This is a genomic window from Pseudoflavonifractor intestinihominis, assembly GCF_040096055.1.
GTDB lineage: Bacteria > Bacillota > Clostridia > Oscillospirales > Oscillospiraceae > Pseudoflavonifractor > Pseudoflavonifractor intestinihominis.
This window is the reverse complement of sequence record NZ_JBBMFK010000004.1, coordinates 1-57,671: the sequence shown is the minus strand read 5'-3', so window position 1 is coordinate 57,671 and position 57,671 is coordinate 1. Positions and strand designations below refer to the sequence as shown.

48 protein-coding genes (1 of these 48 running past the window's edge) are annotated in these 57,671 nt (G+C 63.5%); 14 read left to right on the top strand and 34 right to left on the bottom strand.

What is annotated here, in order from left to right:
- A protein-coding gene (locus tag WMO64_RS03560) for a recombinase family protein (protein ID WP_349231039.1) crosses the window boundary here: on the bottom strand, window positions 1-316 show its start. It extends 1,331 nt beyond the left edge of the window; only the first 316 of its 1,647 coding nucleotides appear in the window; the start codon lies at window positions 314-316; its stop codon lies beyond the left edge, outside the window.
- Window positions 317-698: 382 nt separating this feature from the next.
- Between WMO64_RS03560 and WMO64_RS03555 the strand changes: the two genes are divergently transcribed.
- Window positions 699-1,997 carry an FAD-dependent oxidoreductase gene (locus WMO64_RS03555; RefSeq protein WP_349231038.1) on the top strand — a complete coding sequence of 433 codons (1,299 nt, stop codon included), beginning with the start codon at window positions 699-701 and terminating at the stop codon, window positions 1,995-1,997.
- Window positions 1,998-2,199: 202 nt separating this feature from the next.
- Here WMO64_RS03555 and hydF read toward each other — a convergent pair whose 3' ends face one another.
- The 5 genes from hydF to WMO64_RS03530 form a co-directional block, all read right to left on the bottom strand.
- The gene (gene hydF / locus WMO64_RS03550; protein WP_349231037.1) at window positions 2,200-3,432 is read right to left on the bottom strand and encodes a [FeFe] hydrogenase H-cluster maturation GTPase HydF; all 1,233 of its coding nucleotides are present in this window, start codon (window positions 3,430-3,432) and stop codon (window positions 2,200-2,202) included.
- Between the two features lie 12 nt (window positions 3,433-3,444).
- Window positions 3,445-4,863: a [FeFe] hydrogenase H-cluster radical SAM maturase HydG gene (gene hydG / locus WMO64_RS03545; RefSeq protein ID WP_349231036.1), complete on the bottom strand. Its 1,419-nt coding sequence runs from the start codon at window positions 4,861-4,863 to the stop codon at window positions 3,445-3,447.
- Between the two features lie 61 nt (window positions 4,864-4,924).
- Window positions 4,925-5,968 (bottom strand): [FeFe] hydrogenase H-cluster radical SAM maturase HydE, encoded by a 1,044-nt coding sequence (hydE, locus tag WMO64_RS03540; RefSeq protein WP_349231035.1) that lies wholly within the window; start codon window positions 5,966-5,968, stop codon window positions 4,925-4,927.
- The gene (locus WMO64_RS03535; protein WP_349231034.1) at window positions 5,961-6,218 is read right to left on the bottom strand and encodes a TM1266 family iron-only hydrogenase system putative regulator; all 258 of its coding nucleotides are present in this window, start codon (window positions 6,216-6,218) and stop codon (window positions 5,961-5,963) included. The genes hydE and WMO64_RS03535 overlap by 8 nt, the downstream gene beginning before the upstream one ends.
- Window positions 6,219-6,488: 270 nt before the next feature.
- A complete protein-coding gene (locus WMO64_RS03530) occupies window positions 6,489-7,166 on the bottom strand; it encodes a Crp/Fnr family transcriptional regulator (protein ID WP_349231121.1) in 678 nt (225 codons plus the stop codon).
- A 129-nt stretch (window positions 7,167-7,295) separates the two neighbouring features.
- Between WMO64_RS03530 and hcp the strand changes: the two genes are divergently transcribed.
- Entirely contained in the window at window positions 7,296-8,936 is a 1,641-nt protein-coding gene (hcp, locus tag WMO64_RS03525; protein ID WP_349231120.1) for a hydroxylamine reductase, read from the top strand.
- Window positions 8,937-9,101: 165 nt separating this feature from the next.
- Here hcp and sigK read toward each other — a convergent pair whose 3' ends face one another.
- The 5 genes from sigK to WMO64_RS03500 form a co-directional block, all read right to left on the bottom strand.
- Window positions 9,102-9,752, bottom strand: coding sequence for an RNA polymerase sporulation sigma factor SigK (sigK, locus tag WMO64_RS03520; protein WP_349231033.1), 651 nt, complete (start codon window positions 9,750-9,752; stop codon window positions 9,102-9,104).
- Between the two features lie 134 nt (window positions 9,753-9,886).
- Window positions 9,887-10,303 carry a DUF2871 family protein gene (locus tag WMO64_RS03515; protein WP_349231032.1) on the bottom strand — a complete coding sequence of 139 codons (417 nt, stop codon included), beginning with the start codon at window positions 10,301-10,303 and terminating at the stop codon, window positions 9,887-9,889.
- 13 nt (window positions 10,304-10,316) lie between these two features.
- Window positions 10,317-10,979, bottom strand: coding sequence for a hypothetical protein (locus tag WMO64_RS03510; RefSeq protein WP_349231031.1), 663 nt, complete (start codon window positions 10,977-10,979; stop codon window positions 10,317-10,319).
- 39 nt (window positions 10,980-11,018) lie between these two features.
- Window positions 11,019-11,444: a hypothetical protein gene (locus WMO64_RS03505; RefSeq protein WP_349231030.1), complete on the bottom strand. Its 426-nt coding sequence runs from the start codon at window positions 11,442-11,444 to the stop codon at window positions 11,019-11,021.
- 126 nt (window positions 11,445-11,570) lie between these two features.
- Window positions 11,571-12,128: a TetR/AcrR family transcriptional regulator gene (locus WMO64_RS03500; RefSeq protein ID WP_349231029.1), complete on the bottom strand. Its 558-nt coding sequence runs from the start codon at window positions 12,126-12,128 to the stop codon at window positions 11,571-11,573.
- A 162-nt stretch (window positions 12,129-12,290) separates the two neighbouring features.
- Between WMO64_RS03500 and WMO64_RS03495 the strand changes: the two genes are divergently transcribed.
- From WMO64_RS03495 to WMO64_RS03480, 4 genes are all read left to right on the top strand, one after another.
- Entirely contained in the window at window positions 12,291-12,956 is a 666-nt protein-coding gene (locus tag WMO64_RS03495) for a Crp/Fnr family transcriptional regulator (RefSeq protein WP_349231028.1), read from the top strand.
- A 108-nt stretch (window positions 12,957-13,064) separates the two neighbouring features.
- Entirely contained in the window at window positions 13,065-13,271 is a 207-nt protein-coding gene (locus tag WMO64_RS03490; RefSeq protein ID WP_294519391.1) for a 4Fe-4S binding protein, read from the top strand.
- Window positions 13,268-13,858, top strand: a complete 591-nt coding sequence (locus WMO64_RS03485) for a 4Fe-4S binding protein (RefSeq protein WP_349231027.1) — start codon at window positions 13,268-13,270, stop codon at window positions 13,856-13,858. Before WMO64_RS03490 ends, WMO64_RS03485 begins: the two co-directional genes overlap by 4 nt.
- Before the next feature lie 50 nt (window positions 13,859-13,908).
- Window positions 13,909-14,598, top strand: a complete 690-nt coding sequence (locus WMO64_RS03480; RefSeq protein WP_349231026.1) for a DNA alkylation repair protein — start codon at window positions 13,909-13,911, stop codon at window positions 14,596-14,598.
- A 46-nt stretch (window positions 14,599-14,644) separates the two neighbouring features.
- Here WMO64_RS03480 and WMO64_RS03475 read toward each other — a convergent pair whose 3' ends face one another.
- The 7 genes from WMO64_RS03475 to WMO64_RS03445 form a co-directional block, all read right to left on the bottom strand.
- Window positions 14,645-15,790 (bottom strand): glycerate kinase family protein, encoded by a 1,146-nt coding sequence (locus WMO64_RS03475; RefSeq protein WP_349231025.1) that lies wholly within the window; start codon window positions 15,788-15,790, stop codon window positions 14,645-14,647.
- A gap of 82 nt (window positions 15,791-15,872) precedes the next feature.
- Window positions 15,873-17,144, bottom strand: coding sequence for a nickel-dependent lactate racemase (gene larA / locus WMO64_RS03470; RefSeq protein WP_349231024.1), 1,272 nt, complete (start codon window positions 17,142-17,144; stop codon window positions 15,873-15,875).
- A gap of 122 nt (window positions 17,145-17,266) precedes the next feature.
- Window positions 17,267-18,232, bottom strand: coding sequence for a 4-hydroxythreonine-4-phosphate dehydrogenase PdxA (pdxA, locus tag WMO64_RS03465; protein ID WP_349231023.1), 966 nt, complete (start codon window positions 18,230-18,232; stop codon window positions 17,267-17,269).
- Window positions 18,232-19,458 (bottom strand): four-carbon acid sugar kinase family protein, encoded by a 1,227-nt coding sequence (locus tag WMO64_RS03460; protein ID WP_349231022.1) that lies wholly within the window; start codon window positions 19,456-19,458, stop codon window positions 18,232-18,234. Before WMO64_RS03460 ends, pdxA begins: the two co-directional genes overlap by 1 nt.
- Before the next feature lie 54 nt (window positions 19,459-19,512).
- Window positions 19,513-20,517, bottom strand: a complete 1,005-nt coding sequence (locus WMO64_RS03455) for a 2-keto-3-deoxygluconate permease (RefSeq protein ID WP_294519370.1) — start codon at window positions 20,515-20,517, stop codon at window positions 19,513-19,515.
- Window positions 20,518-20,695: 178 nt separating this feature from the next.
- Window positions 20,696-22,609, bottom strand: coding sequence for a sigma 54-interacting transcriptional regulator (locus WMO64_RS03450; RefSeq protein ID WP_349231021.1), 1,914 nt, complete (start codon window positions 22,607-22,609; stop codon window positions 20,696-20,698).
- Between the two features lie 36 nt (window positions 22,610-22,645).
- Complete coding sequence (locus WMO64_RS03445) at window positions 22,646-24,070, bottom strand: alanine/glycine:cation symporter family protein (RefSeq protein WP_349231020.1); 1,425 nt, start codon at window positions 24,068-24,070, stop codon at window positions 22,646-22,648.
- A gap of 99 nt (window positions 24,071-24,169) precedes the next feature.
- Between WMO64_RS03445 and WMO64_RS03440 the strand changes: the two genes are divergently transcribed.
- The 4 genes from WMO64_RS03440 (at window position 24,170) to pflA (ending at window position 28,551) form a co-directional block, all read left to right on the top strand.
- Window positions 24,170-25,246, top strand: a complete 1,077-nt coding sequence (locus tag WMO64_RS03440; RefSeq protein ID WP_349231019.1) for a glycosyltransferase — start codon at window positions 24,170-24,172, stop codon at window positions 25,244-25,246.
- Between the two features lie 177 nt (window positions 25,247-25,423).
- Window positions 25,424-27,523 carry a formate C-acetyltransferase gene (pflB, locus tag WMO64_RS03435; protein ID WP_435412048.1) on the top strand — a complete coding sequence of 700 codons (2,100 nt, stop codon included), beginning with the start codon at window positions 25,424-25,426 and terminating at the stop codon, window positions 27,521-27,523.
- A gap of 40 nt (window positions 27,524-27,563) precedes the next feature.
- Complete coding sequence (grcA3, locus tag WMO64_RS03430) at window positions 27,564-27,806, top strand: autonomous glycyl radical cofactor GrcA3 (RefSeq protein WP_349231018.1); 243 nt, start codon at window positions 27,564-27,566, stop codon at window positions 27,804-27,806.
- Entirely contained in the window at window positions 27,793-28,551 is a 759-nt protein-coding gene (gene pflA / locus WMO64_RS03425) for a pyruvate formate-lyase-activating protein (protein WP_349231017.1), read from the top strand. The genes grcA3 and pflA overlap by 14 nt, the downstream gene beginning before the upstream one ends.
- Before the next feature lie 68 nt (window positions 28,552-28,619).
- Here the strand turns inward: pflA and WMO64_RS03420 are convergent, their stop codons facing one another.
- The 7 genes from WMO64_RS03420 to WMO64_RS03390 all read right to left on the bottom strand — a co-directional run bounded on the left by WMO64_RS03420 (window position 28,620) and on the right by WMO64_RS03390 (window position 40,388).
- Window positions 28,620-31,007 (bottom strand): glycoside hydrolase family 2 protein, encoded by a 2,388-nt coding sequence (locus tag WMO64_RS03420; RefSeq protein WP_435412047.1) that lies wholly within the window; start codon window positions 31,005-31,007, stop codon window positions 28,620-28,622.
- A gap of 216 nt (window positions 31,008-31,223) precedes the next feature.
- Entirely contained in the window at window positions 31,224-32,555 is a 1,332-nt protein-coding gene (locus tag WMO64_RS03415; RefSeq protein WP_294519347.1) for an ATP-binding protein, read from the bottom strand.
- Window positions 32,552-33,262: a LytR/AlgR family response regulator transcription factor gene (locus tag WMO64_RS03410; RefSeq protein WP_294519344.1), complete on the bottom strand. Its 711-nt coding sequence runs from the start codon at window positions 33,260-33,262 to the stop codon at window positions 32,552-32,554. Before WMO64_RS03410 ends, WMO64_RS03415 begins: the two co-directional genes overlap by 4 nt.
- A gap of 139 nt (window positions 33,263-33,401) precedes the next feature.
- A complete protein-coding gene (locus WMO64_RS03405; protein WP_349231015.1) occupies window positions 33,402-36,191 on the bottom strand; it encodes an FAD-dependent oxidoreductase in 2,790 nt (929 codons plus the stop codon).
- 90 nt (window positions 36,192-36,281) lie between these two features.
- Window positions 36,282-36,509, bottom strand: coding sequence for a helix-turn-helix transcriptional regulator (locus WMO64_RS03400; RefSeq protein WP_294519337.1), 228 nt, complete (start codon window positions 36,507-36,509; stop codon window positions 36,282-36,284).
- A 191-nt stretch (window positions 36,510-36,700) separates the two neighbouring features.
- On the bottom strand, window positions 36,701-38,401 hold the full coding sequence (locus WMO64_RS03395) for a M3 family oligoendopeptidase (RefSeq protein ID WP_349231014.1): 1,701 nt from the start codon (window positions 38,399-38,401) through the stop codon (window positions 36,701-36,703).
- Window positions 38,402-38,576: 175 nt separating this feature from the next.
- Window positions 38,577-40,388 carry an FAD-dependent oxidoreductase gene (locus WMO64_RS03390; RefSeq protein ID WP_349231013.1) on the bottom strand — a complete coding sequence of 604 codons (1,812 nt, stop codon included), beginning with the start codon at window positions 40,386-40,388 and terminating at the stop codon, window positions 38,577-38,579.
- Between the two features lie 267 nt (window positions 40,389-40,655).
- On the opposite strand from WMO64_RS03390, the gene WMO64_RS03385 reads away from it, so the two are divergent.
- Genes WMO64_RS03385 through WMO64_RS03370 form a run of 4 tightly spaced genes read left to right on the top strand, consistent with a single transcriptional unit; the run spans window position 40,656 to window position 45,525 of the window.
- Entirely contained in the window at window positions 40,656-42,329 is a 1,674-nt protein-coding gene (locus tag WMO64_RS03385) for a [Fe-Fe] hydrogenase large subunit C-terminal domain-containing protein (RefSeq protein WP_294519327.1), read from the top strand.
- Window positions 42,322-43,497, top strand: a complete 1,176-nt coding sequence (locus tag WMO64_RS03380) for a SpoIIE family protein phosphatase (protein ID WP_349231012.1) — start codon at window positions 42,322-42,324, stop codon at window positions 43,495-43,497. The genes WMO64_RS03385 and WMO64_RS03380 overlap by 8 nt, the downstream gene beginning before the upstream one ends.
- A gap of 36 nt (window positions 43,498-43,533) precedes the next feature.
- Entirely contained in the window at window positions 43,534-44,247 is a 714-nt protein-coding gene (locus tag WMO64_RS03375; RefSeq protein WP_349231011.1) for a LytR/AlgR family response regulator transcription factor, read from the top strand.
- On the top strand, window positions 44,248-45,525 hold the full coding sequence (locus WMO64_RS03370; protein ID WP_349231010.1) for an ATP-binding protein: 1,278 nt from the start codon (window positions 44,248-44,250) through the stop codon (window positions 45,523-45,525).
- 54 nt (window positions 45,526-45,579) lie between these two features.
- Here WMO64_RS03370 and WMO64_RS03365 read toward each other — a convergent pair whose 3' ends face one another.
- From WMO64_RS03365 to WMO64_RS03325, 9 genes are all read right to left on the bottom strand, one after another.
- Window positions 45,580-46,800 (bottom strand): hypothetical protein, encoded by a 1,221-nt coding sequence (locus WMO64_RS03365; protein WP_349231009.1) that lies wholly within the window; start codon window positions 46,798-46,800, stop codon window positions 45,580-45,582.
- Complete coding sequence (locus WMO64_RS03360) at window positions 46,801-47,196, bottom strand: hypothetical protein (protein WP_294519312.1); 396 nt, start codon at window positions 47,194-47,196, stop codon at window positions 46,801-46,803.
- Between the two features lie 3 nt (window positions 47,197-47,199).
- A complete protein-coding gene (locus tag WMO64_RS03355) occupies window positions 47,200-50,142 on the bottom strand; it encodes a glycoside hydrolase family 3 C-terminal domain-containing protein (protein ID WP_349231008.1) in 2,943 nt (980 codons plus the stop codon).
- A gap of 330 nt (window positions 50,143-50,472) precedes the next feature.
- Window positions 50,473-51,636 (bottom strand): homocysteine S-methyltransferase family protein, encoded by a 1,164-nt coding sequence (locus WMO64_RS03350; RefSeq protein WP_294519306.1) that lies wholly within the window; start codon window positions 51,634-51,636, stop codon window positions 50,473-50,475.
- Between the two features lie 167 nt (window positions 51,637-51,803).
- The gene (locus tag WMO64_RS03345; protein WP_294519303.1) at window positions 51,804-52,754 is read right to left on the bottom strand and encodes an ROK family protein; all 951 of its coding nucleotides are present in this window, start codon (window positions 52,752-52,754) and stop codon (window positions 51,804-51,806) included.
- A gap of 315 nt (window positions 52,755-53,069) precedes the next feature.
- Window positions 53,070-54,146: a lysylphosphatidylglycerol synthase transmembrane domain-containing protein gene (locus tag WMO64_RS03340; protein ID WP_349231007.1), complete on the bottom strand. Its 1,077-nt coding sequence runs from the start codon at window positions 54,144-54,146 to the stop codon at window positions 53,070-53,072.
- A gap of 105 nt (window positions 54,147-54,251) precedes the next feature.
- On the bottom strand, window positions 54,252-55,343 hold the full coding sequence (locus WMO64_RS03335; RefSeq protein ID WP_294519298.1) for an MGDG synthase family glycosyltransferase: 1,092 nt from the start codon (window positions 55,341-55,343) through the stop codon (window positions 54,252-54,254).
- A gap of 261 nt (window positions 55,344-55,604) precedes the next feature.
- Window positions 55,605-56,111, bottom strand: a complete 507-nt coding sequence (locus WMO64_RS03330) for a phage holin family protein (protein ID WP_349231006.1) — start codon at window positions 56,109-56,111, stop codon at window positions 55,605-55,607.
- A gap of 12 nt (window positions 56,112-56,123) precedes the next feature.
- Window positions 56,124-57,620, bottom strand: coding sequence for an N-acetylmuramoyl-L-alanine amidase (locus WMO64_RS03325; protein ID WP_349231005.1), 1,497 nt, complete (start codon window positions 57,618-57,620; stop codon window positions 56,124-56,126).
- Window positions 57,621-57,671: the final 51 nt, after the last annotated feature.

Sequence of the window (57,671 nt, the reverse complement as noted above, 5' to 3'; positions counted from 1 at the left end):
ACCGCTCCATGTAGTGGCCGGTCATGATGTAGTCGCGTCCCAGGCGGGAGAGGTCCTTGGTGATGACCATATTGACCTTCTTGGCCTCAATGTCGGCGATCAGGCGCTGGAAGCTGGGACGGTCAAAATTCGTGCCGCTCCAGCCGTCGTCCACATAGGTGTCGAAAACGGTCAGCCGGTGCTGCTGGACGAACTCCCGCAGCAGGGACTCCTGGTTCTGGACGCTCTGGGATGGTCCCTCGCTCTCATCCTCCTTTGACAGTCTGATATATAAGGCCGCATGGTAGTCCATGGGATTGCTTATCTCTAAGTACATGCTATGCCTCCTGAGATAAGCTGCCATTCATCATGGCAATTGTACCGCGCTTTGAATACTCCGGCTGAGAAAAAGCCGAAAAGAGCGGCAAATGATCTCCCGCGCGTCCTCTTTTCCGCTGAACTCACACCGGACCTGAACCTCTCGCCTTTTCAATCCGCTCACTCCTTTCCTGTGATCTCTCTATTCCTATGTCCACGAAAAGGAGGACTTGCCTGTCCGCGGCATCAGAAGCCGGATTCCATGGGCATAACGGGTTCTGTACTGCCACTCCAGCCGTACCGCTCTGCCATCGCTTGACCAGGATGAATTCAAACAATTGGGGCATAGTTTTCTTCTTTTGAAAAAGACTACCTGTAACATGATCATTTGGAGGAAACGTATGACATCATTATGGGAGCGGACCTGGGAGCATACGAACTTTGCGCCCCTGGAGGGCGATGTGAATACCGATGTGCTGATCATCGGCGGCGGTATGGCAGGCGTTTTGTGCGCCTATCTGCTGCATCATGCCGGGGTACCGTATTTGCTGGCGGAGGCGGAAACAATGTGCAGCGGTATTACAAAAAACACCACCGCCAAGCTCACCAGCCAGCATGGGCTAATCTATAATAAGCTGATTCGGACCTTGGGCGTTGAGCGCGCAAAGGGATACCTCTCTGCCAACCAGGAGGCGCTTCAGAAGTACCGGGTGCTGTGCCGCGGCATCGACTGCGACTTTGAGGAAAAGAGCGCCTACGTCTACGCTCTGAACGACCGCCGGAAACTGGAGCAGGAGATGGCCGCCCTGGAAAAACTGGGCTTCCACGGGGAATTTGCGGAGCATCTGCCCCTTCCCTTCTCCACGGCGGGCGCCGTCAAATTTTCAAACCAGGCCCAGTTCCACCCGTTGAAATTCGTCTCCGCCATCTCAAAGGGCCTGCATATTTACGAGCATACCCCGGTGCAGGAACTGATTGGCACCACGGCAGTGACGGACCGTGGCAAGATTACTGCAAAGAACATCATCGTGGCCACCCACTTCCCTTTTCTCAACAAGCACGGCAGCTATTTTATCAAGCTGTATCAGCGCCGTTCCTATGTTATCGCGCTGGAGCACGCCGCGAATGTGGACGGCATGTATATCGACGAGGCAGAGGACGGCCTGTCCTTCCGCAATTACGGAGACCTGCTACTGATTGGCGGCGGGGGCCACCGCACCGGAAAGCAGGGCGGTGCTTGGAAGGAGCTGCGGGACTTTGCCGGGCGGTATTACCCCAACGCCGCAGAGAAGTACCACTGGGCCACCCAGGACTGCATGAGCCTGGACGGTGTCCCCTATATCGGCCCCTATTCTGTCTCCACCTCCCATCTCTATGTGGCCACCGGCTTCAACAAGTGGGGGATGACCTTCTCCATGGTCTCCGCCATGATTTTGAGCGACCTTGTCCAGGGGAAGAAGAATCCTTATACAGATGTGTTCTCCCCTTCCCGCTCCATTCTCCGCCCCCAGCTGGCTGTCAACGGCCTGGAGGCCATGGTCAGCCTGCTGACCCCCACCTCTAGGCGCTGCCCGCACCTGGGCTGTGCGCTGAAGTGGAACCCTCAGGAGCACACCTGGGACTGCCCCTGCCACGGCTCCCGCTTCACCGAAGAGGGCAAGCTCATTGATAACCCGGCAACGGGAAATCTGGAGCTGTAATTCCCTCTAAAACGCCATCTGCCGGCGGGCATCCAGCAATTCAAACGGATTTCGTCCACCTTTACCGTAAAATCGCTGAAACACAGCAAAAATCCGCCGGGAGCATACGCTCCCAGCGGATTTTTTGTTCTTCTGATCTTACGGCGCCCGATTGGGACCACAAACCGCTCTTTCCAATCATTTTATAGAAATCAGGTCCCCCTCAGATATTTTGGGCGGTCCTGTCGCTGGCGCCTTTCAGCAGGCCGTTCACATCCGGAAAGGGCGCCACCGTCCGCGCCAGGATGCCGTTGAGTAAGGCAATGAGGATGCCGTAGTTGGTGATGGGGATCCCCTGGTCAGCGGCAGAACGCTGGCGGTACTTCATCTCCCGCTCCCCCAGTGTGCAGCCTCCGCAGTGGATCACCAGCTTATAGGGGCTTAAGTCCTCCGGGTACTCCCGGCCGGAGCAGAAGGTATAGTCCGGATTCACGCCTGTGGCCTCATGGATCCAGCGGGGCAGCTTCACTGTGCCGATATCCTCGCACTGGCGGTGGTGGGTACAGCCCTCGGCAACGAGCACCTTGTCCCCATCCTTCAGGTCATATATCGTCTGAGCACCCGCCACAGTGAGGGGCAGGTCCCCCTTGTACCGGGCCATGAGGATAGAGAAAGAGGTGAGAGGCACTGACTCCGGCACGATCTTGGCCACCTTGGCAAAGGCCTGACTGTCGGTGACCACCAGCCGGGGCGGCCTGGCCATCCCATCCAGAGTGATGGCCAGCTCGGTATCCCGGCACACCAGAGCGGAGGCCCCGGCCTCCAGCACATCCCGGATGGTCTGCTGCTGGGGCAAAATCAGCCGTCCCTTGGGGGCAGCCTTGTCGATGGGCACCACCAGCACCACCGTATCCCCGGTCCGGAGCAGATCGGCAATGAGGGGCCGCTTGGGGCCCTCCTGTCCCGCCAGACGGGCGGCCTTCTCCTTCAGCTCGTGGATGTGCAGGCCGGTGAGGGCGCTGACCCACAGGGTGTTCTCCCCCTCCTCCGGCACTGCCTCCAGCAGATCGGCCTTGTTCCAGGCCAGCAGATAGGGGATACCCTTGTCCTTGATGAGAGAGAGCAGATCCTCCTCCGCCTTGCCCAGAGAGGCGGTGGCATCGGCCACCAGGATGGCCAGGTCGGTCTTGTTCAGTACCTGGCGGGTCTTTTTCACCCGCAACTCCCCCAGGGCGCCCTCGTCGTCAATTCCCGGGGTGTCGATGATCTGCACCGGGCCCAGGGGCAGCAGCTCCATGGCCTTGTACACCGGGTCGGTGGTAGTGCCCTTCACGTCGGACACGATGGCCAGATCCTGGCCGGTGAAGGCGTTGACCAGGCTGGACTTGCCGGCGTTGCGCCGGCCGAAAAAGGCAATGTGGACCCGCTCGCCGGCGGGGGTGGCGTTCAGACTCATGGCGCTCCCTCCTCAGAAACGGAAATCCCGCTCGCCCTGGGCGATCTTCACCAGACGGTCGGCCACAATCTCCTTCACCTTGGGATTGGTGATGTAGGCCTGCTGCCGGGCGATAACCTTCTCGCCCACCGCACGGGTCTCGGGGGCGGCGTAGTCCTCCAGATACTCCTTCAGGGTCATCAGGGCGTTGGGCAGGCAGCAGTTCTGGATCTGCCCCGCCTTACACAGGGACATGAACCGGTCGCCGGTGCGGCCCTCCCGGTAGCAGGCGGTGCAGAAGGAGGGCACATAGCCCAGCTCCATGAGCCAGCGGACCACCTGATCCAGGGTGCGGCTATCGGACACGTCGAACTGGGCGGAGGACTCCTCCTCCGGCTCCTTCTCCACATAGCCGCCCACGCTGGTGCGGGAGCCGCCGGAGATCTGGGAGATACCCAGGCCCAGTACCCGCTCCCGCACCTTCTGGCTCTCGCGGGTGGAGATGATCATACCGGTGTAGGGCACCGCCACCCGGATACAGGCCACGATCTTGGCAAAGATGTCGTCGGAGATGCCGTTGTCAAAGGCATTGGGGTCAATATCGTCGGCGGGGCACACCCGGGGCACGCTGATGGTGTGGGGCCCCACCCCAAACACCGCCTCCAGGTGCTCGGCGTGCATCAGCAGGCCGGCAAACTCATAGCGGTACAGCTCCAGGCCGAAGAGCACCCCCAGGCCCACGTCGTCGATGCCCCCCTCCATGGCCCGGTCGTGGGCCTCGGTGTGGTAGGCATAGTTGCTCTTGGGCCCGGTGGGATGGAGCTTCTCATAGCTCTCCTTGTGGTAGGTCTCCTGGAACAGGATGTAGGTGCCGATCCCGGCCTCCTTCAGCTTGCGGTAGTTCTCCACCGTGGTGGCGGCAATGTTCACGTTCACCCGGCGGATGGCGCCGTTCTTGTGCTTGATGGAGTAGATGGTCTTGATGGACTCCAGAATGTACTCCAGGGGATTGTTCACCGGGTCCTCCCCCGCCTCCAAGGCCAGCCGCTTGTGGCCCATGTCCTGGAGGGCGATGACTTCCGCCTTGATCTCCTCCTGGGTCAGCTTCTTGCGGGGGATGTGCTTGTTCTTGGCGTGGTAGGGGCAGTAGAGGCAACCGTTGACGCAGTAGTTGGACAGGTACAGGGGCGCAAACATGACGATGCGGTCGCCGTAGAAGTCCTTCTTGATCTGCTTGGCCAGGTCATAGAGTTCCTGATTCTTGTCCTCCAGCTCACAGGCCAGCAGCACCGAGGCCTCCCGGTGGGTCAGTCCCTTGCGCAGCTTGGCCTTCTCCAGAATGGCGTCGATGACGGCTGCATCATTCTTGTGGGCGTCGGCGTAGGCCAGGCTGTCCAGGATCTCCTGGTGGTCGATAAAGTCCTCTGCTTTTCTGGATTTGGGATCGTACATTGGGATTACTTCCTTTCTTTTGGGTCAGGGTGGGTCCCTTCCCCGTCAGTTTTTCTCTCTCTTATTGATGATTGGGAAAGTCTCCCCGGTGGACGGCCACGGTGCAGCCGATGGCGGCCAGACGTTTCCGCAGACCAGCCAGGTGCTCGGCGGCCTCATCTCCGGTGCGGAGCTTGTTGTCGTAAAGGGTGTACTTATCCCGGGCGGCGGGGGGCGACAGGTTGGGCATTACCACGTTGGCCCCCGCCAGAATGCCCAGCTCCCGGCCCTGGGGGTGGATTGTCCCCAGAGCGGTGGTGGCGGGCAGCAGCACGCGGGGCAGGGTGAGCCGCACCAGGGAGAGCAAGATCAGCGTATCCTCCAGTGTGCCCGCCGGTTCCCCGGCAAAGGGGGTGTCCTTCTGTGGAATAAAGGGGCCCAGTCCCATCATGTGGGGCTGGAAGTCCTGGAGGAAGCAGAAATCCTCCGCCAGGGTGTCCGCGGTCTGTCCGGGGGAGCCCACCATGAAGCCGGCCCCCACCTGGTAGCCGATGTCCTTCAGGGTGCGCAGGCAGCCCAGCCGGTGCTCCAGCGTCAGCTCCGGCGGGTGGAGTTTTCCATAGTGGACGCTGTCCGCCGTCTCGTGGCGGAGAAGATACCGGTCTGCCCCGGCGTCAAACCACAGCTGGTACACTTCCCGCTCAAACTCTCCCAGAGAGAGGGTCACGGCGCAGTCCGGCCACCGGGCCTTGATGGCCGCCACCGTCTCCGCCACCCGGTCCGGGGTGAGCCCGGGGTCCTCGCCCCCCTGGAGTACAAAGGTGCGGAATCCCCAGCCGTACCCCTTCTCACAGCAGGCTAGGACCGTGTCCCGGTCCAGACGGTAACGGGACACATGCCGGTTGTCTCGCCGGATTCCGCAGTACAGGCAGTTGTTTCTGCAAATGTTGCTGCATTCAATAAGCCCTCGGACATAGATCTGGTCGCCGTACCACCGGCGGCGCTCGGCCAGCGCCCGGGCAAAGAGCGCCTCCCGATCCAGGTCATACCGGCGGGCCAGCAGGGTCCGCCACTCCTCACGGCTCAGCCACCGCTGAAGACACAGCTTGTCAAGAAGGTCACGCATCGGGCAGCTTGGAGTAAAGGGCCTTGGCAGTAACACCGGGCAGCATCCCGATCTTGCCGGACAGGCTGCTGATGGCATCCCCCGGGGCGTCCAGCACGATGCTGATAATGTTGATCTCCCGTTTCCGGTAGGGCAGCCCCATCCGACCGATGATATAGTCCTTGTACTGGTGCAGCAGCTGGTTCAGTGGCTCCACTGAGTTCGGATTTTCCACCACGATGCCCAGCAGAGCCACACGGGTCTCTTCCATAGATATCCTCCTCTTCCGCCGGCGCAAAAAAAGCGCACCCGGAAAAGGGTGCGCAAATAAAGCGGCATCGGCCGCCTGTTCCATCTGCATCCCTTCCCCATCAGGGCAGCCGCCCTTCTGCGTCAGCGATATTGTGGTTAGGAGTATACCACATATTCAGATGCTTGAAAAGAACTTTTCGTCCACCTGACCAGAAATTCCCGAAAATTTTCTTCTTCCTTTGGAGTAATTGATGTCCCATATCTCAGGCCCCCGCTGTGGCCTGCCCCTCTAAAACTCCATCTGCCGGTGGGCGCCCAGCAATTCAAACCGGTTTCTGTCCACCTTCAACAGTCCCTCCTTCTGCATCTTGCTCAGCTCGTTTGACAGCGCACTGCGGTCCACGTTGAGGTAGTCGGCCAGCTGCTGGCGGTTAAAGGGGACGGCAAAGCTGCGGCTCCCGCTGCGCACGGCCTGATAGGACAGATAGGACAACAGCCGCCCGCGGATGGACTTGGAGGCGGTGTGAAAAATTTTCCGGGAGAGGTTCAGGTTCTTTTGGGCGGAGAGGGAGAGCAGATTGCGGATCAGCTTGCTGTGGTGGTCGCAGGCATGGGAGCACACCCGGAGGACCCGATCCACATTCAAAAACAGCACCTCTGTGGGCTCAGCGGCCACCACGTTGACCATCAGCGGCTCACTGGAGGCACAGGCGTAGGTCTCGGCAAAGATTTGCCCTGGCCCGATGCTGTCCAGCACGGTGGTATTGCCCCACAGGTCATCGTTTTCAATCAGTACGCTGCCGGACAGGACCACGCCCAGAGATGTGACCACATCTCCTGTGCGGTAGATCATCGCGCCCTTGGAGGACTGCCGCACCTCTGCGCCCAGGCAGGAGAGCATGGCCTCCACCTCCCGGGGCGTGGCGCCGCGAAACAGCGCTGTCTTGGACAGTCCAATAAAATCCATCATAAAAAAGCTCCTTTTGTTGTTTTAACAACATACAGATCGTTCTGACTATAGTATACTCCCCTCAGAAAGTCAAGGGCGACCTGCCCCGCACGAAACCAACCACGGGTTTATGAGGAGAAAATCATGATGGAAAATAAGATGTTTTGTTATCAGTGTCAGGAGACCGCCGGGTGCAAGGGCTGCACCATGTCAGGCGTCTGCGGCAAGAAGCCGGACGTGGCGGCCATGCAGGATCTGCTGGTGTACGTGACCAAGGGGCTGTCCGCCGTGACCACCCGGCTGCGTGCCGAGGGTAAGGATGTGCCCCACGAGGTCAACCATCTGATCACCCTGAACCTGTTCACCACCATTACCAATGCCAATTTTGACAAGGAATCCATTGTGGCCCGCATCCATGCCACTCTGGACACCAAGGAAAAGCTGCTGTCCCAGGTGGAGCACAGGGACGCGCTGCCTCAGGCCGCGGTCTGGACGGCGGACGAGTCCGTCTTTGAGGCCAAGGCCGCCCAGGTGGGCGTCCTGTCCACCAAGGACGAGGACATCCGCTCCCTGAGGGAGCTGATCACCTACGGCCTCAAGGGCCTGTCCGCCTACTCCAAGCACGCCAATGCCCTGTTTCAGGAGGACACCGAGGTGGACGCCTTCCTCCAGCGGGCCCTGGCCGCCACGCTGGACGACAGCCTGACCGTGGACGATCTGGTGGCCCTGACCCTGGAGACCGGTAAGTTCGGCGTATCCGGCATGGCGCTGCTGGACAAGGCCAACACCACCGCCTATGGCAATCCCGAGATCACGAAGGTCAAGCTGGGCGTGGGCAAGAACCCAGGCATCCTGGTCTCCGGCCACGACCTGCGGGATCTGGAGATGCTGCTGGAGCAGACCCAGGGCACCGGCGTGGACGTGTACACCCACTCCGAGATGCTGCCCGCCCACTACTACCCCGCCTTCAAGAAGTATCCCAACTTCGTGGGCAACTACGGCAACGCCTGGTGGAAGCAGAAGGAGGAGTTTGAGTCCTTCAACGGCCCCATTCTCATGACCACCAACTGCATCGTGCCCCCCAAGGACAGCTACAAGGACCGGCTGTATACCACCGGTGCCGCGGGCTACCCCGGCTGCAAGCACATCCCCGGTGAGATTGGCCAGCAGAAGGATTTCTCCGCTCTCATTGAGCACGCAAAGAAGTGCGCGCCCCCCACCGAGCTTGAGAACGGCGAGATTGTGGGTGGCTTTGCCCACGCTCAGGTGCTTGCCCTGGCCGATCAGGTGGTGGAGGCCGTCAAGAGCGGCGCCATCAAGAAGTTCGTGGTCATGGCAGGCTGCGACGGCCGGGCCAAGAGCCGGGACTACTACACCGAGTTCGCCAAGGCCCTGCCCAAGGACACCGTGATCCTCACCGCCGGATGCGCCAAGTATAAGTACAACAAGCTGAACCTGGGCGACATCGGCGGCATCCCCCGCGTGCTGGACGCCGGTCAGTGCAACGACTCCTACTCCCTGGCGGTCATCGCCCTGAAGCTGAAGGAGGTCTTTGGCCTGGACGATATCAACGACCTGCCCATTGTCTACAATATCGCCTGGTATGAGCAGAAGGCCGTCATTGTTCTGCTGGCCCTGCTGTACCTGGGCGTCAAGAACATCCACCTGGGTCCCACCCTCCCTGCCTTCCTCAGCCCCAACGTGGCCAAGGTGCTGGTGGAGAACTTCGGCATCGCCGGAATCGGCACCGTGGAGGACGACCTGAAGCTGTTCTTCCCGGAGGCATAAGCGCTGTTCGGACCGCGCTTTTTCATACGGCAAAACAGATAAATGGCAGCTCATGTTTTTGTGTATTTTGCCGCTTACAATAAGCGCGATACATTCCGTCTGTTTCTGCAATTTTTTGTAAACCCGGAACCCCTTGTCCCACAGGGGTTCCGGGTTTCACTTACATTAGTTCCGGCGGGATACATAGGACCGGGAGATGCCGCAGCGGGCGGCGATCTCCCGCTGGGTCAGGGGGTTCTGGCCGCCCAGGCCATAGCGCAGGCCGATGATCATGGCCTCCCGCTCGTTCAGGCAGTCCCTCACGCACCGGCGCACCTTGATGCAGGACTCCCGGGCGTCCAGATTGTCCAGCATGTCGTCGTCCACACTGATAACATCCATCAGGGAGAGGGAACTCCCGTCCCCGTCCGCCTCCAGCGTGTCCGACAGAGACACCTCCCCCTGCATCTTCTTCCGGCTGCGGAAATGCATCAAAATTTCATTTTCAATGCACCGGCTGGCATAGGTGGCCAGGCGCACGTTCTTATCCGCCTTGAAGGTGGAGATCCCCTTGATGAGCCCGATGGTGCCGATGGAGATCAGGTCGTCCTGGTCGTCGGTCTGGGTGTAATACTTCTTGATGATGTGGGCCACCAGGCGGAGATTGTGCTCGATCAGGACGTTCCGGGCCTCCAGATCCCCGGCGGCGCAGCGCTCCAGGTACATCCGCTCCTCCTCCGCCTTCAGGGGCCGCGGGAAGGAGCCCCCGTTCCCCCCGGAGAGCCGCAGTGTGACGAAGAGCCCGTTGAGCATCAGAAGCAGCCATGCTGTCAGCATACCATCACCCTCCATTTTTCTGCATGGTAAGGTATCCTATTCCTGTCCGGCACGTCCTTATGTTTGTTCCCTGTCCATACAGACGGCCGCCCGGGCGCACATAGTGCACCCGGGCGGCTCTTTTGTGAGGCGGTTTACGTTCCGGCAGACACGGACTTCCGGATCTGGAGGAGAATCAGCAGCAGGCTGATCCCCAGCAGGATATGGCCGATGCCCGCCACGCCGGAGAGCGCGCCGTTCAGGGCGGAGGACAGGCTGGTCCCCAGCACCTGGACCACGCCCCGGAGCAGCAGGGTCAGGCCGGTCAGGTTCAGGCCCACGTGGTACACGGCCAGAACCTTTCCCGTACCGGCGCCGGAAAATCCCACGGCCTTCTCCAGCAGCAGGAGCAGCAGGAAAAAGGCCACGCCAAGGACAAAGTAGTGGGGGTGGATGGCGGAGAGCACAGTGCGGCCCGTGAAGCCGTTGAACTTGGTGAACTCCCGGTAGAACACGCCGAAGATCATGGCGATCACGGCGTAGGCCACGGCAGTATTGGCATAGCGTTTCATACAGAATTCCTCCTTATTTTTCGTTCGTCATGGCCTGGTAGCCGATGAGCACGGTCCACACATAGGCGCAGGTCTTGGGGATCATCAGCATGCCGATCATGGGCACCACGTCGGCCCAGAGGACCACCGGGATATAGAAGGCGAAGCTGAGGACAATGGTCAGCCACATCCAGCGGAAGGCCCGGTCGTTCCGTTCCCCGGCGCTGCGGTAGAACAGGACGATAATCAGCACACCCAGCAGAGCAAAGGGGATGTTCCGCCAGATACCCCAGGACAGAGGTCCGGAGGCGCTGAGCCAGTCGTTCTGGGGCATCATGCACAGGAAAATCCGCAGCCCAGCCAGGATGTACACGGCAGCGGTGACGCCGTGTTTTCCCTGAATCTGATAGCGCTGCCGCCAGACATAGTAGAGGAGCACATAGAAGATGGTCATGGTGATGGAGGTGATCCACTTGCCCAGCCCCAGGGGTACGGTGTAGTGCTCCAGACCGGTGGTGCACAGGGCCACCGCCCGGGGCACCAGGTGGAAGGCATCCCCCGCCCCCAGCACCACGGCCATCACGCCGAAGAGCCGGTACTGGTTCCGGCCTCCGCTGCCCCGGATCATGAGGATACCGATGGTAATGACTGAAATGAGATAGACCACGTCAAACAGGGTCTCTGCAATTGCCTGCATGGTAATGTTCCTTTCCTTGTTTTTCGTTCTTTCTCTATATCAACCGCACGCTGCCGCACGGACCGCCCTCCCGTAGTTCCGGCCGAACAGGCACCCGGCCAGCAGCAGGGCCGCCCCCAGGCCGGAGTAGAACACGGCGATAAACCGCTCCGGCGCCAGGCCGGAGGCCCGCAGGCCGATGCCGCCGGTCATCATCACCGCCATGATGGCAAAGGCCTTTCCGTCAAAAAATTTCAGAAAAAACTGGGGTTTTTCCTCCATGCCCGCAATGCGGCCGGTGTGCTTTTTCACCAGCCTCCCGAAGACAAAGCGCTGGAACAGCACAAAGACCACGGCGGACAGCAGCAGGTTCACCGCTGTGACATAGGCCGGGTAGGCCAGGACGCCGATCCGCAGGATATTGAATCCCGCCGCCCCCCACACCAGGCAGGCCAGCAGCAGGAGGGTATTCTTCTGTACTTTCATATCATATCGCTCCTTATCTGAACGCTGTTCATTTTGACTCTAAAAAAATCCCGCGCCCATCCCCGGGCCACAGGCCCGGAAAGATGGGAGAGCGGGGTATATTCTGCTTCAAGGCTCCGGGGACAATCAGTAGACGGTTCTCCGGATCAGCTCCAGGACGGGGGACGGGTCGTAGTCCTCCCGGAGCAGGGCGGACAGGAAGAGGGAAAACAGGATGTCCGCAAACTTTTCCGCCGTGAATTCACCGTCAAAGGCGCAAGTCCGGACTTTGGGGTCCCGCTTCAGTACGGCGCACAGTCCCCCCAGGATGTGCTGCCAGGTCTGCTCCATCCGCTGTCTGCCGCCGGCCTTCTCCATGCCCAGAAAGCCCATGGAGTGGAGGGTGAAGAACCCGGGATACGCCCGGCAGCCGTACTCCATGCGCCCGTAGATCCAGGAGACGCAGGCCAGGGTGTCCCGGAACACCTCCTCCTGCTCCGGCAGGTGGAAGATGTCGCACCAGACGCTCTCCACCGTGGCGGACACCAGATCGGCCTTGGAGGCAAAGTAGTTGTAGATGGACCCCACCGACACGCCGCAGGCGCCCGCCACGGAGCGGATGCTGACCGCGGACCAGCCCCGGCTGCGGATCAGCTCCCGGCTGGCGGCAAGGATCTCCTCTTTGGATGTGACAACGGTATTCATGGCCCGACCTCCAATATGAACAATGTTCATTATAGCCACGGCACCCTGTCCTGTCAAGTATCCCGCTCAAATTTTTTCTCTTTCCCCATGCCGTTGTATCCGGCATGAAAATCACGTATAATGGGGATATCCTTCGCCGTCAGGCCAACCGAGGTGATAACCATGGACAATCCGGAACATCTGCTGGCCCATACCCTCCCCTTCTGGCCGGAGCTCAGTGCCGAAGAGCAGGATACCCTGAAACGGAGCCTTCTCTCCGCCGCCGTGCCCAAGGGCACGGTCACCCACCGGGCAGACCAGGAGTGCCAGGGCCTGCTTCTGCTCCTGTCCGGCCAGCTGCGGGTGTATCTTCTCTCCGAAGAGGGCCGGGAGGTCACCCTTTACCGGGTAAGAGCGGGAGAACTGTGCGTCATGTCCTCCTCCTGCCTGATGGACGCCATTGTGTTCGACGTGCTGATTGAGGCCATGGAGGACACCCAGGCCGTCACCATCCCGTCGGCCATCCTGTCCCCTATCCTCCAGAACCACCCCAGGGCCGAGCTTTTTCTCTATAAGACAGCCAGCGAGCGGTTCTCCGATATCATGTGGACCATACAGCAGATCCTCTTTATGGGCATTGACCGGCGTGTGGCCATCTTTCTGTGGGATGAGATGCTGCGAAACGGCCCGGTCATCCCCCTTACCCACGACGAGATCGCCCGGTGCATCGGCAGCGCCCGGGAGGTGGTCACCAAGGTGCTCCGCTACTTTTCCCAGGAGGGCATCGTATCCCTCAGCCGGGGCAAGGTGACGGTCACCGACCGGGAAAAGCTGCGCGCCCTGACCTGAAGTGTAAGACAGTCACATACACCGCCCCCCGGTTCCGGTATACTGTACTGGAACCGGGGGGCGTCTGTCTGTCTGCCCGCCTGAAATCAGAGAGTTTTGGAGGTCTGTATGCTGTCAAAACGAGTTGCTGAGGTGAATCGGTCGCGCTGCGTGGCCTGTGGGGCCTGTGCAAAGGAATGTCCCAGAGGCGCTGTGGCGGTCCATCGGGGCTGCTTTGCTGCGGTGGAGCCGGTCCGCTGCGTGGGGTGCGGAAAATGCGCCAAGGTCTGCCCTGCGGACTGCATTACACTGCTGGAACGGGAGGGTCAGGCGTGAAAAAGACACATTGGTACGACTATCTCTGGCTCTGGTCCATTCTGTTCTTTGCCCTGGGCTTTTTCAACATCCTGTTTGCCTGGCTGGGCATGATCGACTTTCTCCTCCCCCTGGCCCTGGCCATTTTTGGGGGGAACAAGTTTTTCTGCAACAACCTGTGCGGACGGGGACAGCTCTTCTCCCTCCTGGGAGGACGGCTGAAGCTGTCCCGCGGAAAGCCCGCGCCCCGCTGGATGGCCTCCAAGGGTTTCCGGTACGGATTCCTGGTCTTTTTCCTGGCCATGTTCGGCAACATGCTGTTCCAGACCTGGCTGGTCTTTGCCGGAGCCTCCTCCCTGCGTGAGGTCATCAAGCTCTTCTGGACCATCCGGGTGCCCTGGGGCTGGACCTATACCGCCGGTATGGTCCCCGACTGGGTGGCCCAGTTCAGCTTCGGCTTCTACAGCCTGATGCTCACCTCCCTGCTCATCGGCCTCATTGTCATGGTCCTCTACCGGCCCAGAACCTGGTGCTCCTTCTGTCCCATGGGCACCATGACCCAGGGCGTGTGCAAGCTCCGGAACCGGGGTTGGAAGGAACAGGCCTGACATACCGCGGATTCTGTGCTATACTGGGAGCACATCACAGCGGAAGGGGTATGGATATGGACACCATACAGGAAAAGCTGTTTGCCCTCCAGGATCTGGACTACCGGCAGTTTCAGGCCAAGCTGATGCCCACCGTGGACCCGGAGCGGGTCATCGGTGTGCGGATGCCCGCCCTGCGGAAGCTGGCAAAGGAGCTGAAGGGCACGGCAGAGGCGGAGGCATTTCTCCAGACGCTTCCCCACCACTACTACGAGGAGAACAACCTCCACGGCCTGCTCCTGTGCGCCCGGTCCGGCTATGAGGAGACAGTGGCAGGACTGGATACCTTTCTCCCCCATGTGGACAACTGGGCCACCTGCGACCTGCTCTCCCCCAGGGCCTTCCGCTCCCACCCGCCCCAGCTCCCCGGGCAGATCCGGCGCTGGCTGGACAGCGGGGACACCTACACCGTCCGCTTCGGCCTGGAGATGCTGCTGTCCCTCTATCTGGACGAGTGTTTCCGCCCGGAGTACCTGGACTGGGCGGCGGAGGTGAGGAGCGAGGAGTACTATGTGCGGATGATGGTGGCCTGGTACTTCGCCACCGCCCTGGCCAAGCAGTACGACGCCGCCCTCCCCTATCTGACACTCCGCCGGCTGGACCAGTGGACCCATAACAAGACCATCCAGAAGGCGGTGGAGAGCTACCGCATCACCCCGGAACAGAAGGACGCGCTCCGGGCTCTGCGGTGGAAATCATAAAAAAACGGAAGGCCTCACGGCCTTCCGTTTTTTGTATTCCGGATGCTCAGCCCTTCAGCTGCTCCGCCGCCTTGATAAGGCGGAGGACATTGTCAGCGGTGAGGGTCATATTCTCCACGCTCTTGTACCGGGAGACCGAGAAGTCCTCGGGCAGGCGATTGATGGAGAACACGGCGGTGACGCCCATGCCGTAGGCCGGGTCGATGTCGTTGTCCGCGCCGCCCACGATGACGGTGACGGGCACGTTCTGGAGCTTGGCCCGCTTGGCCACGCCGATGACCACCTTGCCCCGGAGGGACTGGCTGTCGATCTTGCCCTCGCCGGTAAAGATCATGTCGGCGTCGGCGATGACGTCGGCAAAGCGGACGGTGTCCAGCACGGTCTCAATGCCCATCTGGAGCCGGGAGCCGAAGAAGGCCACCATGCCCGCGCCCATGGCGCCGGCGGCGCCGGAACCGGGCATGAGGGCGATATCCTGGCCCAGATCCCGCTGGATGACCTCGGCCAGGTGCTTGATTCCCTCGTCCAGGAAGAGGACCATCTCCGGGTCGGCGCCCTTCTGGGGGCCGAACACGTGGGAGGCGCCGGTGGGGCCGTACATGGGGTTGTCGATGTCGCACATGGTGACGATCTCCACGCCCTCCAGGCTCTTGTCCCGGCCGGACATGTCGATGCGGGCAATCTCATGGGTGGTACCGCCGGTGGGCACAAAGGTCTCGCCCTTGTCGTTGTAGAACTTCACGCCCACAGCGGCGGCCGCGCCGCAGCCGCCGTCGTTGGTGGAGCTGCCGCCCAGGCCCACGATGATCTTCTTCACGCCCCTGGCCGCCGCGGCCAGGATCAGCTGGCCCACGCCGTAGGTGGTGGTCTTGCGGGGGTCCTTCCGGTCCTCCACCAGGGGCAGGCCGGCACAGGCGGCCATCTCGATGACAGCGGTCTCGCCGTTGTCGATGAGGCCGTAGAAGCCCTCCATGTCCTCAAAGTAGGGGTTCTTGACGGTGACCTTCACCTTCTCGCCGCCCAGGGCGGTGAGGAAGCAGTCCACGCTGCCCTCGCCGCCGTCGGCCACGGGGATGGACACCACCTGGCAGCCGGGGAAGTGCTCGGCCACCTTGCCGCCGATGATCTCGCAGATCTGGGCGGAGGACAGAGTGCCCTTGAAGGAGTCGGGAATCAGGACAACTTTTTTCACATATATTCCCCCTGAAGTGGAAAAGCCCGCCGCCGCACCTGCGGCGGCGGGCTCCCGTTGAATTTTGTCTGCCGGTTCAGGCTCAGATGACGATGACGGACACGCCGTCGGGGATGGCGCAGATGCTGGCGTTGGGGTTGCCCACGATCTCCTCGGCCTTCTTCAGGGCCTCCTCCAGGGAGTGGGCGGGGATCATGTGCAGGTCGGACACCATGTCGTCGGGGGCGTCGGAGATGTAGATGACGGTGGCGCGCATGAGCAGGCGGGCGAAGATCTGGGACTGCCACTGGTCAATGCGGGTCTGGTCCTTGGGGGTGGCCAGGAAGGTGGCCATCATCCGCTTCAGGTCCTTCTCCTCTTTGAAGGTCTTGTAGAACTCGGCGCCGCCGTGGCCGTCGTTGGACTTGGCCATCATGATGATGACGCCGCCCTCCTTGACGGTGGCCTCGGCCGCGGTCATGCCCTTGACGGCCTGGTAGATGTTCTGGTCCAGGGGGTAGCCGCCGTTGGTGGAGATGACGATGTCGCTCATGACGGCGTCCACCTTGCACTTGGAGCTGAGGAACTCACGACCGGCGATGTGGGCCTGGTCCACGTCGCCGGAGACGGCGTAGATGACCTCCTTGTCGGAGTTGATGACCACGTTGCAGATAAAGGCCAGATGGGCGGCCCGGGCGGCGTAGAGCATGTCGATGTGGATGGGGTTGCCGTCCACGATGCCGGTGCGGGCCCGGTCGCTGGCGATGAACTCGGCGTTGTGGTTGTAGATGACGGTCTTGCGGCTGGCGATGCCGGGCAGGATGCTCTTGCGGCCGCCCGAGAAGCCGGCGAAGAAGTGGGGCTCGATGAAGCCCTCGGCCACCAGCAGGTCGGTCTCCACAGCCAGGCGGTCGATGATCAGCTCGCCGCCGGAGGGCAGCTTGCCCAGGCTGACCTGAGTGGGATCGTCGCAGTCGTGGACCACGATTTTCTCCTTCTCCACGATCTCGGGGCCGAACTTGTTGATGAGCTCCTCCTTGGTGGTCTCACGGTGGCAGCCGGTGGAGATGAGGATGGTGATGTCGGCGTCGGGGTTGCCCTTGCGGATTTCAGCGAGCATCTGGGGCATGATGATCTTGCTGGGCACGGGACGGGTATGGTCGCTGGCGATGACCACCACCTTCTTCTTGCCCTCAGCCATGACGGACAGCTTGGGGGTGCCGATGGGGTGCTCCAGGGCCTGGCAGACCAGCTCCTCCTGGGACAGCTCAGGCTTGTAGTCGTGCATCTCGGAGGTCAGGACGGCGCTCAGCCGCTCCTGAGGGATGTCGATGGACAGGGTCTCCTTGCCATAAGGGAACTGAATGACGGGCATGGGTATTTCCTCCTTCACTGTGTTGGACGGCAATACAGGGCGGCGCAGGAGCCGCGCCCCACGTAAGAGAGAATGGTGGGGGCGGTCCTGATCGCCGCCCCGCGTACGACCGTCTATGTTTCTCAGAGCTTCTCGCCGATCTCAATGGCCTTGAGCAGGCTGTCCTCTTTTGCAATGCCCTTGCCCGCAATGTCAAAGGCAGTGCCGTGGTCCACGCTGGTGCGCACCACGTCCAGGCCAACGGTGATGTTGACGCCCGAGTCAAAGGCCAGCATCTTCAGGGGGATGTGCCCCTGGTCGTGGTACTGGGCCACCACCATGTCGAACTCGCCCTTTACCGCCCGCAGGAACACGGTGTCCGGCGGCACGGGTCCGGTGACGTTGATGCCCTCGGCCTTGCAGGCCTCCACGGCGGGGCCGATCTCCTTGATCTCCTCGTCGCCAAAGATGCCGTTCTCGCCCGCGTGGGGGTTGAGGCCGGCCACCGCGATGCGGGGATTCTCGTATCCCACCTTTTTCAGGGTGTCCCAGGCCAGGTGGATCACGTCCATCTCCCGCTGCTTGGTGCACAGGTCGCAGGCCTGGCGGAGGGAGACGTGGGTGGTGACATGGATGGCCTTCAGCTTGTCGCTCCACAGCAGCATGGCGAAATGGTCGCCGTGGGTGAATTCGCCAAAGATCTCCGTGTGGCCGGCGTAGTTGTACCCGGCCAGGTGGAGGGCCTCCTTGTTGAGGGGGGCGGTGACCACGGAGGTGATCTCCTTGGCCAGGGCCGCGTCAATGGCCGCCTTCACGTAGAGGAAGGCGCACTTGCCGCCTGTGGCGCAGACCTTACCCACCGTAATGTCCTCCAGGGCGATGGGATTGGGGTCCACCACGTTGAGGCAGCCGTCTGCCGCCTCCGCCCCGTGGGAGACTGTACGGATGGTAAAGCCGTAGCCGAACTTCTCGTTGTAGTGCGCCAGCAGCGCGGCGCTGCCGAAGACCAGGCAGCGGTCCAGGTAGTCGCCTCTGGTTTTCAGCGCTTTCAGAATGATTTCCGGGCCGATCCCGCAGGGATCGCCCATGGTAATGCCAAAACGAGCCATTACTCGGGGATCACCTCCTTCAGTTTTCTCAGAGCAAAGGTGATGGCGTCCTCCTTGCCGAAGGCGCCCGCCTTGGTGACCACCTTCAGCCCGGCGAAGGGACCGCCGGACAGGCGCATCATGGGGATGCCCACCGCGATCTCGGTGACAATGGAGGAGCCCAGGCTCCGGGCCTCCATGAAGAAGCCCAGGGCGGTGTCGCCGCCGGTGAGGAACAGGCCGGACACCGGGGTCTGTTCCAGGATGAGCCGGGTCATCCTGCCCATGACCATCTGGGTGTAGCCGCTGACCTGCTCCCGGTTCAGGTTCAGCTTCTCGCCCACCGCCACCGAGCGGTCCAGCTCGGCCCGGTTGCAGGAGGCGGAGGAGGCCAGGATGGCGTCCTTGCCCTCCTTCAGCAGCGCCACGGTCTGCTCCACGTAGGTCTCCAGCTTCTGCTCGCCGGTGAGCAGCTCGGGAATGGGCACGCTGACCAGGGGGATGCCCTCCCCGGCGGCAAAGTTGACCTGCTCCCGGCTGACGGCGCTGACGCTGGCCACCACGGCCAGGGCCGGGGGCACGTCCACCTCCACGCCCAGCAGATGGTCCGCCATGGCGGCGGTGCCCACCCACAGCGTCCGCTTCCCGGTGGCCACAGCCGCCCGGATGACAGAGCGCAGGTCCGCGTTGGTGGCGCTGTCGCAGGTGAAGACCCGGCCGCCGGAGAAGTCGATCTCCCCGGCGGACACCTTGTCCTCGGAGATATGGGTCACCGGCTCATCGTACACCGCCTGAAGCAGCTTGGTGATGTTGTCCTCCGTGACAGGGGTCTTGGGGTCCTTGGCCAGCTCGGTGCGGGTGATGGGGATTCCCTTGAGCAGGTGCACGCCCCCCACCGTGGTGCGGCCCAGGTCGGGCAGGGCCGGGGCAAAGACCACCAGCTCGCTGCCGTACAGCTGATCCACGGCCTTGATCTCGGCGGCCACGCTGCCCCGGAGAGTGGAGTCCACCTTTTTCATCACCCGGCCGAAGGACGTCAGGTCCACGCCCTTCAGTCCGGCGCGGACCGCGGCGGCAGCCTCCTCCGGCCCCAGGGCCCTGGACTCGGTGTCCAGGACGAAGGAGCCCTCGGAGGCGATAAAGTCGCTGGAGAAAACCACGCTGGTGGGGACGCCCCGCCGCTTCAGCTGTACGCCTGTGTCATTGGCGCCGGTAAAGTCATCCGCAACGATCAGATATCTGTTCAACGGGGTTCCCTCCTATGTACGAATCGTATACGTCTGTGCTGTCCGGACGGTCAATCAGACCATCTCGCCGTCAATGGCAGCCTTCTCCCGGTTGTCATCCACATAGCGCTCGGGGTGCTTCTTCCGCTCCACGCGGTCCAGGAAGGTGACCAGCAGGGGGCAGAGGATGGCGGTGACGATGATGGCGGCGGAAATCTGGACGGTGGCGGAGGCGGCCACAATGGCCAGAGTGGGGTCTGCGTTGGCCAGAGCCTCAGGGGTAGCGGCGGCGTTGCCGGCGGTGGTGCCGATGGCGGCGCCCACCTGGGGACGCTTCACGCGGCCGATCTTATACACCAGGTAGCCGATGAGGCCGGTGACAGCGGTGCAGACCACGCCCAGCAGGATGCCGGGGAGACCGGCGCTGATCAAGTTGGTGAAGGTGAGGCCGGCGCCCAGAGGGAAGGCGAAGAAGGGGATCATGATGGTGGCGCCGGGGGCGCAGAACTCCCGGATGTCCTCGTCGATGTTGCCCAGGATGCAGCCAACCACGATGGGGAGCACGCAGCCAACCAGGGTCATGAAGGGGATGTCGGCCATACCGGTGGCGCCCAGGGCCACCATGGTGAAGAAGGGACCGTCGTTGATGGACAGGATGGACACGGCGCCCACGTCGGTCTCGTCGCCGAACTCACCGGCCAGAGCGGCGTACAGGCCGCCGTTGGAGTTGGAGATGGCGCCCACGATGGCCAGAGGCGCGATGCCCAGGATGCCGTTGGGACCCCAGATCTTGTTGACCAGCACGCCCAGGATAATGCCCAGGCCGACCTTGACAACGGTCAAGACCACGCCCTTGGCCAGGGGGATACCGGCCCGCTTGACGTTGATCTGCGCGCCGTTGCAGAACAGGAACACTGCCAGGATGGGCATGGCGCCCGACTTCCACAGGTAGGACGTGAAGGTGCCGCTGCCGCCCAGGGTGATCAGGCCGGGCAGCCAGGTGTTGAAGGCAGCACCCAGAAGCAGGGGGACGATCATCAGACCGCCGGGGACTTTCTTGACCATTTTCAGAATATGCATTACGAAATCCCTCCTATTCAGCTTTGCCCGTCTCTCTCCGGGCCACGTACTATGTTTCAATGCAAATCCTGTGCCAAGTCGAAAACCCCTTATTTCCAGGAATTTTATGAACAAACTGCAAACAAGTGTTTAATATTGCAACGCATTTGTGTTTTAATTTGCAACTCATGTTGCTTTTTTAAACAGTACTTGTCTGCTCCTTGAGTCTTCTCCATAGAGTTGTACGATTTATGCCAAGAATTTCACAAGTCTTTTGGATATTTCTCCCTGTCCTCTGATAGACCATCTCAATGTACTTCTGCTCCAGGCTCCGCAGATCCAGCCCGTCCCAGTCAGGCGGGAGCACGTCGGTGCACACCGGCGCGCTCTCCTGCGCCGGCGGCTGGGCGGAGCGGTTCTCCGCCTCCCGCTCGGCCAGGATGGCGTCAAAAGAGGACAGGATGACGCACCGCTCGATGAGCCCCTCCAGCTCCCGGATGTTGCCCTCATACTTCCGGTTGAGCAGATAGCGCTCCACATCCGGGGTGGGCTCCAGCAGGGGCTTGCCGTATTTCTCCGAGTATTTGCGGATAAAGTAGCGGGTCAGGGCGGGGATGTCCTCCCGGCGGCGGTCCAGGGGCGGGATGCGGAGGGTGAGCACGTTGATGCGGTAGTACAGGTCCTTGCGGAACCGGCCCTCCTCCATCTCCCGCTTCAGGTACTTGTTGGAGGCGGTGATGATCTTCACGTCAATGGGGATGACCCGGCCGCCGCCCAGGCGCATGACCTGCTTCTCCTGGAGCACCCGGAGCAGGCGGCCCTGGAGCTCCATGGGGATCTCGCTGATCTCGTCCAGGAACAGCGTGCCGTTGTGGGCCAGCTCGAACATGCCGGTCTTGCCCTTTTTCCGTGCGCCGGTGAAGGAGCCCTCCTCATATCCGAAGAACTCGCTCTCGATCAGAGACGGGGCGATGGCCGCGCAGTTCACCGCCACAAAGGGCCCCAGGTGGCGGCGGCTGTAGTTGTGGATGCTCTGGCAGAACAGCTCCTTGCCCACGCCGGAGGCGCCGCAGATGTGGATGGGGGTATCGTACATGGCGAATTTCTTGGCGGTCTTGATGCACTCGGCGATCTGGCGGCTGGCGTAGACGATGTCGTCAAAGGTGTACTTGGCGATAAACCCCTTCTCGCTCATGGAGCGTCGGATCTTCTCCTCCAGGTTCTGCACCTCGGTGACGTCCTGGAAGGTGGCCACCGCCCCCTTCACCTCCCCGTCCACCGTGATGGGCACCCGGTTGGTGACGATACGGGAGTCCCACAGGTTCTGCAACTCCCCCAGCTGGGGGATTCCGGTGGCCAGGATCTCGGGCAGCTTGGTGTTGGGCACCACGTCGGAGATGAGCCGTCCCCTGGCCCGCTCCTGGGGCACACCGAACACCTGCTCCGCCCGGCGGTTGTAAACCGTAATCTTCTCGTTCTCATCGATGGCGATGATGGCGTCGTGGACAAAGTCGGTGATGGTGGCGATCTGCTGGGCCCGGCGCTTCTCCTCTTTCGTGGCCCGGAGGATCCGCCGGGCCTCCTGGATGGCGGTGTGGATGGAGGCCTTCTGGGACTGGATCATGATGCCGTTGCAGTTGAGCTCCCGGATGATGCGGGTGATATTGGCGTCGCCGATGTAGGTCTTGATGCCCCGGCGCTTGTGGTCCTCAATGACGGCGTAGATGTCGCTCTCCCGCTTCAGCTCCACCAGCACCACCGGGTTGGGCAGCAGTTTGCGCAGCAGGTCGTACCCGTCCACCACGTTGGAATAGCCCACCACACCGATGGTCTCGTTGGGGTCGTCCACCTGCTCAAAGCTCTGGAGCACGTCGTAGGCCGACACCTTGATCTCCACCACCGGGATGGGGAAGGCCTCCTTCACCAACTGGTAGGTGCCGCCCCGGCTGACGATCAGCTCGGCGCCCTGGGCGATGGCCTGGCGGGCCACCTCCACACCCTCGCTCATGCTGCCCAGCAGCACCTCCACGTTGTGGTAGCCCTGCTCCCGGACGATCTCCTCCGCCCGCTCCTTCATCTCCCGCAGGGGCGTCAGCACCACGATCTCCTTCACAGCTCTCTCTCCTTCCGGGGAACCCGAATTCTGATTTCAGTATAGCGATTTCCCTCTGGAAATGCAAGAAAGAGCCTGTTTTCTCCCCCTTTCCCCCACCCACGTCCGCCACAGCGCCAGGGCCTCCGGCGAGAGCAGCAGGATAGCCGTCAGGTTGGGCAGGGCCATGAGGCCGTTGAAGATGTCCGCCATCTGCCACACGGCGGACATGTCCCCCGCGGCCCCCACCACGATCATCACCAGGAACACCGACCGGTAGGCCGGACGCAGCCGGTGGGAGCCGGTGAGGTACTGGAGCCCCCGCTCGCCGTAGTAACTCCAGCCCAGCAGGGAGGTGAAGGCGAAGAGCAGCAGGCACACCGCCACGAATGCCCCGCCCCATGGGCCGTACACCGTGGAAAAGGCGGCGGCGGACAGGGGCGCGCCCAGCATGGCGTCGGACACCGCGCCATTTTGGATGGCGGCCAGGGCATCCGCCGGGTGATAGACGCCGGTGGTGAGGATGACCAGGGCGGTCATGGTACACACCACCAGGGTGGCCACAAAGACCTCAAAGATGCCCCACATGCCCTGCTCGGCGGGCTCCTTCACGTCAGAGGCGGCGTGGGCCATGGCCGAGGAACCCATGCCCGCCTCGTTGGTGAACACCCCCCGGGCCACGCCGTACCGCATGGCCCGGACCATGCCGTAGCCCAGGCCGCCCCCCGCTGCCGCCGACGGGGTCAGGGCCCCGGTGACAATGGCCTCCAGCGCCCCGGGCAGAGCGGAGGCGTTGACCGCCAGCACCACCGCGCTGCCGCCGATGAACAGCAGGGCCATGGCGGGCACCAGCTTCTCGCTCACCGCGCCGATGCGGCCGATGCCCCCCAGGATGACCGCTCCGGTGAGGACTGCCGTCACCACCCCCACCGCCAGCCGGTCCCAGCCGAAGCTGTGCTCCAGCGCGGTGGCAATGGAGTTGGCCTGGACCATGTTGCCGCCCCCCAGGGAGGCCCCCACGCAGCACAGGGAGAACAGGCAGGCCAGCCCCCGGCTGCCCAGGCCGTGCTCCATATAGCACATGGGTCCCCCCTGCCAGCCCCCCTCGGGGGATGGCTCCCGGTAGCGGACGGCCAGGATCTTTTCCAGGCAGCCCGTCATCATGCTCAGAAAGGCGGACACCCACATCCAGAACACCGCCCCCGGACCGCCGTAGAAGATGGCGGTGGCCACCCCGGCGATGCTGCCCGTGCCGATGGTGGAGGCCAGGGCGGTGGACAGGGCCTGGAGCTGGGTGATGCCCCGGCCCCTCTTTTTCTTATTTCCCAGGAATACCGACCCCAGGGTGGTCCTGAGCCACAGCGGCAGCCCGAAGAGCTGGAAAAACCCCGTCCGCACCGAGCAGTATAATCCCGCCAGCAGAAACAGCCCCAGCAGCCACGGGTTCCATATAAAGTCCCCCAGCCGCTCCAGAAACGCCATGGTACCACCTCCTCTGTCCACGGGTATGCGCTCCACGGTGGAATTATGAGGGCAGCCGCATAGGATGGAGGGAGTCTGGAAAACTGGGAGGGGACGCCTGTGTGTACCATCAGCCTGTGTATGATCGTGAAGGATGAGGAGGCCGTGCTGGGCCGGTGCCTGGAGAGCGCAGCGGATCTGGTGGACGAGATCATCATTGTGGATACCGGCAGCGCCGACGGGACCAAGGACATCGTCCGGCGGTTCACGGACAAGATTTTTGACTTTTCCTGGGTGGACGACTTCGCCGCCGCCCGGAACTTCTCCTTTGACAAGGCCGGCGGCGACTACTGCATGTGGCTGGACGCGGACGACGTGATAGAGGCGCCCGACCGGGTCCGGTTCCGGGCCATGCGGGAGGCGCTGCTGCCGGAGGCCGACGTGGTCATGCTGCCCTACCACACCGCCTTTGACCCCCAGGGACAGCCCACCTTTACCTATTACCGGGAGCGGGTGGTGCGCAACGACCCCCGCTTCCGCTGGGCGGGGGCCGTCCACGAGGCCATCACCCCTGCCGGCCAAGTCCGCTGGTCCGACGCGGCGGTGAGCCACAAAAAGGAGGGTTCCGGAGACCCGGACCGCAATCTGCGCATCTACGAGGCCCAGATGGCCGCGGGCAAGGCTCTGGACCCCAGAGGACAGTTCTACTACGCCCGGGAGCTGTGGTATCACGGCCGCTTTGCCGACGCGGCGGCGGAGCTGACCGCCTTTCTGGACAGCGGGAAGGGCTGGCTGGAGAACGAGATCGACGCCTGCCGCCTGCTGTCCAAGTGCATGGCCGCCCTGGGCCGGGGGGAGGACGCCCTCGCTCCCCTGCTCCGCAGCCTGGCCCTGGACACCCCTCGGGCCGAGGTGTGCTGCGATATCGGCGGCTGGTTTTTAGCCCGGGCGCGGTGGCGGCAGGCCGCCTTCTGGTATGAGCTGGCCCTCACCCGGAAGCGGGACGACACCTCCGGCGCCTTCGTCTCCCCTGACTGCTACGGCTACCTGCCTGCCATTCAGCTGTGCGTCTGCTGGTACCACCTGGGGGACGTGGAGAAGGCCAAAGCCTTCAACGAGCTGGCCGCGTCCTTCCGCCCCGAGGACCCATCTGTCCTCCACAACCGGACATTTTTCTCTTCTTTGTCTTCTGTTTGACGTTCCTTGACAACCTCCCCCCAAAAAGGGTATACTTTTTCGGTCGAATGTCTATTTTTACAACTCGCTTTACGCTGCTCTTGACGAATCCATACCAAAATAGTATAATTAGCATAAGCTAACCATTGCGGTATTGCAATCCGCCCGGCAACCAAATCTGTACCAAAGGAGACTTCTATGGAAGAAACGCGTATCGTACCGGAGTGGGACTCCTTCACCCCCGGCGTGTGGCAGAAGGAGATCAATGTCCGGGACTTCATCCAGAAGAATTACACCCCCTATGACGGCGACGAGTCCTTCCTGGCCGGTCCCACCGAGGACACCAAGGCCCTGTGGGACCAGGTCATGGACCTGTCCCGCCAGGAGCGGGAGAAGGGCGGCGTGCTGGACATGGACACCAGCATCGTCTCCACCATCACCTCCCACGGGCCGGGCTATCTGGACAAGAGCAGAGAGAAAATCGTGGGCTTCCAGACCGACAAGCCCTTCAAGCGGGCCCTGCAGCCCTACGGCGGCATCCGCATGGCGGTGAAGGCCTGCGAGCAGAACGGCTACCATGTGGACCCCCAGATCGTGGAGTTCTTCACCAAGCACCGCAAGACCCACAACGAGGGCGTGTTCGACGCCTACACCCCCGAGATGCGGGCCTGCCGCTCCAGCCACATCATCACCGGCCTGCCCGACGCCTACGGACGGGGCCGCATCGTGGGCGACTACCGCCGCGTGGCCCTCTACGGCGTGGACCGGCTCATTGAGGACAAGCAGCACCAGAAGGACACCACCCGCATCATCATGTACTCCGGCGTCACCCGGGAGCGGGAGGAGCTGAGCGAGCAGATCAAGGCCCTCAAGGAGCTCAAGGAGCTGGGGCAGATCTACGGCTTTGACATCTCCCGGCCCGCCGCCAACGTGCAGGAGGCCATCCAGTGGCTCTACTTCGGCTACCTGGCCGCCATCAAGGAGCAGAACGGCGCGGCCATGAGCCTGGGCCGCACCTCCACCTTCCTGGACATCTACGCCCAGCGGGACCTGGCCGCCGGCACCTTCACCGAGGAGCAGATCCAGGAGTTTGTGGACCACTTCATCATGAAGCTGCGGCTGGTCAAGTTCGCCCGCACCCCCGAGTACAACGCCCTGTTCTCCGGCGACCCCACCTGGGTCACCGAGTCCATCGGCGGCATGGGCATCGACGGCCGGAGCATGGTCACCAAGATGTCCTACCGCTATCTCCACACCCTGGAGAACCTGGGCACCGCCCCCGAGCCCAACCTGACGGTGCTCTGGTCCACCCGGCTGCCTATCAACTTCAAGCGCTTCTGCGCCAAGACCTCCATCCTCTCCTCCTCCATCCAGTACGAGAACGACGACCTGATGCGGGTCACCCACGGCGACGACTACACCATCGCCTGCTGCGTGTCCAGCATGCGGGTGGGCAAGGAGATGCAGTTCTTCGGCGCCCGGGCCAACCTGGCCAAGTGCCTGCTGTACGCCATCAACGGCGGCGTGGACGAGATCTCCAAGAAGCAGGTGGGCCCCAAGTACCGGCCCATCACCAGCGAGTACCTGGACTACGACGAGGTGATTGACCGCTTCCAGGACATGATGAAGTGGCTGGCCAGCGTGTACGTCAACACCCTGAACATCATCCACTACATGCACGACAAGTACTGCTACGAGCGCATCCAGATGGCCCTCCACGACCGGAACGTGAAGCGGTGGTTCGCCACCGGCATCGCCGGGCTGTCCGTGGTGGCCGACTCCCTGTCCGCCATCAAGTACGCCAAGGTGCGCACCATCCGGGACGAAAACGGCATCGTGGTGGACTATGAGGTGGAGGGCGACTTCCCCAAGTACGGCAACGACGACGACCGGGTGGACTCCATCGCCTACAACGTGGTCCAGGGCTTTATGGACTACGTCCGGGGCAACCACACCTACCGGGGCGGCATCCCCACCACCTCCATCCTGACCATCACCTCCAACGTGGTCTACGGCAAGAACACCGGCTCCACCCCCGACGGCCGGAAGGCGGGCGAGCCCTTCGCCCCCGGCGCCAACCCTATGCACCGCCGGGACACCCACGGCGCCGTGGCCTCCCTCAGCTCAGTGTCCAAGCTGCCCTTCAAGGACGCCCAGGACGGCATCTCCAACACCTTCTCCATCATCCCCGGCGCCCTGGGCAAGGACGACCAGATCTTCTTCGACGACGCCATCACCTTTGAGATGGACCCGGACTGCGCCTGCTGCGAGCCCAACCTGAGCGACGAAGAGGAGTAAAACCGTACTTCATTCATCCCCCCGAAAGGAGCAAAGTTCCATGAACGTCACCGATTCCCAGATCGACAACCTGGTCTCCCTGCTGGACGGCTACGCCGAAAAGGGCGGCCACCATCTCAACGTCAACGTGTTCACCAAGGAGACCCTGCTGGACGCCCAGGCCCACCCGGAGAAGTACCCCCAGCTCACCGTCCGGGTGTCCGGCTACGCGGTCAACTTCCACAAGCTGACCAAGGAGCAGCAGGACGAGGTCATCGCCCGCACCTTCCATGAGAGCATGTAACACCGGCCGCATCCACTCGGTGGAGAGCTTCGGCACGGTGGACGGCCCCGGCGTCCGCTTTGTGGTGTTCTTCCAGGGCTGCCCCATGCGCTGCCTCTACTGCCACAACCCGGACACCTGGGCCACCGAGGGCGGCACCGAGATGACGGTGGACGAGCTGCTGGCCGCCTACGAGCGGAACAAGGGCTTTTACCGCCGGGGGGGCATCACCGCCACCGGCGGAGAGCCCCTGCTCCAGCTGCCCTTCCTCACTGCGCTGTTCACCGCCGCTAAAGAGCGGGGCATCCACACCTGCCTGGACACCTCGGGCATCGTGTACCGGCCTGAGCGGCAGGGGGAGTTCGACGCCCTCTTCGCCGTCACCGACCTGGTGCTGCTGGACGTGAAGCACGCCATCCCGGAGGGCCACCGCAACCTCACCGGCCACGGCCAGGCCCCGGTGCTCTCCTTCGCCCGGGCTCTGGACCGGGCAAAGGTGCCCATGGTGGTGCGCCATGTGGTGGTGCCCGGCCTCACCGACACCCCCCAGGAGCTGAAGGCCCTGGGCAGGCTCCTCGCCCCCTTCCGGAACCTGAAGGGGCTGGAGGTGCTGCCCTACCACACCATGGGCGCGGCCAAGTATGAGGCGTTGGGCATCCCCTATCTTCTCTCCGGCGTGCCCGCCATGGACAAGGACAAGGCCCGGGCCGCCCGGGACACCATCCTGGCCGAACTCCGCCAGGCCCGCAGCGAAATGCGGAAATAAACTGCACAAAGCCCGGCTTCCCAATGGGAAGCCGGGCTTTCTGTCTGTATACGGTTTCGATGCCCCGTTCAGTCTCTGTCGGCAGGGGCGGCCGTCACCTGGAAGGTCAGCTCCACCGGCTGGGTCTGGGGGGCGGTGATGCGCAGGGTGGCGGCGCCCGTCCGGCCGGTAGTCCTGATGTAGGTGCCGCACATGCCGCCATCGGAGCAGACCGTGTCCGGCCCGATGAGCTCCACAGGCCCGGACACCTCGAAGTGGACGGGCAGCTGGGCGTAGGGGGCGGTGGAGCCGTTCTCGTCCGCGATACGCACCCGGATGGCGGCGGCGTCGTAGGTGTCCCCCTCGGTGAGGGTGGCGGCGCTCACGTCGGCGCGGATGCTCAGTTTGGCGTTGGAGGACTTGGAGATCTCCGCCACCACCTCGCCGTCCTTCACCGCCTGGAAGCGGTACACCGGCGCGGAGGTGCCCCAGTTCTCAAAGTATTTGGCGTACAGCCGGGAGAAGGTGCCCGGACCGGCCAGATAGCGCACCGCCCGCAGACCGGTCTTGAGGATGTACTTGGCCGGGATTTTCACGCCGAAGCGCTGGATGGCCAGCAGGGAGTCCTTGAGGGCCTCGGCCTTGCGGTGGCTCCAGCCCTCTCCCTTCTCGATGGCGTCGCCGATGGTGTCGTTGAAGGGGATGGGCGGGTGCTTCAGGTGCTTCCAGCGCTTGCCGGTGGGGCGGTACTCGCCCAGCAGGCGGTCGTCCCGCCAGACCCGGACAAAGTCGGCGTTGGTGAAGATGTAGTTGTCCCCAATGCTGCCGGCGGGATAGTCGCCGATGTCCATCTCGGAGCCCACCGCCAGCACCGGCGCGCCGTCCCCGGCGGAGGAATACACCGCCGCGGCCAGCTTGTGGTTGCGGAACATGTCCAGCACGCCGTGGTAGCAGATGCGGTCGCCGGAGCCGAAGTCGCCGTGGGTGTAGTAGTCGGCCATGCACCAGCCGAAGCCGCCCGCCACCTCGTCCTTTCCGTAGATGGCGTCCAGCACGGTGGTGAACCGCAGGGCGTGGTCCAGACGGTTGGCGGCGGTGTCAAAGGATTTTGTAGGGTACATGTGGCCGTTGTACTCGCTGATCAGATATCCCTTCTCCTTGCCCGGGGAGATGAGCCACTTGGGCAGCAGACCGGCGTTGTTGCCGGCGTGGGAGAAGTCGTTGAAGGCGTACACGTCCTCCAGCAGGCTGCTCTTCCAGAGGTACCGCACGCCGCTGGTCTGGCGGGAGGGGTCCAGCTCATGGGCGATGGCGTTGGTGCGGGTGTAGAAGGGGTCGTCGTCCTGGGACTCGTTGATGCGCACGCCCCACAGCACAATGGAGGGGTGGTTGCGGTACTGGAGGACCATGTCCCGGGTGTTGTCACAGGCCACGTCCTTCCAGTGCTCGCCGCCGATGTGCTGCCAGCCGGGCATCTCGGTGAACACCAGCAGGCCCAGCTCGTCGCAGGCGTCCAGGAAGTGGTGGGACTGGGGGTAGTGGCTGGTGCGCACCGCGTTGCACTGGAGCTCATACTTGAGGATCTCCGCGTCGTGGCGCTGGACCGAGGCGGGCATGGCGTAGCCCACGTAGGGGTAGCTCTGGTGCCGGTTCAGGCCCCGGATCTTCAGCTTCTTCCCGTTGAGGTAGAAGCCGTCCTTCTCAAAGCGGGCGGTGCGGAAGCCGAAGCGGACCTTCTTCACGTCCAGCACAGTACCGGCGGCGTCCTTCAGGGCGGCCTCCAGGGTGTAGAGGGCGGGGCTGTCGGGGGACCAGGGCTGCGCGCCGGCCACCTGACAGGAGAAATCGCGGATGGCCTCCGCCGCCTTGGCCGCGCCGGTAAAGACGGTCCGGCCCGCGCCGTCCAGAATGGTCAGGCCCACCGTGTCCGCCAGGGCGCTGTTCTCCACCGCCAGGTCCACCAGGGCCTTGTCCAGCTCCGGGGTGCGGACGAACACGTCGGACAGGAAGGCGGGCTCCTTCACCTCCAGGTATACCTCCCGGTAGATGCCGCCGAAGGTCATATAGTCGATGACGTGGCCGAAGGGGGGCTGGTCCAGGCTCTCCCGGGTGTCCAGCTTGACGGCCACTGTGTTCTCCTTCCCGTACGCCACCAGATCGGTCAGCTCCACGGTGAAGGCGGTGTAGCCGCAGGAGTGGCTGGCCGCCTCCCTGCCGTTGACGTACACGGTGGCCTGGTGGGCCGCGCCCTCCAGGGTGAGGAAGAGGCGCTTGCCCTGCCACTGCTCCGGCACGTCAAAGGTCCGGCGGTAGCCGCACACCATCTGGTAGTCGTGCTCGTCGGCATAGTGGAGGGGGAGCATCTTGCAGGTGTGGGGCAGCCGCACCATAGTGCTCTCCCCCGCTCCGTTGAGGAACGCCTCGTCAAAGGTCTCGGTAAACGCCCAGTCGTTGTTCCACGGAATGCGTCTTGTCAAATCCATCTTCCCCTTTACTCATTCTTCTCAGCCCGGCGCTCTCTCCGGCGCTGTTTTTGCCTGCATACAGAGTAGCACAAAAAATTTTCCCAGGGACAACGTGCCCGTGAACAGTTGGTTTTCTCCCGCAAGCCGCCGCTCGAACTGCTGAAAAGCACAAAAATAAACCCGGACTTTTTGGATATTCCTCCAAGTCCGGGCTTTAGGGAGTCTCTTCTATTCACTTAATGGGAGCAGGATCCGTAGTTCGAACCACGCTCCCTTGGCGGCCACCGTGGCCGAGCCGCCGTATTTCTTTGCCGTCTGGCGGATGCTCTTCAGGCCATAGCCGTGGTTCCGGCTGTCCGCCTTGGTGGTGATGGGCAGATCGCCGTCAAATTTCAGCTCTCCCGCGTAGGTGTTCTCCAGCCGGATGTGGACAAAGCCCTTTTGCCGCGCCACCGACAGGTGAATCAGCCGCTTCTCCAGGTCCTGCACCTTCTCCACGCTCTCGATGGCGTTGTCCAGGGCGTTGCCGAACAGGGTGCACAGGTCCATCTCGTCCATGAAGTCCAGCAGCGTGCCGTCCACCACGCTGGTCAGGCTGATGTCGTGCTGCTGGCAGTAGAGGCTCTTGCTGGTGAGCACTGTGTCCAGCACCTGGTTGCCCGTCTTGTTCTGGGCCTCGTAGGCCTTGATCTCCTCCTCCATCCGGTCCAGATAGGCGTTTTTCTTCTCTGTGTCCGCCTCCGCCCGGAGTACCGCGATCTGGTGCTTCAGGTCGTGGTACTTCCGGTTGATGAGCTCGATGCTCTCCTGGCTCTGCTGGTACTGGGTGTACTGGGCCTGGAGCACGTTCTGGAGGGCGTCCACCTCCCGCCGGGCGTGGAGCTCGGAGAGCTGGACGTGGTAGCCGTGGAGGATGGCCATGCCCCCCAGGTCCACCAGGGTGCGGATGTTGAAGATCTCATAGACCCCCTGGCCGGAGAAGGGCGTGTTTTCCGTCACATAGCTCAGGTTGCTCAGGCCGTAGATGGCCGCGGCGATGGCAATGGAGGACCACATCTCCCGGGTGGTCAGCTCGGCGCTCTGGAGCGCCACATCGCTGTTCCGCCGCCGGAACTCCAGCAGATACACCAGCCCGAACACCGCCAGGTAGGTGCCCAACAGGACCGCCCACCGCATCAGGTAATTGGTGCCCTGTCCCTCTCCCGCAAAATACCAGTAGTAGCTGTACAGCTGCCACTCCAGGGAGGCGGCAAATTCCGCGATGATAAAGACCCGGACGCAGCAATAGGCCGCGTTTTTCAGGGGGATACGGCAGCACAGCGCCAAAAATCCGAACATCATCAGCACTGCGCCGATAATACAGGGCAGGAACCAGCCCACGGGCAGATTGCCCGTCAGCCCGAGGAAGACGCACAGCACCGCCAAGAAGCCCCCCGCCGCACTCCACAGCTTCACGCCGTGGAACCGTTTGGGCAGCTGGGCCACGCAGACCATACAGGCGGTCCACTCGGCCAGCGCGGTGTGGATTCGCGGGATGTTCCCCAGCAGCTCCTCGTTCATTTGCTCACCTCGCCCAGATAGTTGTTCAGGGCGTCCAGGAACGCCTTCTTTCTGGCCCGGCTCACCTGCACAATCTCCCCATGGACAACGGCACTGTCCTCCCTGATGCTGTCCACGTGCTCCAGGTTCACCAGATATCCCTTGTTGCAGCGGAAAAAGGCGCACTCCCCCAGGGTCTTTTCCGCCTCCCGCATGGTGCCGGTGGTGGTGATGAGCCCCTCGTCCGTGTGGTAGATGAGGTCGTGATCCCGCACCTCCACAAACCACAGCCGGGACACGTCCAGCTTTCTGGTGCCGCCCCGCATGCTCACCGTCAGGTACTTCCGGGCCCGGTTGCCCAGCCGCTCCAGCGCCCGGTCGATCCGCTGGGAGAAGGCGAAATAAGTCAGGGGCTTGAGCACATAGTCCAGCGCGTCCACCGCATAGCCCTTGATGGCGTACTGGGGGGAGTTGGTGATGAAGATGATGATGACCTCCGGGTCCACCTTCCGGATCTCCTCGGCGGCGGTCATCCCGTCCATAAAGCGCATCTCAATATCCATGAGGATCACGTCGTACTCGCTCCTGTAGCCCAGGGCGATCTCGTCCCCGTCGGAAAACACCGTGATCTGGAGCCGCTCTCCCCGCTCCCGCTCGTAGCGGGAGAGGAACGACCGAAGGGTCTCCACATAGCTCTCCTCGTCCTCTACCAGGGCAATCCGTATCATGGCTGACGCCTCCTCCAGTTGGTACTTTGTTCCTTTTATCATACCATTCTCCGGCCTGTTTCGCAACAATTGCCGCGCAGGCAAAGCGGGGGCCGGAGGCATAAAGCCTCCGGCCCCCGGACAGAACAGGATTTTCCGCTCAGGCGAAGAACTTGGACAGGGGCCGCTTCTCCTCCACGGCCTTGATCATGTCCGCCATCTTGGACTGGTCGCCCACCAGGATCACGCCGCACAGCCGGCCGCCGGTGAAGTAGTACCGCTCTAGATTGCCCTGGACGTCGTCCCGGATCTCCACGGTCTGATAGGCGGTGCCGGGGACCTTGCCCGGGTCGCCCAGGGAGAAGAGCTCGGTGTCCATGCCGTGGAAGGCCAGGATGGGAGAGATGGTCTTGTAGGCGGCCAGATCGCCGGTGGCGCAGGCGCCGGCCACCTTGCCCTGCTCCTGGGCCTCGGGCCAGAGGGCGAAGTTGACGCCGCCAAACTGGGCGCAGTCGCCGCAGGCGTACACGCCGGGCAGGTTGGTCTCCATGTTCTCGCCCACAACGATGGCACGGTCGGTCTCCACGCCGGCGGCCTTGGCGATGGCCGTGTTGGCCCGGACGCCGCAGGACACCACCACCAGGTCGGCGGGGATGACCTCGCCGGTGCCCAGCTTCACGCCGGTCACCTTGCCGTCGCCCTCAATGGCCGCGATCTGGACGCCGGTCTCCACCCGGACGCCCACCTTGTCGCACTGCTTGAGCAGCAGCTGTGCCGCCGCGTCGTCCAGCTGGCGGCCCATGAGCTGGGGCGCCAGCTCCAGCACGGTCACCTCGCACTTGGCCTTGCGCAGCTCCCAGGCCGCCTCCAGGCCCAGCACGCCGCCGCCGATGACCACGGCCCGCTTCAGGGCGCTGCCCATGGCCTGGATCTTCTCCACGTCGGCCACCCGGCGGATGGCCACCACGCCGGCCTGGTCATGGCCGGGGATGGGCGGGATGAAGCACTCGCTGCCCAGGGCAAAGATAAGCTTGGTGTAGGGCAGGGCGTCGCCGCCGTCCAGGGTGACGGTCTTTTTCCCGGTATCCACGGAAACGACCTGACGGTTCAGGATCTGCACGATGTTGTTGGCCTCGTACCAGCCGGCGGGATGGAGGGCCATCTGCTCCTCGGTCAGGCCGGAGAGCATGGCCTTGGTGAGCATGGGCCGCTGGTAGGCGGGGCCCTCGTTGGAGATGAGCAGGATGCGGCCGGCCTTGTCCCGCTCCCGGATGGCCTCCGCCGCGCTGACGCCGGCGCAGCCGTTGCCCAGGATGACGTAGCTGTTCTGGGTGTCGTTGCGGAAGGTGGTCTTCTCCTCCTCCACCTCCACGAACTTGTCCCGGCCCACGCCGCACACCGGGCAGGTGTCCAGGGAGGCGTCGAAAATCTCGCCGCACACCAGGCACTTCACCAGCTTGCGGCCGCCCTTGGCGGGGGCGGCGGCCTTCTGCTCATCCAGCTTCACGTAGTGCTCGGGGCCCACGCCGCACACCGGGCAGCGCTCCTTGGAGCCGTCGAACACGGCGCCGCAGATCTTGCAGCGCACCTTCTCCCCGGCCTTGGGAGCGGCGGGGGCGGCCTCCTGGTCCAGGGGCACAAAGAACTCGGGGCCCACCTTGCACACGGGGCAGACATCCATGCCCTCGTCGAACACGGCGCCGCACACCTTGCACTTCACCTTCCGGGCAGGGGCCCGCTTGACGGGCGTCTGGTTGTCCAGCAGGGTGCGACCGAAGTTCTGGCCGAACTCCCTGGCCTGCTCCATCTGCCCCTCGCTGGGCTTGAACCGGACCCGGAAGGGCTCCACGGTCTTCATCTTCAGCTGCTTGAGCCGCTCCATGATGTGGGGCACGCCCTCGCCGCTCCAGCCGTAGCTGCCGAAGGCGCTGGCCAGCTTGCCGCCGTGGGTGGTGGCGAACATGCCGGTGGTCAGGTCCCAGATGGGCTTGAGGGCCTCGCCCACAATGGTGGGCGTGCCCAGCAGGAAGCCGTCGGCGTACAGCAGCTCCTCGGCCACCTTGGCCGCGTCGGCCTCCACCATGTCATAGGTGCGCACGTCGATGTCGCCGCTCTCCTTGACGCCCTGGGCGATGGCCTGGGCCAGCTTGCCGGTGTAGCCGTAGGCGCTGACGTAGGGGATGATGACAGTGGTCCTGGGGTTGGGGTTGATGACGGTGGACCACTCCTCGTAGGTGTCCAGCATCCAGGGGATGTTGCAGTCCAGCACCGGGCCGTGGCCGGGGCAGATCATGTCCAGCTCCAGCTGGCGCACCCGCTTGAGGGCGGCGAGCATAAAGCGCTTGTAGGGCCCGATGATGCAGTCAAAGTAGTACTTGGTGGCCCGGAGATAGCCCTCCCGGTCGGTGACCTTGCTGGCCACCACCTCGTCCATGGCGTAGTGGGAGCCGAAGGAGTCGCAGGTGACCAGGGTCTTGTCCTCCCGGATGTAGGTGTACATGGTGTCGGGCCAGTGGAGGTTGGGGACCACGATGAACTCCAGGGTCTTGCCGTCCAGCTCCAGGGTCTGGCCGTCCTTGATGGCGATGGAGTAGAAGTCCTTGTTGACGATCTCCTTCAGGAACCCCAGGGCGCAGCCGGTGGCCACGATCTTCAGGCGGGGGTTCAGGTCCAGCAGCCGCTCGATGCTGCCCGAGTGGTCGGGCTCGGTGTGGCTCACCACCAGGTAGTCCACCTCTTCGATGGGGGTGATCTCCCCCACCTTCCGCAGCCAGTCGTCGCAGCACTTGGCCTTGGCGGTCTCAAAGAGCACGGTGTGCTTGCCGGTCTTGAGGACATAGGAGTTGTAGGTGGTGCCGAACTCGGTGTACATGATGATGTCGAACACCCGCAGGTCGTGGTCAATGGCGCCGGTGAAATAGAATCCCTTTTTCAGCTCAAACGCTTCCATGTTTCATCGTCCTTTCTCTTGCCCCGGTGCGGGGCGCATGTTTTCTGTGTCTCAGTGCTTCCGCACACAATTGTCTCATGGCTGGGGCGGTTATATCCGGAAGGCAAACAGCTTCTCCGGCGGCACCTCCAGGGCGTCGCAGATGGCAAAGACCACGTCCAGGGATACGGCGCAGTCGGCGGTCTCGATCCGGCTCATATGGGTGCGGCTGACGTTGATCCGCTCGGCCAGACGGCTCTGGGAGATCCCCCGCTCCTTCCGGTAGTAGGCGATGTTCAGTCCCAGATACTTGTATTTTTGGAGCTGTTCCTTCCGCATGATATCACCCTGTATAGTATACTTTTCCGCTATGATTTAGGCCACAACGTGAAAGTGTAATTTTGAAACATATAAAGTTGCAAAATTAGTGTATTACAGAACTGACAAAACCGCAAGCCGATTTTGAGTCGGGAGATAGAGCGCGCCCGCCGCGGGGACTGCGGCGGGCGCGTCGGCTCAGATCGATTGTCTCAGGCCAGGGTGGCGGGGTCCACCTGCTCCAGCCACCGGAGGGCGGCGGCGGAGACGGTGCGCAGGGCGTCGTCCCCGAAGGGGGTGTCCAGCCCGGCGGAGGCCACCAGCTCGGTGAAGGTGCGGGTGCCCGCCAGCTTCACCAGGCCCAGGTACTTCTTCCAGGCGCCGGCCCGGTCGGCCTGCATCAGGTTCCAGAACTCCAGGGCCACCGTCTGGGCCAGGCAGTAGTCGATATAGTAGAAGGGCCGCTCGTAGATGTGGCTCTGGCGCTGCCAGCCCTTGGCGTCGCCGTAGAAGGGGATCTCACCCAGCTTCATCCAGGGCATGTAGACCCCCAGCAGTTCCTTCCACACCTCGTGGCGCTGGGCGGGGGTCATGTCCGGGTTCTCGTACACGATGTGCTGGAAGTGGTCCACCATGGTGCCGTAGGGGATGAAGGTGATGGCGTCGGACAGGTGCTTGTAGCGGAACTTGTCCGCCTGGGGCCCGAAGAACTTCTCCGACCAGGGCCAGGCGAAGAACTCCATGGACATGGAGTGGATCTCGCAGGACTCATAGGTGGGGCTGTGGTTCTCCATGGGCACCATGTCCCGGGCCACATAGGCGGCGAAGGCGTGGCCCGCCTCGTGGGTCATGACCTCCACGTCGCCCTGGGTGCCGTTGAAGTTGGCGAAGATAAAGGGGCTGTGGTAGTCGGGAATATCGGTGCAGTAGCCGCCGCCTGCCTTGCCGGTGCGGGAGAGCACGTCCAGCAGCTCCCCGTCCATCATGAAGTCGATGAACTCCGCCGTCTCAGGGGACAGGTCGTGGTAGAATCCCACGCCCTGGGCCAGGATGTCGTCGGGGCCGCCCTGGGGCACCGCGTTGCCGCCCCGGTAGAAGAGGGCGGCGTCGGCAAAGTTCAGGGGGTACTCCTTGCCCAGCCGCTTGGCCTGGGCCTTCACCACCTGCTCCGCCGCAGGCACCAGGTACTTCACCACGGCGGAGCGGAACTTCTCCACGTCCTCCTTGGTGTAGCTGTTGCGGCTCATGCGGTAGTAGCCCAGCTCCACGTAGTTGTCGTAGCCCATCTCCCGGGCCTGGCGGGTACGGACCTGGACCAGCTCGTCATAGAGAGCGTCCAGCTCCTTGCCGTGCTCCAGGTAGAAGTTGCCCTCCGCCTCCCAGGCGGCCCGGCGGCGGTCGTCGTCCGGGTCCTGCTTGAAGGGGGTCAGCTGGGACAGGGTGTACACGCCGCCCTCAAAGGGAATCTGGGCGGAGGCGATGAGCTTTGCATAGTCCAGCGTCAGGGCGTTCTCCCGCTGCATCTGGGGCACGATGGAGGGGATGAAGGTCTTGAGTTCCATCTCCATGTTCTTCAGGAACAGCCCGCCGTACTCCGCCTCAAAGTCCGGCCGGAAGGGAGATGCCAGCAGAACCTTCTGGAACTCCTGCTGCACCTCCCGCAGGAGGGGCAGGTGCTCGGCCATGAAGCGGGCCTCCTCGTCGTAGTAGGCGTCCCGGGTGTCGATGGTGTGTCGGACATAGGCCAGGGTGTCCGCAGTATAGAGATGGCTCTGCAGCTCCTGCATCTTCAGGAAGGCGTCCTTGGCCTCCTCATAGGACTTCGCCCCTTTCAGCGCTTCTGTGCAGGCGCTGATCTCGGCCTTGGCGGCCTCCAGGTCGGGCCGGGTGTAGGTCATATCGGAAAATTTCATTTTCTTACGCTCCTTTCCGTCAGCCCCTCCCCTGCTCTGGGCGGGAGAGGGTCCAGATTCCATATTAGGGCACAACCGCGCCTTTGGCAAGGATTATTTTTCCGCACGCCATCCAAAAAATGCGCAGAAAACCGCCCCCGGCGGTTGGCCGGGGGCGGTAAGAAAGGAACTGGGATTACTGGGCGTAAGCCGCGGCGTTGGCGCCGGCGATGCGGCCCCAGGCGAAGCAGTTGGCCAGGGTGAAGCCCATGTAGGCGCTGTTGGCGCTGGCCTCGCCGGCCACGTACAGGCCGGGGATGCTGGTGCCGTCGGCCCGGATGACTTCGGCGTTCTCGTTGCGGGCGATGCCGCCGTAGGTGATGATCTCGCAGGGCACCAGGGGGATGGCCACGTAGGGGGCGGTCAGCTTGGCCAGCTCGTCGCCGGTGCGGCGGAACTCCTGGTCATAGCCGGCGTCCACGTAGGCGTTGAAGTTGTTGATGGTCTCCTCCAGCCCGGCGGCATCCACGCCCAGGTTGGCGGCGAACTCCTCGATGGTGTTGCCGGTGACGTACTCCAGGTCCAGGTTGCGCTTGGTCTTGCCGTTGGTGGCGTCAATGGCGGCCTGGTCGGAGATGGCCCAGACGTAGCCCAGGCCGTCCTTGTGCATCTGGTCGAACACGGGGCTGTTGAGCTTCTGGGTCATGTAGCCCTGGTCCTTCTCGTTGACGAAGCGCTTGCCCTCGGCGCCCACCATGATCACGTTGGGCAGGGCCATGAAGCCGTTGTTGTTGGCGGTGGCGGAGGTGCCGTTGTGCTCGGCCATGATGGTGTAGTCCTTGAGGACGCACATCATGTCGTCGGTGTGGGTGGTGGCGGCGCCCACGTTGCTGGCCATGATGATGCCGTCGCCGGTGGAGCCGGGGAAGCCGATGCCGAAGGTGCCGGCCAGCTCGGGGGTGAAGCGGGCGGTGAGCTCGGGGTTGTAGGCGTAGCCGCCGGTGCAGATGACCACGCTCTTGGCGGTGATGGTGAACTCGCTGCCGCCCTTCTCGGCCTTCACGCCGCCCACGCTGCCGTCGGCGTTCATGACCAGCTCAGTGGCCTTGGTCTCCAGCATGAGCTCCACGCCGGCGTCGTCCAGGGTCTTGCTGAAGGGCTCGGCCATGCCGGCGCCCGCGCCGTCCACCTGGTGCATCATCTGCAGGGGGCCGTAGCCCACCTTCACGTCGGTGAAGTTCAGACCCACCCGGTCGGCCAGCCAGTTGATGGTCTCGCCGCTCTTCTCCAGGGTGATGGTGGTGAGCACCGGGTCCAGATGGTAGGAGGCGTTGCTCATCAGGTTGTCGTACATCTCGTCGAAGGTGAGCTCAATGCCCATCTCCTTCTGCAGGTCGCTGCCGTAGGCGCCGATGACGCCCTGGGAGGTGAAGGTGGTGCCGCCGATGGAGGCCATCTTCTCCAGCAGGATGACGGTGCCGGCGCCCTGGTCCTTGGCCTCGATGGCGGCGCACAGGCCGGCGCCGCCCGCGCCGATGACCACCACGTCGGCGGTCATGTCGCCGGTGGTCTCGGTCTCGTCGGACTGGACGGGCACCTGCTTGAGGGCCTCCACGTCGCCGCCGGCCTCGGTGATGGCGGCGGCCACGGCGGTCAGGATGGCGTTGCTGGTGTTGGTGGCGCCGCTGACGGTGTCAACACCCAGGGACTGGTTGTCCACGATGGCCTTGGGGATGCGCTCCAGGGCGGGGGCGGCGATGCTCTCGGTCTCGGACTGCTCGGTCACCACCACGCTGGTGATGGCGCTGTCGCTGACGGTGACCTCAACGGTCACAGGGCCGTTGTTGCCGTCGGCAGTGCCGGTGTAGGTACCGGCGGTGTAGGCGCCGGCAGGAGCGGGGTTGCCGCTGGGGTTCTCGGAGCTCTGGGGCTGGCTGTTACAGCCGGCCAGCATGCCCACCAGGAGCGCGGAGCCGAGCAAGAGGCTGATTCCTTTTTTCAGATTCATTGAGGTGTTCCTCCTTCTTCTTTCCTGAGCTGTCTTTCCCTCGGTTCAGGTTGTCAAGATTATAACATTTTTCTCACCCTCTTACAAGCTAAATTTGACAAATTATTTGCATTTTCGTCCATTAGTTATTTTATTTTTTGTATTTGTTGCACATTTCTTTCGTTATCTTGCGGTCAGAATCTCCGCCGCAGCAAGAACACAGGTGAATTGACAGGCGTACCTTCCGCCGATATACTGAACGTAAGAAATTATGGGGAGGCGCGGCCCATGGACGACTATATCAGGCTGAAAAAGTCCAACTGCAAGAACTGCTACAAGTGCATCCGCAACTGTCCCGTCAAGTCCATCCGGTTCTCCGACCACCAGGCCAACATCGTCCCCGACGAGTGCATCCTCTGCGGCCGGTGCTTTGTGGCCTGCCCCCAGAACGCCAAGGAGGTGCGGGACGACCTGCCCGCCGCCCGGGCCCTGCTCGCCGGCGGCGCGCCGGTGTATGCCAGCGTGGCCCCCTCCTTTGTGGCCGCCTGGGACGGGGTGACCATCTCCTCCATGGAGAACGCCCTGAAGGCCCTGGGCTTTGCCGGGGCCGAGGAGACCGCCCTGGGGGCCACCATGGTCAAGACGGAGTACGAGCACCTGACCGCCGCCGGGGAACAGCAGGTCATCATCTCCACCTGCTGCCACACGGTGAACCTGCTGGTGCAGAAGCACTTCCCCGAGGTGCTGCCCGCCCTGGCCAAAGTGGTGTCCCCCATGCAGGCCCACTGCCGGGACCTGAAGCGGCGGCACCCCGGGTGCCGCACCGTGTTCATCGGCCCCTGCATCTCCAAAAAGGATGAGGCCGAGTCCTACCCCGGCATTGTGGACTGCGTGCTCACCTTTGAGGAGCTGTCCGCCTGGCTGGAGCAGTCAGGCGTGACCCTGGAGCAGGGGACTGACGGCAACCAGGAGAGCCGGGCCCGGCTCTTCCCCACCACCGGCGGCATCCTGCGCACCATGGCGGAGCGGAACCCGGACTACGCCTACCTGGCGGTGGACGGCATCGACAACTGCATCACCGCCCTGCGGGACATCGCCGAGGGCCGGATGGGCAAGTGCTTCATCGAGATGTCCGCCTGTCCCGGCAGCTGCATCGGCGGTCCGGCCATGGGCAAGAACCGCCGGGCTGCGGTGCGGGACTTTGTCACCGTGGACCGGTACGCCGGCCCCGCCGACTTCCCCTTCGAGCCCCTGCCGCCGGAGAAGATGAACAAGCGCTTTCCCCTGCTGCTCAGCGGACAGGTCAAGCCGGGCAGCGCCGCCATTGAGGAGGTGCTGCGGCAGATGGGCAAAACCCGTCCCTCCGACGAGCTCAACTGCGGCACCTGCGGGTACGACACCTGCCGGGAGAAGGCGGCGGCCGTGCTGGCGGGCAAGGCGGACATCACCATGTGCCTGCCCTACCTGAAGGAGCGGGCCGAGTCCTTCTCCGACCACATCATCCAGAACACCCCCAACGCCATCGTGGTCTTTGACGACACCCTGGTCATCCAGCAGGTCAACGACGCGGCCTGCCGTCTGCTGGGGGCCGGGCCGGAGGAGCTGAAGGGCACCCAGCCCGGGGGGCTCCTGGCCCCGGAGGTCTACGCGGAGACCCTCCAGCTGGGCCGCCCTTACCACCAGAAATGCCTCTACCTCCAGGATTATGACAAATATGTGGAGCAGATGGTCACCTACGACGAGGGCTACCATATCCTCATCTGCATCATGCGGGACATCACCGCCGAGGAGCGGGAGCGGGAGCGCCGGGAGGCGGTGAACGCCATCACCCTGGAGGTGGCGGACAACGTCATCGCCAAGCAGATGCGCACCGTCCAGGAGATCGCCTCCCTGCTGGGGGAGACGGCGGCGGAGACCAAGGTGGCCCTCACCAAGCTGAAGGAGAGCCTGGGCCATGAGTGAACTGATTCCCGACGTGGGCTATGTGAGCCTGAACAAATTCGGCGAGCAGCTGTGCGGCGACCACGTGGAGATCGTGGACGGCGGAGACGGCAGCCTGGTGGTGGTGCTGGCCGACGGGCTGGGCTCGGGCGTGAAGGCCAGCATCCTGTCCACCCTGACGGCCAAGATCATCTCCACCATGATGGCCAACGGCCTGTCCCTGGCCGACTGCGTGGACACCATTGCCGCCACCCTGCCGGTGTGCTCGGAGCGGCAGGTGGCCTACTCCACCTTCACCATCCTGCGCTTTGCCGGGGGCAAGACAGCCCAGATTATCCAGTACGACAACCCCCACGTCATCCTCCTGCGGGACGGCCACCCCTACGCCTACCCCCAGGACATGGTGGAGATCGACGGCAAGAAGATCTACCAGGCCAGCCTTGACCTGATGGAAAACGACACCTTTGTGGCCTTCAGCGACGGGGCCCTCCACGCCAGCGTGGGGCCGGTGCTGGACCTGACCTGGGACCGGTGGGCCATCGGCCAGTTTCTGGAGACCATGTACGACCCCCACGCCACCGCCAAGACCGTGTCCTCCGTTCTGGCCGGAGAGTGCAAGCGGCTCTACGGCGAGCGGCCCGGGGACGACACTACGGTGTGCACCGTCCGGCTCCGGCGGCGGCAGACCGTCAGCCTGATGCTGGGCCCCTCCCGTGACCCGGACGACGAGGAGGCCATGCTCACCGCCTTTTTCGCCGAGCCGGGCAAGCACATCGTCTCCGGCGGCACCACCTCTGCCCTAGCCGCCCGGCACCTGGGCCGTGAGCTGGACACCACCCTCCCCGCCTACGTGGACCCGGAGATCCCGCCCACAGCCAGGCTGGAGGGGGTGGACCTGGTCACCGAGGGGGTGGTCACCCTGGGGCGGGTGGTGGAGTACGCCAGGGACTACCTGGGGGACAACGCCCGGTACAGCCAGTGGGGCTATAAAAAGGACGGGGCCTCCCTGGCCGCCCGGATTCTCTTTGAGGACGCCACCCACGTCAACCTGTACATCGGCCGGGCGGTCAACCCGGCCCACCAGGCCGCCGGCCTGCCCATCGGATTCGACCGGAAGATGCAGATCGCCGACCAGCTCTCCGACTGTCTCAAGCAGATGGGAAAGACGGTCAAGATGTACAAATTCTGACCAAAAGGCTGATTTTTTGTGGAGAGGAGGGATTTTGTGTTCCGAATCGCCATCGCGGAGGACGACGAGGCCTGCGCCCGGCAGCTGCGGGAGTACCTGGACCGGTACGGCCGGGAGAACGGCGAGGAGCTGGAGGTCCGGTGGTTCCCCGACGGCCTGGAGCTGGTGGAGGAGTACCGCCCCATCTACGACCTGATCCTTCTGGACATCGAGATGCCCCACCTGGACGGCATGACCGCCGCCCAGAAGATCCGCCGCGCGGACAGCGAGGTGCTCATCCTCTTCATCACCAACATGGCCAAGTACGCCATCAGCGGCTACGAGGTGGAGGCCCTGGGCTTCATGCTCAAGCCGGTGAACTACTTCTCCCTGTCCCTCAAGCTGAAAAAGGCCTTCTCCTACCTCCACAGCCGGGCCCAGAAGAGCCTGATGGTCCCCACTCAGGAGGGGATGCAGAAGATCTCCGCCTCGGACATCCGCTACGCGGAGGTGGCGGACCACCGGCTCCAAATTCATACCGCCCAGGGGGTATACACCATGCGGGGCACCCTCCAGGAGCTGGAGGAAGAGCTGGAGGGTCAGCACTTTGCCCGGTGCAACAAGGGCTATCTGGTCAACCTGCGCCACATCCAGCTCATCAAGAGCGACCGAGTGGTCGTGGCCGGGGGCGACGAGCTGCTCATGAGCCGCAGGAAGAAGGAGGAATTCCTCCTGGCGGTGACCGAATACTATGGAAAAGGGGGCCGGTAGATGGAATTTCTCGACTTAGTGGACAATTTTCTCAAGCAGACCATACAGACCCGGGACCTGCTGCTGGCCTGCGGGCTCTTCGCCATCCCCCTGGCCAAGCGCCCCCACCTGTGGGTCAAGCTGGCACTGGGTATCCCCGCCTCCCTGGCCCTCTCCTGCCTCATCCCCCATGGCACCTTCAGCTACCTGCTGGAGCTGCTGGTAGTCATCGCCCTGGTGTGGCTGTGCTGCGACCTGCCGGTGACCGACGCCGTGTACTGCGGCGTGTGCGGGTACGCCTGCCAGCACATCGCCTACGCCGTCTACTCCATTATCCGGGCCCTGCTCCCCGGCGTGTCCTGGGAGAATCCGCCCGGTCTCTCCCTCCCCTATTTTCTGATCTATCCCCCGGTCTTTGTCCTGCTCTACTTTCTCTTCGGCCGGAACCTGGCCGGCGGCGGCCGGTACGACGTGGACGTACACCAGACCCTGTTCTCCTCCATCGGCACCCTGGCGGTGGTGTGGCTCCTCAGCACCGTGGCCCAGACCCTGGCGGCGGGCAATCCGGGCATCAGCATCGTGTGCCATCTGTACGGCATCTTCTGCTGCGTGTCCATGTTCTGGGGGCAGGTCAACCAGCGCAACCGCTCCCGGCTGGAGCGGGAGCTGGTGCTCCAGCAGCAGCTCGCCCGCCAGCAGCGGGAGCAGTACGAACTCACCCAGGAGACCATCGACATCATCAACCGCAAGTGCCACGACCTGAAGCACCAGGTGGCCGCCCTGCGGAACATCTCCTCGGAGGAACAGCGGGAGGCCCACCTGTCCGAGATCGAGCGCTCCATCCAGATCTACGACTCCACCCTGGAGACGGGCAGCCGGGTGCTGGACACAGTGCTCACCGAGAAGAGCCTGTACTGCGGCGCCCACCAGATCACCATGACCTGCATGGCCGACGGACGGCGGCTCTCCTTCCTGGACGACGTGGACGTGTACACCATCTTCGGCAACGCCATCGACAACGCCATTGAGAGCGTCAGCGGCCTGACCGACCCGGAGAAGCGGGCCATCGCCGTGTCGGTGTGGAGCAAGAGCGGCCTGCTGCTCATCCAGTTTGAGAACTACTATGAGAAGGAGCTCCGCTTTGAAAACGGCATTCCGGCCACCACAAAGGCGGACAAGGCGGACCACGGCTTCGGCATCCGCTCCATCGGCTACACCGTGAAGAAGTACGGCGGCCACCTGGCCATCAGCGCTGAGGACCACCTGTTCCTGCTGAGCATCTCCATTCCCCTGCCCTGACACAGCAAAACTCCCCGCCGCAGTGTGCGGCGGGGAGTTTTTGTGCCTCCAGGCTCAATAGTCCGGGTCCAGAGAGGTGCGCAGGGTGGAGTGGTCGAAGCTCAGGTTGGCGGTGCCATCCCCGTTGTCAGTCCAGATGCCCTCAATGTGAGAGGGGCCCTGGGGCGGCATCTCGCTGTACTGGTCAAAGCGGAAGGTGCCGTCGGTGTACAGCTCCAGGGGGCCGTCCTTGATGGCAAAGGGGCGGTTGTCGCTGGTCATGCTGTAGGTGTAGGCGGATCCGGCGGAGGCGGCGGTGGGCGTGGCGGTGAAGTTGAAGCTGATGGAGCTGTTGCCGCAGTTGAACACGCCGCCGTTGGTCAGGTCAAAGCGGTCCACGTACTGGGGATAGCTGAAGGAGTTGCGGGCAATGCCGTCGGTGTAGTAGTAGTTGGCGGAGATCACGTTGTGGCCGTCAAAGGTGACGCCCTGGGCCACCTGGGTGGTGTCCGAGGTGGGATTGGTGACAAAGGCGCTCTCGCTGTGGGCCACCGCGGTGATGTCATAGGTGGCGCCCGGGGTCAGGGCGTCAGAGACGGCGTTGTAGTGGTCGGCGGACAGGTCCTCCACCGTGACCACCACCGCGTCGGCGGCGTGGGCCGTGTTGGTGAAGGTCACCTCCACGGTGTCCGGGTAGACCTGGTACATGTAGTCGGCAATGTTGGACACCTGGACGTCAACGGTGCCGTCAAAGGTGTTCCACAGGTAATCCACCACCGGGGCGTCCTGGGCGCCGGAGAAGGAGTAGGTGGCGGTGGCGGCGGTGGACATGGCGTGGGCGGAGTCGTTCAGGCTGGGGAAGGCGAACACCTTCACCAGGTACTCGCCGTAGCCGTACTGGACCAGGTCGTCGATGTTGCCCGAGTAGGTCTCGCCGCCGGTGCCGGTGGCGGCGATGGAGTTGCTGGAGAAGAGGAAGGGGTCGCTGTCGCCGGTGGCGTCGGGGGCGCAGAAGTAGACCAGGTAGTAGTCCGCGTTGGCCACGCCGGTGAAGGAGTAGTCCCCGTTCTCGCTGAGGGTGAAGTCGGCAGGGGCATCCAGCTTGGCGGCCGTGCTCTGGCTCTCCGTGGCGGAGCCGCCGGCGGAGGTGCTGCTGGCGAACCAGTCGTCCATGACGGCCCCCACCTCGTCGTAGTAGGTGTTGATGTTGTCCAGGGCCGTGGTGGCGCAGGAGGTGCACAGCAGGCCCAGCACGCCCGCCGTGAGCAGCAGGCTGAGAAGTTTACGCGGTTTCATTCAAGCCGCCTCCTTTCTGGTGAAGCAGGAGGCAATCCCCAGGATGGCCGTGGCGAAGCAGAGCAGAATGATGGCCACCACAGGCACCAGGGAGCCCCGGGCGCCGTACATGGTGATGTTGTTGAGCCGGTCGGCCCAGACGGGGTAGCTGTTGAGGAAGAACAGGCCCACGCCGTAGGACACCAGGAGCACCTGGACCAGGTTGAGGAACTCGGTGGCCTTCTTGTCCACCAGGGCATAGGCCAGTCCGCAGACCGCGCCCAGCAGAAGGGCCAGGACCACGATGGAGTCCATATAGCTGTAGATGGCGCCGTAGATGATAAACGCGACCAGAGCAACCAGATTGACCGCCGCGGCGATCAGGCTCAGCTTCGCGCTGATGCTTTTTCCCTTCATACCTTACTTCACCTCCGCAGTGTGCTTTTTCTTGTACACCATGACGGCGCTGGCGGCGGTGCAGACCACAAAGCCCACGCCCAGCACCGCCGTGGCGATCAGCAGGGCCTTCTGCCAGCCGGGCACGATGGTGAGGATGGTGCTGCCGCTGGTCAGGCCGTTGACCGACCAGGTCCGGCTGAGGACATACAGGTCGTGCTTGGCGGCCTCACGCAGGTAGGAGAGGATGGCGGTGTCGCCGCCGTCGATGAGGCCCTGGATGGCGTTGCGGTAGGCGCCGGCGTCCAGGCAGTAGTAGTCCTGACCGGTGACCAGGAACTCGGCGAAGTGGTTCTTGTAGGCGTAGGAGGAGTAGCCGTCGGAGGTGACGTGGCCCTTGAAGCCCCACTCGCCCCGGAGCACGCCGTCCAGCAGGGCGGGGTTGGCGTTGTTGGGCACGCAGCCGATGCGGTTGAATGCGGTCATGACGCTCAGGGCGCCGCCCTCACAGAAGGCCCCCTCAAAGGCCCGGAGATAGTTCTCACGCAGGGCCTGCTCGTTGGTGAAGGTGGCCACGCCGTCACGGGCGTAGTCCTGGTCGTTGAGGGCGAAGTGCTTGATGCAGAAGGTGGTGCCCACGGCCTGCATAGCGGCGGCCTCGTGGGTGCCCACGATGTAGCCGAAGTTGCCGTCCTCAGACCAGTACTGGTGGTTGCGCCCGCCGAAGGGGGTGCGGTGCAGGTCGCCGCCGCCGTACCAGATCTCGGTGGCGCCGCAGAACAGGGACTCAATGCCCAGCAGGCGGCCCCGCTGGTCAAACCGCTCGGTGTTCCAGGTGCGGGAGGTGGTGACCTCGGACACCCAGCCGATGCAGCTGGCATTGTTGCACACCAGGTTGCCGATGCCGGTGTTGTCGTCGGTGCGGTTGGCGCCGGGCATGCCCACGCTCTCGATGGGGTCGTAGCCGTCGTTGTCGGAGATCAGGCTGAGCATCTCGTCGATGGACAGCTGGTCCAGGAAGGCGTTCCAGGTCTCCTCGTCGTCAAAGCCGGTGTAGTACAGGTCGGCGAAGGTCAGGCCGGTGTCCGCGCCGGTGGTGAAGGTCTCGCCGGTGTCGTACTCCGAGGCGTTGTACCAGTCGGGGATCATGTCCTCCAGCATCTCCTCGGTCATGGCCACCTTGATGGCCTCGGCGGGGTAGGTGCCCTCCCAGTCGGAGCGGGAGAGGTAGGTGAAGTCGTAGTCGTAGTAGTTGATGTCGGCCTTGTCAAAGAGGTTGGTGACCTCCACGCCGGTGAACCGGGACAGGTCATAGCTCTCGGTGTCCAGCTCGGCCTGGTTCCAGGTGTGGGTCTTGGCGGCGTCGCCGTCGTAGTCCATACCGTTGGCGGTGGTGCAGCCCTTGGCGGCCAGGATGTTGTTCAGCGCGTCGTGGGCGCTGGTGCCGATGGCCAGGTAGTAGTCCCCCGCGCTGAGGATGTATCCGGCGGCGCCGTAGGTGTCGTAGCTGGCCAGGAAGTAGCGGTCCACCTCAACGGTGACGGTCTCGCTGGCGCCCGGCTCCAGGGTGCCGGTCTTGCCCATGCCCACAAACTGGACGGCCGCCTTCTCTACGTTGTTCTGCTTCTCGTAGTCGCCGTAGGGGGTCTGGGCATAGACCTCCACCACGTCCATACCGGCCACGTCGCCGGTGTTGGTCACGGTGACCTCCACCAGGTAGGAGTCGGTGTTGGGGTCGTACTCCACGCCGTCCAGGGTCTGCTCAAAGGTGGTGTAGCTCAGGCCGTAGCCGAAGGGGAACACCACCTCGTCGGTGTAGCTCCAGGCTCCGCCGGTGGAGGAGCCCACGGCGCTGGAGGCGTTGCCCGCACCCAGGACGGTGTCCTCGTAGCGGGTCTCATAGTACTTGTAGCCGGTGTAGATGCCCTCGGCGTAGAGGATCCAGTTGCTCTCCGAGGTGCCGTCGGCGCCCCAGTCCGCGTCATTGGCGGCCACCCAGTCCAGGTTGGACCACTGCTGGGTGTTGTTGCCCGCATAGGTGACGGCGGGAGCGGACAGGGAGTTGGCGGCGTAGGTGTCCACCACGCGGCCGGAGGGATTGGCGGCGCCCACCATCAGGTTGACCACGCCGGTGTAGCCCACCGCGCCGGGACGGCCCACCAGCATGCAGGCGTCCACGCCGTAGTCGTCCAGCCAGTCCAGCTCCATGGCCTGCTCGGAGTTGATGAGCACGATGATGGAGCCGAACACGCCGGCCTCCTTCTGGCTCTGGAGGTAGGCCATCAGATCGGCCTCGTTGTCGGACAGGCCCAGGTAGTGGTTGCCGTCGTCGTTGTAGAGGGATGCGTCGTTGCTCTCGCTGCCCGCCCGGGACAGGACCACGATGGCCGCGTCGTTGCAGCTGCTCTGCCAGGAGCTCTCCTGGGCCTTCACGTCGGCGATGGGGGCCTCCACCACAGAGGTGATGCTGGTGGTGCCCAGGTCGGCGTAGGCGGTGTCGCCCAGGGTGGCGTTCACGTTCTCCGCGCCCAGGGCGTCCTGAAGGGCGGAGGTCAGGGTGGAGGCCACGATGGACTCAAAGGGAGTGCGGGTGGAGGTGCCGATGGGGTGGAACGCGCCGTTGCCGAAGATGGTCACGCCGGCCCCCTCCGCCAGAGGCAGAGCCCCGTTGTTGGTCAGGAGCACGGTGCCCTCTTCGGCCTGCTTGATGTTCTCGGCGGCCACGTCCATCTCCAGCATCAGGGCCGCCTGGTTGTTGTTGGGGTCGGTGCCGTACTCGTTGTCGTAGACCACCGCGTCGGCCGCCGCGGCGTCGTCACTGTGGATGATCTGGGTGGTGGAGACGCCCAGGGCCTGGTTGATGACGCCCGCATAGTGGAAGGTCAGCGTGGTTGCGGCGGTGCACAGGAAAAACAGAAACGCCATGATTCCGGCCACGCCGCGCAAGATTGCCGCTTTTCTTTTCATATACGTCCTCCTCTGCTTGTTCTTGTTGTGCCAGGATGTTCCTCTTTCTCTTCCTCCTCCGTCAAAAGTTCAGAGGGCCGTCCGCCCTCCGTGCCGCGGAGCATGTCTCCCGCGACACGTTCTGTCTGTCAGTATAGATATTTACCGCCGGTTCGGCGCGGTTTTGTCTCAAGCGGTTTATTTGCCGCCCGAAACGGTCAAAGCGGTCAAGAAAAAGCGCAGCTGTTTTGGTCATTTTCGCCAAAACAGCTGCGCTGAAAACAGCAAAATGCCCCGCCGGGCGTGTCCCATTACAGGCACATCCGGCGGGGCAAAAGAGTTCTTTTTCTATTAAAGCAGGACCAGGCCGTATTTTTTCGCCATCTCGGCCAGGAATTCCGGCTCCAGGTCGCCGGTGCCGTCCCAGAAGGCCCGGCCCTGGTACACCCGCAGGGCCTGCTCCAGCAGCTCGGGCACGTCGGACCACAGGCACAGGGCATCCCGGATGGCGTACTGGTTCTCCGCAAAGACGGCCACGTCGTCCTCCTCCAGAATGGCGATCTTCAGCGCCCCCTGGGGACAGATCTCCTCCGCCTCCAAGATCTCCTCCATCAGGTCGGGGGTACACTCGATGGTCTCCCCTACGTCCACGTCGGGGGTGATGAACCGGGCCTCCTTCTCGCTGGCGCAGGGGATCACGTCCGGGTCGCGCTCCGGCGGCACAAAGCGGGAGAGGTCCACCTGCTCCAGGTCCCGGCTCAGGGCGGCCACGCCCTCGCCGCTGATGCCTCCGCCGCAGGCAAAGACCCGAACCCCCGCCTCTGCCAGCGTCTGGGGCGCGGGCATGGCGCTGTCCGCCACCACCGCCAGAGGGATGGTTGCGTAGGGCGTCAGCCGCTGGAGCTGCTCCAGCAGCACCTCCGCCCCCTCGCCGCAGGACAGCCCGAAGGCGGCCGCGCCCATGCCCTGCATCACGATCAGGGCGGCCAGCACGTCGGTGCCCGACTCCGTGCGCCCCTCCTCGTCGCAGCGGGCCAGCACCACCACCGGCTTCCCCGAGGCCTGTCCCACCGCCAGCATGGCGGCCCGCTCCTCGGCCATGGTCATGCCCTCCGCCAGCAGGAACAGGTCCACGCCCGCCTCCTCCAGGGCGGCGGCCTGTTCGGCATAGGCCGTCACCAATTCCTCAAAGGTCACGTCGCCGAAGGGCTCCAGCTCCTGCCCGGCGGGCCCCATGCCCCCGGCCACCAGGACCTCCGGCCCCACCGCCCGGCGGGTCAGCTCCACCAGGGTGCGGTTGTACCCACGCACGTCCTCCTCCCCGTCCCGGCGGGGCAGGCGGAACCGGTTGCCCCGAAAGGTGGGCGCCGCCACCGCGCCGCAGCCGGCCGCGGCCCAGGACCGCTGGAGCAGGTTCAGCTTCTCCCGGTGCCCGGGGAGCCAGGTGCTCTCCCGGCCGCCGTCCGTCCCGCCGTCCTCGGCGCCGCCGATGAGAAGAGGCACAGGTATGTCCATGGAATCGTTTCCTCCTTGGGCTTCATATATTTGGAATTCAGTATACCGGGTTCTGCCTGAAATTGCAAGGCAATCTTCCCGCTGCCGGGCAAAATACGGCAGAAGGGCGGACGCCGCGCTCTGCGGCGTCCGCCCCGGGTGGTTCAGTCTGGAGTTTGGTGCCCGTCTCAGCGGAACAGGGGCAGCAGGGCCGCGCCGATGATGCCCGCGTCGTTGCCCAGCTGGGCCAGAGTGAGGATGGTGCGGCGCTTGCTGTCCCGGGCGTAGTCCTCCCGGTCCACGATGGCCCGCACAGGCCCCATCAGGGTCTCGCCGGCGCCGGCCACACCGCCGCCCACGCAGAAGATCTCGGGCTGGAAGATGTTGATCAGGCTGGTGATGCCGCAGGCCAGATAGGACTGGTACTCCTCCACCAGCTCCTTGGCCAGCAGGTCCCCCTGGGAGGCCGCGTCAAACACGGTGCGGGCCTCCACCTTGTCCAGGTCGCCGTCGGCCAGCTTCCACAGCAGGGTCTCCCGGTTGTCCTGCATCCGCTCCCGGGCCCGCTTGATGATGGCGGTGGCGGAGGCGTAGGTCTCAAAACAGCCCCGGCGGCCGCAGGTGCACAGCCGGCCGTTGTACTCGATGACGAAGTGGCCCACTTCCAGACCGGCGTAGTTGAAGCCGGTGTACAGCTTGCCGTCCAGCACGGCGCCGCCGCCCACGCCGGTGCCCAGGGTGATGGCCACCATGGACTGGCTGCCCTTGCCCGCGCCGGCGGCATACTCGCCCAGAGCCGCGGCGTTGGCGTCGTTCTCGATGTAGACCTCCTTGCCCAGGCGGGCCTTGAGCATGTCGGCCAGGGGCACGTTGTGGAAGTCCAGGTTGGACCAGTACTCCACGATGCCGTTCTTGGGGTCAATGACGCCGGGGGATCCGATGCCCACCGACGCAATATCATCCATGGTGAAACCGCCGGCGGTCAGCGCCTGCCGGGCCGCCTCGGCCATGGCGGCGGCAACGGCCTCCGCGCCGGTACGGGGCGTGGAGATCTTGCCCCGGCTGAGAATGGTGCCCGCTTCATCCACTACGGCGGCCGCCACATTGATGCCGCCCAGGTCAATGCCCAGATACTTCATAAGAAAAAGTCCTCCCTTTTTCTGCTTTGTTCTCCGCAGCCGCTCCCCACTCCCTCTTGACCCTGTCCCTGAGGACCGGGCCCATAAAAGCGGCCGCGCTGCCGCACCGGACCAGCGCGGCATTTTCTTCTCTATTATAGCGAAAAAAGCCGTGCCCCACAAGAGGGCACGGCCGTTTCCGCTGTAAAAATAATCCTTTCTCCGAGGGCATTTCAGAGGCAATCTGTGAAAACAGGTTCTGTTTTACCTGTATTTTCCCATTTTGTCCGCTCTTTTTCCACCTGCTGCGGTGGAAATGCTTCTCTCTGCACCGTCTTACGCGGCGGGGACCACTCTATTCAGCCCCGCAGCCGCTGCGCATGTGTTTTTTTCGCTGTTGCGGCGCTTGGTGGACAGGTGGACCGCCAGGGTGACGCAGCCGCTGAGGAGCAGGAAGGCGTAAAAGCTGATGCCCCGGGACACCAGTACCGCCGGCGTCACCAGGGAGGTGCCGAAAAACAGGGCGAACAGGGTGACAAAGCCGCCCTCGGTGGCGCCCACCGCGCCGGGCAGGGGCAGCGAGGAGGTGGCCAGGGTGAGCAGGGCCTGGGCGCCCACCAGCTCCATGGCCCCGTGGCCGCTCAGGCCGAAGGCCTTATACACCACAAAGGGCACCAGGAACAGGGCGGTGAGCTGCACCAGGTTCAGACCCAGCAGCACGGGCACCAGAGCGGCGTTTTTCTTAAAGCACTCCGCGCCGGAGCGGTACTCAGCCATCTGCCGCTCCAGCTTCTCCGCCGCGGCGGCCCGGTCCCGGACCAGCCGCAGCCGGGCGCCCAGGTTCAGCAGGCCGTTCATCAGCCGCCGGGCGGCGTTGGGCAGGAACATGAAGCAGAGCATCCCGGCGGTGAGGGCCAGCATGACCACCCCGCCGTAGAGCAGCAGCAGGCCCATGCCGGGGCCCATGGCGGTTATGAGGCCCGGCATGGCAATGGCCGTAACGGCTGCGTACAGGAGCACGGTCACCTGGTAGCACACGGCGATCATCATCATGTTCAGGGCCCCGTGGGCGGGGGGCACGCCGTTTTTGCTCATGTAGTAGATCTGGGCGGGCTGGCCGCCGGTGGCGGAGGGGGTGATGGAGCTGACGTAGAACCCCACAAAGGAGAAGCCCAGGCAGCGGCGGTAGGGCAGCGGATGGCCCAGGCGGCCCAGGATCAGCTTGGAGCACATGGCCTCGCTGCCCACAAAGACGAACATCAGCCCCAGGCCCAGGACCACATAGCCCGGCTTCACCCGGCCCAGCACTTCCAGCAGCTGGGAGACCGGCTGATTGCGCAGCAGCAGGTAAAAGGTCAGGGCAATGAGCCCCAGCAGCAGGATGCCTCCCGCCAGACGTTTTCCCTTACTCATGGGTGTGCACCTGCCTCCAGCCCCACGCCAGCCGCCCCGCCAGGACCAGCAGCGCGGCCAGGACGGTCAGGGCCGCAAAGCGCCCCGCAGATTTCCTTTTCTTCATCACGCGCACGCTCCCTTCATCACACGCAGGGTCTCCAGAATGGCGCCCAGGCTGTTCTCCGCCAGCTGGCCCTTCAGGCGGCGCATATTGTCCGCCATGGCCGAGAGCTTCTCCCGGTCGTAGATCAGATCGCGGATCGCCTCCAGGCAGTCCTCGATCTCCTTGGCCGCCACGGCGCCGATGCCGGCGCGGAGCAGGAACCGGGCGTTGTTGATCTCCTGCTGGAGGAAGGGCTCCCAGGTCAGCAGGGGCAGTTCGGAAAAAATGCTCTCAAACATGGTGATGCCGCCGGGCTTGGAGAGCATCAGATCCGCCTGGGCCATGTAGTCGTACACCCGGTCGGTGTACCCCACCACATGGATGTGCTCGTACTTCCCGTCCAGCCGTTCTCGCAGCTTCTCGTTCCGGCCGGCGATGATGGTGGTCTCCACCCCGGGCAGGGCGTTGAGCTCCTCATAGAACCGGTCCTTCCGGGGCAGCAGGCCCAGGCCGCCGCCCATGATGAGCAGGTGCCGCCGCTGGCCGTCCCGGCGGTGGGGGGTGGTCTTGAACTGGGCCTTCACCGGGATGCCGGTGGCCACGATGATGGCCGGGTCCACGCCCTTCCTGGCCAGCCGCTCCCGCAGCTCGGGGGTGCCCACCAGATAGCAGTCGGTGCCGCTGTTGATCCACTCGCCGTGGACGGACAGATCAGTGATGCAGGTGACCAGAGGCAGCGCCGCGCCGGTCTCCTGCTTGTAGCGGGACACCAGCTGGGCGCAGAGGGGATGGGTGGCCACCACCATGTCGGGCTCCTCCTCCCCCAGCAGGGTGGACAGACGGTCCAGGAAGTGCCACTCGAAGGGCGGATGGGCGTCGCTCTCCATGTTCTCGGTCATCTTGTAATAAGTATTGTAAATCCCGCTGCCGTGGGTGACCAGCAGGGAAAATCCCTTGTACCACGCCTCAGAGGCGCTGGGTACGGCGTAATCGATAAAGTCCAGCACCTTGACCTCCGTACCGGGCTCCTCGTCCTGGAACTGCTGCGCCAGAGACTGGGAGGCCGACCAGTGGCCCATGCCGAATTTTCCCGTCAGAATCAGGACCTTCATGTCCAACCCTCCTGTCGTTGCCTGTCTTTTCCTCTTTACAGGTCTGAGTATAGCCCGCTAATCTTTAGAAAACCCTGCCCCAAAGCTTAAAGAATCATTAAGAAAAAGAAAAACCTTCCGCACGTTTTAGATAGTTTTATATTCCACAAGTAAAAATTTGCACAGATAACCAAACTTTTATTCATTCGTTACAATACACATAAATAATGAATTAATAACAAATCAAACCCCCGCCGGAATGTTCTGGCGGGGGTTTGCGCTTTATTCGTTCTTAGTCTTCGACTGAACACCGCTGTCATCTGCCGGCACCACTTTATTGCCTGCCTCGTCCACCGCCGTCTTGGCGGCGGCCAGGCCCTTGAGGAGGATGTCAGGCACGTCCACGCCCAGAGCCACCATGTTCTCCACGATGCTGGTCAGCTCGTTGATGATGTAAATGGCCAGAATGAACCAGCCGATGAGCTGGAGGAAGGACAGGTCCAGGCCCAGCACGGTGCCCACATCGATGAACACACAGGAGACACCGAAGGCCAGAGCGATGAGCACCCAGTAGGACACCTTCTTGATAATCCCCTTTGCGCCCTTGGCAGAGCTCATGGTATCGGTCGCTCTGGCCTTGAGGACGCCGTAGACGTAGTCCACCACATTGAGCACAAAGAAGAAAGCAAACAGTGGCCAGTGTGCGCCGAAGGCATAGGACATCCCCGTCAGGACGGCGCCCCAGATGAGATTGGCCTTGTCCGCAAATGCGGCAAAGATGTTTTCCATAATATGTACCTCCTACTTTCCGGCCTTGACGGCCTGGTAGAGCCTCCATGCAAATACCGCCACCTCCTGGCGGGTGATGTTGGCTGTGGGCCGGGTGCCGTCCAGCAGACCCATGGCCTGTGCCCATGCCCAGGCCTCCGCCGCCCAGTCGGCAGGCGTGTCCGCTGCGGGCTGCTGGGGCTCCTCCGGTTCTTCCTGGCCGCTCCCCTCGCTGCACAGAGCCAGGAACTCCTCCCACGCCCCTGGGGTGGCCCGGATGGTGGCGGGGCAGTTCTTGCCGTTCCAGTCGTGGTGCTGCTTGATGTTGGCCAGCGGGATGCTGTGCTCGGCCATGAGCAGCCGCACCAGAGCGGCGGCGTTGGCCTTGGCCTTCTCAAAGTCGCCGTCCGAGTTGACACAGATTTCAATGCCAATGCTCTGGGCGTTTCCGGGGCCGGCGGCGCCGTCGCCGGCATGGTAGGCCGTCTCCCCATCGGGGATGTGCTGGACAATGGCATGGTCGTCCACGGTGTAGTGCCAGCTGGTGAGAGAGGCCTCACCGGCGCTGCTGGCCAGATACTTGCCATGGTCTTCGGCATCCGCGCCGGCGGACGTGTTGCCCGTCTCATGGATGGTAATGTAGGTGTCCGGGTTGCTGCCGCCGGGTCTGTTGCGCCGTCCGGCTGGAATCATGTTCTGCTGGATGGTGATGCCGTTGTCGGTGACCCGCTGGGCCATCTCCGCCGGCTCCAGATACTCCATGGACACCCAGCCCATGTCGGTACGCCCCCAGCCGTTCCGCTCCTCCAGGACGGCCACGACGGCTCCTTGGGCGTAGGCTCCCACCTTACCGTAGCTGGTGCCGGGACCGCTGCGGATGTTGACGCCCACGCTGGGCGTCACGGTATAATAGGTCTTGTCCATATGGTCCTCCTCGTTGTCGCTGTCCAGCCAGACGCACAGGTAGCTGTCCACCGGGCGGGTGGAGTCGATGACCTGGCCGCCGCCAAAGTCGCACTGAGCACTGCCGCCGCCGTCCAGCATGACGGCCGTCTCCGCCCCCAGGGCGTACAGCTCCGCCCGCAGCTCCTCGGGGGTGGCCGCGTCCGCCGTGCCGTCGCCGGAGACGTACAGGATCAGGTGCTCCCCGTCCAGGGCCATGGCCGTGCGGCCCCGGCGGCTGCCCAGCTCCGCGCCGTAGCTCAGGGCGTCCTGGATGCCCACCATGGGGGTGAGCAGCTCATAGCCGCCGATGTAGTTGGCCCGCTCATCGGCGGGCAGCGCGGTCAGTGCGATATCGCCGCCGGAGTCCCAGGCATAGCCCCAGCAGCCCCAGCTCTCTTTTGCCCGCACCACCCCGTCTGCCTTCAGGTGGTGGGTGGGCTTGCCGATGTACTCGAAAAATCCGGCGTTGCAGATGAGGTCGGGCTGCTCCGCCGCCTTGACCTGCTCCAGGCTCCGGCCCCCGCCGGTGACCAGGGCCAGTCGCTTGATGTGTCCGAGCCGGACACGCTGGATGTACTTGCTCATGATACCACCTCCCACTGCCACAGCCCGGCGGTGCCTGGAGCCCAAACACAA

Coding starts and splice junctions, on each gene's coding strand:
- hcp (WP_349231120.1), top strand. CDS start 7,296: ATGGAAAATAAGATGTTTTGTTATCAGTGTCAGGAGACCGCCGGGTGC.
- WMO64_RS03405 (WP_349231015.1), bottom strand. CDS start 36,191: ATGGAAGCGTTTGAGCTGAAAAAGGGATTCTATTTCACCGGCGCCATT.
- hydF (WP_349231037.1), bottom strand. CDS start 3,432: ATGAGTCTGAACGCCACCCCCGCCGGCGAGCGGGTCCACATTGCCTTT.
- WMO64_RS03345 (WP_294519303.1), bottom strand. CDS start 52,754: ATGAAGTATCTGGGCATTGACCTGGGCGGCATCAATGTGGCGGCCGCC.
- WMO64_RS03380 (WP_349231012.1), top strand. CDS start 42,322: ATGAGTGAACTGATTCCCGACGTGGGCTATGTGAGCCTGAACAAATTC.
- WMO64_RS03330 (WP_349231006.1), bottom strand. CDS start 56,111: ATGGAAAACATCTTTGCCGCATTTGCGGACAAGGCCAATCTCATCTGG.
- WMO64_RS03335 (WP_294519298.1), bottom strand. CDS start 55,343: ATGAAGGTCCTGATTCTGACGGGAAAATTCGGCATGGGCCACTGGTCG.
- WMO64_RS03480 (WP_349231026.1), top strand. CDS start 13,909: ATGGATATGGACACCATACAGGAAAAGCTGTTTGCCCTCCAGGATCTG.
- WMO64_RS03355 (WP_349231008.1), bottom strand. CDS start 50,142: ATGAAAAGAAAAGCGGCAATCTTGCGCGGCGTGGCCGGAATCATGGCG.
- WMO64_RS03385 (WP_294519327.1), top strand. CDS start 40,656: ATGGACGACTATATCAGGCTGAAAAAGTCCAACTGCAAGAACTGCTAC.
- larA (WP_349231024.1), bottom strand. CDS start 17,144: ATGCCCGTCATTCAGTTCCCTTATGGCAAGGAGACCCTGTCCATCGAC.
- WMO64_RS03395 (WP_349231014.1), bottom strand. CDS start 38,401: ATGAAATTTTCCGATATGACCTACACCCGGCCCGACCTGGAGGCCGCC.
- WMO64_RS03505 (WP_349231030.1), bottom strand. CDS start 11,444: ATGAAAGTACAGAAGAATACCCTCCTGCTGCTGGCCTGCCTGGTGTGG.
- pdxA (WP_349231023.1), bottom strand. CDS start 18,232: ATGGCTCGTTTTGGCATTACCATGGGCGATCCCTGCGGGATCGGCCCG.
- WMO64_RS03500 (WP_349231029.1), bottom strand. CDS start 12,128: ATGAATACCGTTGTCACATCCAAAGAGGAGATCCTTGCCGCCAGCCGG.
- WMO64_RS03510 (WP_349231031.1), bottom strand. CDS start 10,979: ATGCAGGCAATTGCAGAGACCCTGTTTGACGTGGTCTATCTCATTTCA.
- WMO64_RS03535 (WP_349231034.1), bottom strand. CDS start 6,218: ATGGAAGAGACCCGTGTGGCTCTGCTGGGCATCGTGGTGGAAAATCCG.
- WMO64_RS03495 (WP_349231028.1), top strand. CDS start 12,291: ATGGACAATCCGGAACATCTGCTGGCCCATACCCTCCCCTTCTGGCCG.
- WMO64_RS03410 (WP_294519344.1), bottom strand. CDS start 33,262: ATGATACGGATTGCCCTGGTAGAGGACGAGGAGAGCTATGTGGAGACC.
- sigK (WP_349231033.1), bottom strand. CDS start 9,752: ATGCTGACAGCATGGCTGCTTCTGATGCTCAACGGGCTCTTCGTCACA.
- WMO64_RS03360 (WP_294519312.1), bottom strand. CDS start 47,196: ATGAAGGGAAAAAGCATCAGCGCGAAGCTGAGCCTGATCGCCGCGGCG.
- WMO64_RS03515 (WP_349231032.1), bottom strand. CDS start 10,303: ATGAAACGCTATGCCAATACTGCCGTGGCCTACGCCGTGATCGCCATG.
- WMO64_RS03400 (WP_294519337.1), bottom strand. CDS start 36,509: ATGCGGAAGGAACAGCTCCAAAAATACAAGTATCTGGGACTGAACATC.
- pflB (WP_435412048.1), top strand. CDS start 25,424: ATGGAAGAAACGCGTATCGTACCGGAGTGGGACTCCTTCACCCCCGGC.
- WMO64_RS03530 (WP_349231121.1), bottom strand. CDS start 7,166: ATGGATTTTATTGGACTGTCCAAGACAGCGCTGTTTCGCGGCGCCACG.
- WMO64_RS03555 (WP_349231038.1), top strand. CDS start 699: ATGACATCATTATGGGAGCGGACCTGGGAGCATACGAACTTTGCGCCC.
- pflA (WP_349231017.1), top strand. CDS start 27,793: ATGAGAGCATGTAACACCGGCCGCATCCACTCGGTGGAGAGCTTCGGC.
- WMO64_RS03350 (WP_294519306.1), bottom strand. CDS start 51,636: ATGGACATACCTGTGCCTCTTCTCATCGGCGGCGCCGAGGACGGCGGG.
- WMO64_RS03325 (WP_349231005.1), bottom strand. CDS start 57,620: ATGAGCAAGTACATCCAGCGTGTCCGGCTCGGACACATCAAGCGACTG.
- WMO64_RS03455 (WP_294519370.1), bottom strand. CDS start 20,517: ATGCATATTCTGAAAATGGTCAAGAAAGTCCCCGGCGGTCTGATGATC.
- WMO64_RS03365 (WP_349231009.1), bottom strand. CDS start 46,800: ATGAAACCGCGTAAACTTCTCAGCCTGCTGCTCACGGCGGGCGTGCTG.
- WMO64_RS03370 (WP_349231010.1), top strand. CDS start 44,248: ATGGAATTTCTCGACTTAGTGGACAATTTTCTCAAGCAGACCATACAG.
- WMO64_RS03490 (WP_294519391.1), top strand. CDS start 13,065: ATGCTGTCAAAACGAGTTGCTGAGGTGAATCGGTCGCGCTGCGTGGCC.
- WMO64_RS03445 (WP_349231020.1), bottom strand. CDS start 24,070: ATGGCGTTTCTGGAGCGGCTGGGGGACTTTATATGGAACCCGTGGCTG.
- hydE (WP_349231035.1), bottom strand. CDS start 5,968: ATGCGTGACCTTCTTGACAAGCTGTGTCTTCAGCGGTGGCTGAGCCGT.
- hydG (WP_349231036.1), bottom strand. CDS start 4,863: ATGTACGATCCCAAATCCAGAAAAGCAGAGGACTTTATCGACCACCAG.
- WMO64_RS03340 (WP_349231007.1), bottom strand. CDS start 54,146: ATGAGTAAGGGAAAACGTCTGGCGGGAGGCATCCTGCTGCTGGGGCTC.
- WMO64_RS03390 (WP_349231013.1), bottom strand. CDS start 40,388: ATGAATCTGAAAAAAGGAATCAGCCTCTTGCTCGGCTCCGCGCTCCTG.
- grcA3 (WP_349231018.1), top strand. CDS start 27,564: ATGAACGTCACCGATTCCCAGATCGACAACCTGGTCTCCCTGCTGGAC.
- WMO64_RS03415 (WP_294519347.1), bottom strand. CDS start 32,555: ATGAACGAGGAGCTGCTGGGGAACATCCCGCGAATCCACACCGCGCTG.